The organism is Aminobacter niigataensis, assembly GCF_014200015.1.
GTDB lineage: Bacteria > Pseudomonadota > Alphaproteobacteria > Rhizobiales > Rhizobiaceae > Aminobacter > Aminobacter niigataensis.
Map to the genome: position 1 here is coordinate 392,256 of NZ_JACHOT010000004.1, position 52,952 is coordinate 445,207.

Annotated in this window: 47 protein-coding genes; 27 read left to right on the forward strand and 20 right to left on the reverse strand. The window is 65.1% G+C overall.

The genetic code is table 11. The features are described from left to right. Nucleotides 1-120 precede the first annotated feature (120 nt). Nucleotides 121-1,119, forward strand: coding sequence for a glycosyltransferase family 4 protein (locus tag GGQ99_RS17130; RefSeq protein ID WP_183263446.1), 999 nt, complete (start codon nt 121-123; stop codon nt 1,117-1,119). 45 nt (nt 1,120-1,164) lie between these two features. Continuing rightward, the gene (locus tag GGQ99_RS17135) at nt 1,165-1,803 is read left to right on the forward strand and encodes a YceH family protein (RefSeq protein WP_183263506.1); all 639 of its coding nucleotides are present in this window, start codon (nt 1,165-1,167) and stop codon (nt 1,801-1,803) included. A 117-nt stretch (nt 1,804-1,920) separates the two neighbouring features. On the opposite strand, the gene GGQ99_RS17140 is transcribed toward GGQ99_RS17135, so the two are convergent. After that, nucleotides 1,921-3,039, reverse strand: a complete 1,119-nt coding sequence (locus GGQ99_RS17140) for a Glu/Leu/Phe/Val family dehydrogenase (protein ID WP_183263447.1) — start codon at nt 3,037-3,039, stop codon at nt 1,921-1,923. A gap of 579 nt (nt 3,040-3,618) precedes the next feature. On the opposite strand from GGQ99_RS17140, the gene GGQ99_RS17145 reads away from it, so the two are divergent. Continuing rightward, the gene (locus GGQ99_RS17145) at nt 3,619-4,590 is read left to right on the forward strand and encodes an AraC family transcriptional regulator (protein WP_183263448.1); all 972 of its coding nucleotides are present in this window, start codon (nt 3,619-3,621) and stop codon (nt 4,588-4,590) included. Nucleotides 4,591-4,624: 34 nt separating this feature from the next. On the opposite strand, the gene GGQ99_RS17150 is transcribed toward GGQ99_RS17145, so the two are convergent. Continuing rightward, nucleotides 4,625-5,050 carry an OsmC family protein gene (locus GGQ99_RS17150; RefSeq protein WP_183263449.1) on the reverse strand — a complete coding sequence of 142 codons (426 nt, stop codon included), beginning with the start codon at nt 5,048-5,050 and terminating at the stop codon, nt 4,625-4,627. 693 nt (nt 5,051-5,743) lie between these two features. Further along, entirely contained in the window at nt 5,744-7,003 is a 1,260-nt protein-coding gene (locus tag GGQ99_RS17155) for a ubiquinone biosynthesis hydroxylase (RefSeq protein WP_183263450.1), read from the reverse strand. 92 nt (nt 7,004-7,095) lie between these two features. Between GGQ99_RS17155 and GGQ99_RS17160 the strand changes: the two genes are divergently transcribed. From GGQ99_RS17160 to GGQ99_RS17170, 3 genes are all read left to right on the forward strand, one after another. Continuing rightward, nucleotides 7,096-7,968 carry an acyl-CoA thioesterase gene (locus tag GGQ99_RS17160; RefSeq protein ID WP_183263451.1) on the forward strand — a complete coding sequence of 291 codons (873 nt, stop codon included), beginning with the start codon at nt 7,096-7,098 and terminating at the stop codon, nt 7,966-7,968. A 221-nt stretch (nt 7,969-8,189) separates the two neighbouring features. Next, nucleotides 8,190-8,528: a P-II family nitrogen regulator gene (locus GGQ99_RS17165; protein WP_055975214.1), complete on the forward strand. Its 339-nt coding sequence runs from the start codon at nt 8,190-8,192 to the stop codon at nt 8,526-8,528. A 30-nt stretch (nt 8,529-8,558) separates the two neighbouring features. Continuing rightward, a complete protein-coding gene (locus GGQ99_RS17170; protein WP_183263452.1) occupies nt 8,559-9,941 on the forward strand; it encodes an ammonium transporter in 1,383 nt (460 codons plus the stop codon). Nucleotides 9,942-10,069: 128 nt separating this feature from the next. Here the strand turns inward: GGQ99_RS17170 and GGQ99_RS17175 are convergent, their stop codons facing one another. Both GGQ99_RS17175 and GGQ99_RS17180 read right to left on the reverse strand, forming a co-directional pair. Beyond that, nucleotides 10,070-10,489 (reverse strand): hypothetical protein, encoded by a 420-nt coding sequence (locus GGQ99_RS17175; protein WP_108606314.1) that lies wholly within the window; start codon nt 10,487-10,489, stop codon nt 10,070-10,072. 144 nt (nt 10,490-10,633) lie between these two features. Further along, nucleotides 10,634-10,885 carry a DUF1344 domain-containing protein gene (locus tag GGQ99_RS17180; RefSeq protein ID WP_108606315.1) on the reverse strand — a complete coding sequence of 84 codons (252 nt, stop codon included), beginning with the start codon at nt 10,883-10,885 and terminating at the stop codon, nt 10,634-10,636. 654 nt (nt 10,886-11,539) lie between these two features. On the opposite strand from GGQ99_RS17180, the gene GGQ99_RS17185 reads away from it, so the two are divergent. From GGQ99_RS17185 to GGQ99_RS17200, 4 genes are all read left to right on the forward strand, one after another. Then, nucleotides 11,540-12,460 (forward strand): hypothetical protein, encoded by a 921-nt coding sequence (locus GGQ99_RS17185; RefSeq protein ID WP_183263453.1) that lies wholly within the window; start codon nt 11,540-11,542, stop codon nt 12,458-12,460. Nucleotides 12,461-12,585: 125 nt separating this feature from the next. Continuing rightward, complete coding sequence (locus GGQ99_RS17190; RefSeq protein WP_183263454.1) at nt 12,586-15,231, forward strand: DNA translocase FtsK; 2,646 nt, start codon at nt 12,586-12,588, stop codon at nt 15,229-15,231. A 119-nt stretch (nt 15,232-15,350) separates the two neighbouring features. After that, nucleotides 15,351-16,010, forward strand: a complete 660-nt coding sequence (locus GGQ99_RS17195) for an outer membrane lipoprotein carrier protein LolA (RefSeq protein ID WP_108606319.1) — start codon at nt 15,351-15,353, stop codon at nt 16,008-16,010. 265 nt (nt 16,011-16,275) lie between these two features. Beyond that, entirely contained in the window at nt 16,276-17,082 is an 807-nt protein-coding gene (locus GGQ99_RS17200) for an exodeoxyribonuclease III (RefSeq protein ID WP_183263455.1), read from the forward strand. A gap of 198 nt (nt 17,083-17,280) precedes the next feature. Here GGQ99_RS17200 and GGQ99_RS17205 read toward each other — a convergent pair whose 3' ends face one another. Then, nucleotides 17,281-17,736: a Crp/Fnr family transcriptional regulator gene (locus GGQ99_RS17205; protein ID WP_183263456.1), complete on the reverse strand. Its 456-nt coding sequence runs from the start codon at nt 17,734-17,736 to the stop codon at nt 17,281-17,283. A gap of 73 nt (nt 17,737-17,809) precedes the next feature. Continuing rightward, nucleotides 17,810-18,493, reverse strand: coding sequence for a response regulator transcription factor (locus GGQ99_RS17210; protein WP_108606322.1), 684 nt, complete (start codon nt 18,491-18,493; stop codon nt 17,810-17,812). 174 nt (nt 18,494-18,667) lie between these two features. On the opposite strand from GGQ99_RS17210, the gene GGQ99_RS17215 reads away from it, so the two are divergent. Beyond that, nucleotides 18,668-19,171 carry a L,D-transpeptidase family protein gene (locus tag GGQ99_RS17215; protein WP_183263507.1) on the forward strand — a complete coding sequence of 168 codons (504 nt, stop codon included), beginning with the start codon at nt 18,668-18,670 and terminating at the stop codon, nt 19,169-19,171. Nucleotides 19,172-19,274: 103 nt separating this feature from the next. Here the strand turns inward: GGQ99_RS17215 and GGQ99_RS17220 are convergent, their stop codons facing one another. After that, nucleotides 19,275-19,523, reverse strand: a complete 249-nt coding sequence (locus tag GGQ99_RS17220) for a hypothetical protein (protein WP_108606323.1) — start codon at nt 19,521-19,523, stop codon at nt 19,275-19,277. A 134-nt stretch (nt 19,524-19,657) separates the two neighbouring features. Here GGQ99_RS17220 and gcvA point away from each other — a divergent pair, with 134 nt between their 5' ends. After that, nucleotides 19,658-20,575, forward strand: a complete 918-nt coding sequence (gcvA, locus tag GGQ99_RS17225; RefSeq protein WP_108606324.1) for a transcriptional regulator GcvA — start codon at nt 19,658-19,660, stop codon at nt 20,573-20,575. A 6-nt stretch (nt 20,576-20,581) separates the two neighbouring features. Here gcvA and GGQ99_RS17230 read toward each other — a convergent pair whose 3' ends face one another. The 5 genes from GGQ99_RS17230 to tsaD are packed head-to-tail and all read right to left on the reverse strand — an operon-like array spanning nt 20,582 to nt 24,087. Further along, nucleotides 20,582-21,295 carry a class I SAM-dependent methyltransferase gene (locus GGQ99_RS17230; protein WP_183263457.1) on the reverse strand — a complete coding sequence of 238 codons (714 nt, stop codon included), beginning with the start codon at nt 21,293-21,295 and terminating at the stop codon, nt 20,582-20,584. Then, the gene (locus GGQ99_RS17235) at nt 21,250-21,684 is read right to left on the reverse strand and encodes an EVE domain-containing protein (protein WP_108606326.1); all 435 of its coding nucleotides are present in this window, start codon (nt 21,682-21,684) and stop codon (nt 21,250-21,252) included. The genes GGQ99_RS17230 and GGQ99_RS17235 overlap by 46 nt, the downstream gene beginning before the upstream one ends. 20 nt (nt 21,685-21,704) lie before the next feature. Continuing rightward, nucleotides 21,705-22,001 carry a YciI-like protein gene (locus tag GGQ99_RS17240; RefSeq protein WP_108606327.1) on the reverse strand — a complete coding sequence of 99 codons (297 nt, stop codon included), beginning with the start codon at nt 21,999-22,001 and terminating at the stop codon, nt 21,705-21,707. A 20-nt stretch (nt 22,002-22,021) separates the two neighbouring features. Beyond that, nucleotides 22,022-23,005 carry an NAD(P)H-dependent glycerol-3-phosphate dehydrogenase gene (locus GGQ99_RS17245; RefSeq protein ID WP_183263458.1) on the reverse strand — a complete coding sequence of 328 codons (984 nt, stop codon included), beginning with the start codon at nt 23,003-23,005 and terminating at the stop codon, nt 22,022-22,024. Further along, on the reverse strand, nt 23,002-24,087 hold the full coding sequence (gene tsaD / locus GGQ99_RS17250; RefSeq protein WP_183263508.1) for a tRNA (adenosine(37)-N6)-threonylcarbamoyltransferase complex transferase subunit TsaD: 1,086 nt from the start codon (nt 24,085-24,087) through the stop codon (nt 23,002-23,004). Before tsaD ends, GGQ99_RS17245 begins: the two co-directional genes overlap by 4 nt. Nucleotides 24,088-24,185: 98 nt before the next feature. Between tsaD and hemC the strand changes: the two genes are divergently transcribed. The 6 genes from hemC (at nt 24,186) to GGQ99_RS17280 (ending at nt 30,167) form a co-directional block, all read left to right on the forward strand. After that, the gene (gene hemC / locus GGQ99_RS17255) at nt 24,186-25,115 is read left to right on the forward strand and encodes a hydroxymethylbilane synthase (RefSeq protein WP_108606329.1); all 930 of its coding nucleotides are present in this window, start codon (nt 24,186-24,188) and stop codon (nt 25,113-25,115) included. Further along, the gene (locus GGQ99_RS17260; protein WP_183263459.1) at nt 25,116-25,832 is read left to right on the forward strand and encodes a uroporphyrinogen-III synthase; all 717 of its coding nucleotides are present in this window, start codon (nt 25,116-25,118) and stop codon (nt 25,830-25,832) included. A gap of 121 nt (nt 25,833-25,953) precedes the next feature. Then, nucleotides 25,954-27,324: a COG4223 family protein gene (locus tag GGQ99_RS17265; RefSeq protein ID WP_183263460.1), complete on the forward strand. Its 1,371-nt coding sequence runs from the start codon at nt 25,954-25,956 to the stop codon at nt 27,322-27,324. 10 nt (nt 27,325-27,334) lie between these two features. Beyond that, on the forward strand, nt 27,335-28,915 hold the full coding sequence (locus GGQ99_RS17270; protein ID WP_183263461.1) for a heme biosynthesis protein HemY: 1,581 nt from the start codon (nt 27,335-27,337) through the stop codon (nt 28,913-28,915). A gap of 48 nt (nt 28,916-28,963) precedes the next feature. Further along, the gene (locus GGQ99_RS17275; RefSeq protein ID WP_183263462.1) at nt 28,964-29,443 is read left to right on the forward strand and encodes a tellurite resistance TerB family protein; all 480 of its coding nucleotides are present in this window, start codon (nt 28,964-28,966) and stop codon (nt 29,441-29,443) included. A 7-nt stretch (nt 29,444-29,450) separates the two neighbouring features. Further along, entirely contained in the window at nt 29,451-30,167 is a 717-nt protein-coding gene (locus GGQ99_RS17280) for a glutamine amidotransferase (RefSeq protein ID WP_183263463.1), read from the forward strand. Between the two features lie 116 nt (nt 30,168-30,283). Here GGQ99_RS17280 and GGQ99_RS17285 read toward each other — a convergent pair whose 3' ends face one another. Together GGQ99_RS17285 and GGQ99_RS17290 are read right to left on the reverse strand one after the other, a co-directional pair. Beyond that, nucleotides 30,284-31,525 (reverse strand): MFS transporter, encoded by a 1,242-nt coding sequence (locus tag GGQ99_RS17285; RefSeq protein WP_183263464.1) that lies wholly within the window; start codon nt 31,523-31,525, stop codon nt 30,284-30,286. Nucleotides 31,526-31,694: 169 nt separating this feature from the next. Continuing rightward, a complete protein-coding gene (locus GGQ99_RS17290; protein WP_183263465.1) occupies nt 31,695-32,123 on the reverse strand; it encodes a hypothetical protein in 429 nt (142 codons plus the stop codon). A gap of 247 nt (nt 32,124-32,370) precedes the next feature. Between GGQ99_RS17290 and GGQ99_RS17295 the strand changes: the two genes are divergently transcribed. Continuing rightward, nucleotides 32,371-34,353, forward strand: coding sequence for an acyltransferase family protein (locus GGQ99_RS17295; RefSeq protein ID WP_183263466.1), 1,983 nt, complete (start codon nt 32,371-32,373; stop codon nt 34,351-34,353). 29 nt (nt 34,354-34,382) lie between these two features. Here GGQ99_RS17295 and GGQ99_RS17300 read toward each other — a convergent pair whose 3' ends face one another. Further along, on the reverse strand, nt 34,383-35,648 hold the full coding sequence (locus GGQ99_RS17300; RefSeq protein WP_183263467.1) for an AGE family epimerase/isomerase: 1,266 nt from the start codon (nt 35,646-35,648) through the stop codon (nt 34,383-34,385). 216 nt (nt 35,649-35,864) lie between these two features. On the opposite strand from GGQ99_RS17300, the gene GGQ99_RS17305 reads away from it, so the two are divergent. The 5 genes from GGQ99_RS17305 to GGQ99_RS17325 all read left to right on the forward strand — a co-directional run bounded on the left by GGQ99_RS17305 (nt 35,865) and on the right by GGQ99_RS17325 (nt 42,969). Further along, nucleotides 35,865-36,959 carry a fatty acid desaturase gene (locus GGQ99_RS17305; protein ID WP_183263468.1) on the forward strand — a complete coding sequence of 365 codons (1,095 nt, stop codon included), beginning with the start codon at nt 35,865-35,867 and terminating at the stop codon, nt 36,957-36,959. A gap of 514 nt (nt 36,960-37,473) precedes the next feature. Then, nucleotides 37,474-38,061, forward strand: coding sequence for a TetR/AcrR family transcriptional regulator (locus GGQ99_RS17310; RefSeq protein ID WP_108606340.1), 588 nt, complete (start codon nt 37,474-37,476; stop codon nt 38,059-38,061). 79 nt (nt 38,062-38,140) lie between these two features. Continuing rightward, complete coding sequence (locus GGQ99_RS17315; protein ID WP_183263469.1) at nt 38,141-39,358, forward strand: efflux RND transporter periplasmic adaptor subunit; 1,218 nt, start codon at nt 38,141-38,143, stop codon at nt 39,356-39,358. Nucleotides 39,359-39,370: 12 nt separating this feature from the next. Beyond that, entirely contained in the window at nt 39,371-42,514 is a 3,144-nt protein-coding gene (locus GGQ99_RS17320; RefSeq protein ID WP_183263470.1) for an efflux RND transporter permease subunit, read from the forward strand. Beyond that, entirely contained in the window at nt 42,511-42,969 is a 459-nt protein-coding gene (locus GGQ99_RS17325; RefSeq protein ID WP_183263471.1) for a TetR/AcrR family transcriptional regulator, read from the forward strand. The genes GGQ99_RS17320 and GGQ99_RS17325 overlap by 4 nt, the downstream gene beginning before the upstream one ends. A gap of 42 nt (nt 42,970-43,011) precedes the next feature. Here the strand turns inward: GGQ99_RS17325 and GGQ99_RS17330 are convergent, their stop codons facing one another. The 3 genes from GGQ99_RS17330 to GGQ99_RS17340 form a co-directional block, all read right to left on the reverse strand. Then, the gene (locus tag GGQ99_RS17330) at nt 43,012-45,000 is read right to left on the reverse strand and encodes an ABC transporter permease (RefSeq protein WP_210307919.1); all 1,989 of its coding nucleotides are present in this window, start codon (nt 44,998-45,000) and stop codon (nt 43,012-43,014) included. Continuing rightward, nucleotides 44,997-46,025, reverse strand: a complete 1,029-nt coding sequence (locus GGQ99_RS17335; protein WP_183263472.1) for a quaternary amine ABC transporter ATP-binding protein — start codon at nt 46,023-46,025, stop codon at nt 44,997-44,999. Before GGQ99_RS17335 ends, GGQ99_RS17330 begins: the two co-directional genes overlap by 4 nt. A gap of 104 nt (nt 46,026-46,129) precedes the next feature. Beyond that, a complete protein-coding gene (locus tag GGQ99_RS17340; protein ID WP_108606345.1) occupies nt 46,130-47,056 on the reverse strand; it encodes an ABC transporter substrate-binding protein in 927 nt (308 codons plus the stop codon). 212 nt (nt 47,057-47,268) lie between these two features. Here GGQ99_RS17340 and torR point away from each other — a divergent pair, with 212 nt between their 5' ends. Then, on the forward strand, nt 47,269-48,003 hold the full coding sequence (torR, locus tag GGQ99_RS17345) for a two-component system response regulator TorR (protein ID WP_183263473.1): 735 nt from the start codon (nt 47,269-47,271) through the stop codon (nt 48,001-48,003). 15 nt (nt 48,004-48,018) lie between these two features. Here the strand turns inward: torR and torS are convergent, their stop codons facing one another. Next, nucleotides 48,019-50,937 (reverse strand): TMAO reductase system sensor histidine kinase/response regulator TorS, encoded by a 2,919-nt coding sequence (torS, locus tag GGQ99_RS17350; RefSeq protein WP_183263474.1) that lies wholly within the window; start codon nt 50,935-50,937, stop codon nt 48,019-48,021. A 53-nt stretch (nt 50,938-50,990) separates the two neighbouring features. On the opposite strand from torS, the gene torT reads away from it, so the two are divergent. Together torT and GGQ99_RS17360 are read left to right on the forward strand one after the other, a co-directional pair. Further along, nucleotides 50,991-52,073 (forward strand): TMAO reductase system periplasmic protein TorT, encoded by a 1,083-nt coding sequence (gene torT / locus GGQ99_RS17355; protein WP_246389619.1) that lies wholly within the window; start codon nt 50,991-50,993, stop codon nt 52,071-52,073. Nucleotides 52,074-52,206: 133 nt separating this feature from the next. Continuing rightward, a partial coding sequence (locus GGQ99_RS17360) for a DUF1989 domain-containing protein (protein ID WP_246389620.1) occupies nt 52,207-52,952 on the forward strand: 746 nt, incomplete at its 3' end.

Below are 52,952 nucleotides of genomic sequence, written 5' to 3' on the forward strand. Positions count from 1 at the left end.
CTAACCGAGGGTACCTACCACCTAGACACGCCCATCGCGCCAACCCTGGAAGGAATGGGCGTGTCCATACGTGTCCTTCCGATCCAGGAATTGCGCGGGGCCGGCAGCCGGAATCGGACGATGAACAAGGTTCATCGCTATCTGCCGAGCGCCTCCATGGTTCGTTCCATCAAGCGGGCAATCGAAGACTTCTCGCCTGACATCATTCACATCGGGCAGGGGCGCACCGTGGCGCTTCCCGTCATGCTGGCACTGCGCGGTATGCCGGAAATGCCTGTGGTGTTCTCCCACGGTGCGATCGAAGGCCTCAACCTCCTCAGCCCGTTCGATTGGATGACCTATTTCAACCGGCGCATTACCCGCCTGCTGGTGCCGTCCAAGGCGCATGTCAACAACTGGATGGGCAGGCCTTTGCTTCGGCGGGCCATCGGGTCTGGGCGTTGCGATGTTCTTCCTCATGCAATTGCACCGTCCCCTGAATTGGGGGAAACCGAACGCGCTGTACTACGGGCCAGATACGGCTTCGCGGCGGATGAGATCGTCGTCGGCACGGTGTGCTGGATACGGCCCATCAAGAACCTTGCCTTCGTCGCCGATATTGTCCGACGCTTGGGGCCGCCATTTGTGTTTGCGGTGGTGGGAAGCGGAAGTGAAACGGAACTTGAGCGGATCAGGCAGGCTGGCGGTGACCGGCTGCGACTGCTTGGCAAAATACCTGGCGCCAGAGACATGATGGCTGCCTTCGACATCTTCGTCACCCCGTCCCGTCTGCCGGGCGAATCGTTCGGCTTGGCGCCGGCCGAGGCGATGGCCGCAGGTGTGCCGGTGCTGACGATGAACTTCGGTGGGACCGCCGAGATCATAGAGCAAGGTGTATCGGGGTTCGGGTTGCCTTACGATCCGGATGCCTGGAGCGGTGCGCTCAAGCTGCTTGCCGGCGATGTAGAGCGCCGGAAGGCCATGGGGCTGGCTGCGCGCGAGCGGATCGCGACCAGCTTTTCTCCGGAAGCGATAGGGCTCAACTGCTACCACCTCTACGCCAATCTGCTCAGGAGCGGCGCGCCCGGTTTCGTCGATCGGCTTTTGGTTGCGCCCGTGGCGGCGCGCCAGCCGAAATAGAGAAGATGATGGTCGAACTGCGGATATGAGGCGATAGTGGCTGACATGACGGACATGGATCTACCCCACCTCACCGCGGCCGAAGCACGCGTGCTCGGCTGCCTGATCGAGAAGAAGGAACTGACGCCTGACGTCTATCCGATGACGTCGAACGCGCTGGTTGCCGCGGCCAACCAGAAGACGTCGCGCGAGCCGGTCATGGCCCTGGAGATGGTCGACATCACCCGGGCGCTCGGCACGTTGCAGGCGAAGGGGCTGGCGGGCCGGCAATTCGCCTCGCGCGTCGAGCGCTACGAACATCAGATGGCGCAGAAATTCTCGCTGACGCGCAACCAGAGCGCGCTGATCGGCCTGCTTCTGCTGCGCGGACCGCAGACCGTCTACGAATTGCTCGCGCGCGCCGAGCGCATGGCGAACTTCGCCGATGCCGACGCCGTGCGCAGCGAACTCGACATGCTGATCGGCCGCAGGCCGGCGCTGGTCAAGGAGATCGGTCGCGCACCCGGCCAACGCGAGGATCGCTTCGCGCATCTGTTGTCCGGCGATGTCGACGCCGCAGTTGTCACGACAAGCCGGGCACCGAGCGCCGCCGCGCCCGTTGTTTCGGAGCTCGAGGAACGCGTCCGGCTTCTGGAAGAGGAAGTGGCCGCGCTCAAGGCACGGCTCGACGCTGTCGGCGGATAGGCGCGTTGCGGACAGATTGAAAACGGCCCGGTTGTGGAAGCAGCCGGGCCGTTTTTGTTTTTGGTACAGCGCGGCGCGCCTTTCCTTCTCCCACAAGGGGAGAAGGGAAGGCCGCGCCTACTTCCTTGCCGCTTCGACGATCTCGCGGGCCATGGCTTCAGCGACCGCATCGGTGGTGCGGCCTTCGCGGTCGGCGCGCTGGAAGATGGCGGTCAGCGTGTCGGCGATCTTTTCGACGCGCGGCGAAACTGCCTCGACGCTGTAGCCGCCCTCGGCCATTTCGGCGGCGACGTTGATGACGCCGCCGGCGTTGATGACGTAGTCGGGGGCATAGAGGATGCCGCGCTCGATCAGGCGCATGCCGTCTTCGGCCGTGGCAAGCTGGTTGTTGGCGGCACCGGCGACGATCTTTGCCTTGAGCCGCGGGATCGTCTCGGCGGACAGGATGCCGCCCAATGCGCAGGGCGCGAAGATGTCGACGTCGGCCGAGAGGATGGCATCGCCGGAAACGACGGTTGCGCCGAACTTTTCGGCGGCGCGGGCGGTGCGGGCCGCATCGAGGTCGGAGACGGTGAGCACCGCACCCTCGGCCTGGAGCTTTTCGCACAGCGACCAGCCGACCGAGCCGAGGCCCTGGACGGCGACGCGTATGCCCGCGAGGTTGTCGCTGCCGGTGCGGTGGCGGAGTGCGGCCTTGAGGCCGACAAAGGTACCCTGGGCGGTGAAGGGCGAGGGGTTGCCGCTGCCGCCCTTGGTGGTGCCGCTGACATTGGCCGCACGCTCGGCGAGGAAGTCGGCGTCGGCGAGCGTCATGCCGACATCCTCGGCGGTGATGTACTGGCCGGCGAGCGTGTTGAGCATCTCGGCATAGGCCTCGAGCATGGCCGGCGTCTTGTCCTTCTTCGCGTCGGCGATAATGACCGCCTTGCCGCCGCCGAGCGGCAGGCCGGCGATGGCCGACTTGAAGGTCATGCCGCGCGACAGCCGAAGCGCGTCGATGACGCCAGCCTCGAAGCTGATGTGCGGCCAGATGCGGGTGCCGCCGAGGGCGGGGCCGAGCACGGTGGTGTGGATCGAAACGATGGCGGTCAGTCCGCGCGCCGTGTCGCGGCCGAGCCAGACCTGCTCGTGATGGTCGAAGCCGTCGAGATGGGCGACGTCTGCGGTGATGTCGGTGATTTCGAGCGTGGTTGCGCCGGCAAGCTTCTGGTGGCGCGGTTCCAGGACATTCAGCATGAGGGTCCTCCCGGTAGGCTGATCCCTGGAGGGTAAACATTTCAGGCGATTTTTGGTTTCGAAGACGGGGCGCGCCGCGACCACGCATTGCGCTCGTCCGGTCTGCCGCGCAACAAACGAAAAAATGGCCGGACGCCGGGTCTGCCCACCCGACGCCCGGCCGCTGTGCTGCCGCAAGTGCTACTGCCCCCAGCTTGCTTGCGATGCAGCCAGACCTGTCATCCGAACGATCCCGGCCCTCAGCGCCTCCGTTCGTTTCGCTCCCTTGGCGGCTTCGGCTCGGCCGGCTTTGGCGGCTTGCTGCCCGATGCCATCGGCGCCAGAAACGCGCGCGGGTTGAACCCCGCCGCGGCCAGGGCCGCCAAGGTCTTCCAGAATTGAAGATGGTGCATGCCCGTTTCCCCGTGGCTGGACTGGACCAAATTCGATTTGCGAGCGGCAAACTAGAGACGCGCCACAGCATATTCTTGGACGGGACGGCACCTGCGACGGGTCTGGGCGGTCCTGGATTGACCTATCGCCTGACGCGAACTACAAAGCGCAGCTTCGCGTATGGGTTGTATCTAGTTGGGTGAGTCGATGGCCGCTGACGGACAGTTCACTTCATTTCGCATCGTGACGGAGGACCTGCCGGTAGAGGACAGGTTGCCCGTGCTGCGCGAGGTCTACGGCAAGACGATCCTCAAGGCCGATCTCGAACCCGTCGACGATAGTCCGGTCCAGATGGACATGCGGGTCAGGCTGCTGCCGGGGATAGGCATTGCTACCGGCACCGCCTCACCGATCAAGGTCGGCGTCAAATCCGAGATGATCGAGAATGACGACATCATTCTGCTGGCCGCTCTCGCCGGCGGCAGCCACATGCAGATCGGCAAGCAGGAAGAGAGCGTGTTGCCTGGCTGCGCAATGTTCGTGCCCGGCGGCCGGACCGGCGCCAATGTGACGCGGCCAGGCTTCACCTATGTCAATCTGCGCTTCGAGCGGAAGGCGCTGCAGCCGCTGGTTGGAGACGTATCCAAACTGATGATGCGGCCGATCGCCGTGGACCAAGGGCCTATGCACCTGCTGCTGAGCTATGCCACCGCCCTGCAGCGACTGGACGATGCCTTGCCCGGCGACATGGCGCGCAAGGTGGCGAGCCATCTGCTGGACCTGACGGCGCTGACGCTGGGGGCGACGCGCGAGGCGGAGCAGGTGGCGATGGGGCGCGGCCTGCGGGCTGCGCGTCTGGCGGCGATCAAGGCCGACATTTCGGCGCGCGCCGACCTGCGCGGGCTCTCGGCCGAGGCGGTCGCCGCCGAGCACAGGCTGTCGGCGCGCTATGTCAGGAAGCTGTTCGAAGGCGAGGGGCTGTCGTTCACCGCATTCGCGCTCGGGCAGAGGCTGATGCGGGCGCACCGGATGCTGGCCGATCCGATTTGGGCCGGGCACAGCATCATCGACATCGCCTATGAGGCCGGCTTCAACGACCTGTCCTATTTCAACAGGGCGTTCCGCAGGCGCTACGGCGCCACGCCGTCGGACATACGTGCGGGGGTGCTGGCGGCATAAGGGCGCCGAGCCGTCGCCCGGCGCCCCTTGCGGCTCAGGCGAGCCTGGCGTCGAGCGAGACCTTGATGGCGCCGAGCGCCTTGGAAACGGGGCAGCCTTCCTTTGCCTTGGCGGCGAGTTCCTGGAACTTGGCGTCGTCGATGCCGGGTACGCTGCCGACAAGCGTGAGCGCGCTTTCGGTGATGCCGGTGCCCGGAACGAGGGTCACGACCGCCTTGGCGTCGAGCTTGTCGGCGGGGGTGCCGTTTTCGGCAAGGAAGTGCGACAGCTGCATGGCAAAGCAGCCGGCGTGGGCAGCGGCGATCAGTTCTTCGGGATTGGTGCCGGACCTGCCGGTTTCATCCTCGAAGCGCGCCTTGAACGAATAGGGCTGGCCCCTGAGCGCGCCGCTCTGGGTGTCGAGTGTTCCCGAGCCTTCCTTCAGATTGCCTTTCCAGACGGCGTTGGCGCTGTGGTTCATGATGTTCTCCATGATTTCTGACGGGGCCGGGTTCGGCAGCCGGATGAGACTATAGCGCTGGCTGGCGCGCCTGCCAGCTTTCCGACGTCAGGAAAGCAACGTCGTGCGAAAAAACTGTCTTGCGAAAATGTCTGCTTGTTGTGCGCTCGTCCTTGGAGTTCGGCCCGGCAGGCTCACCCTTCGGCAGGGTCAGGGTGGGGGCAGTGGCGCTGATGCTGGCGTCCGCTCCGGGAGGCCGGTGTCCAGGCGAGGTTGCTTGGGAGTGCGTCCTTCGACAAGCTCAGGATGAGGACCCTAGGCGCTGCCGACGTTCGGTGCTGCCTGCGTTAGAATCGACAGATTTGACGAGAGAGATATAGCGTCAACGGTCCTCATCCTGAGCTTGTCGAAGGACGCACAACCGACCAACTGGACTTGCGGAGGTGGAGGAACGAGTTCTGGACCGGTTCTGGCTTTGCCGGCGTCACGGCATGGATCCCCGACACTCTCCGCTCGCTTCGCTCGCTCACGAGGTCGAGGATGACGGATGCGGGGGCGCCTCCGCCAATCTCAGGTGCTGCGATTGCCAGAGAGCTCCGTGCTGCGATTGGCAGAGACCTCTGGTGTTGCGAGTGACAGAGACCACCGGTGTTGCGAGTGGAAGAGGGCTCCACGATTGGCAGACCTTAGGGCAGAGGTGGAACAGACCCGTCCCTAGATCGCATCGCCCTTGAGCAGCCGCGGCGTTTCGCCCGTCAGGCCGGACGCCTGGCGGATGAAATACTCCTTCAGGCGCGGCACGCGGTCGACCAGCCCAAGGCCGATGTCGCGGAGGGCGCGGACCGGGGCGATGTCGTTGGAGAACAGCCGGTTGAGCACGTCGGTGGTGACGCCCATGCGCACGGTGTCGAAGCGGCGCCATTGCTCGTAACGTTCGAGCACGTCGAGCGCGCCGATGTCCTGGCCGAGCCTGTCGGCCTCGACGATGGTTTCGGCGAGGGCTGCCGCATCCTTGAAGCCGAGATTGAGACCCTGGCCGGCGATCGGGTGGATGCCATGGGCGGCGTCGCCGGCAAGGGCGAAGCGGGGTGCGACGAAGGCACGCGCCAGGGTCAGGCCGAGCGGCCAGGCGCGGGGCTTGTCCTCGACGCGGATCTCGCCGAGCTTCAGGCCGAAGCGCTGCTCAAGCTCGATCTCGAAGACGAACGGATCACCGTTGACCAGCTTCTCGGCATCCTCGGTGCGCTCGTTCCAGACAATGGAGGAGCGGTTGACGCCGTCCTTCGGCTTGAGCGGCAGCGTGGCGAAGGGGCCGGCGGGCAAGAAATGCTCTTCGGCACGGCCGCCATGCGGGCGTTCGTGCGCGACGGTGCAGACGATGCCGGACTGGCCGTATTCCCAGCGCACGGTCTTGATGCCGGCCATATCGCGCAGCCTGGATTTCACGCCGTCGGCGGCGACGAGAAGGCGCGTATCGATGCTGACGCCATCGGCGAGATGGACCTTGGCGCCTGCGATGCCCGCCTCGAAGGCCTCGACGGCAACGCCCTCGATGATGTCGATGCCGAGCTCAGTGGCGCGGCGGCGCAGCGCGCCGTTGAGCACCTTGTTCTCGATCATGTGGGCGAAAGGTTCGCCGGAGCCGACCTCGCCGTCGAAGGTGAGGAAAACCGGGCGGACAGGATCGGCGCTTTTCGAATCGGTGATGACCATGTCGGTGATGGCCTGCGCCTCTGGCGCGATCTCTTCCCAGCAGCCGAGCTGGTCGAGCATGCGGCAGGCGGCAGCGGCAATCGCCGAGGCACGGCCGTCCTTGCGCCAGACCTCGGCAGGTGCCGCGTCGACGATGGCGACGTGCAGATTGGGCCGGGCCTGCTTGATCGATACGGCGGTTGCCAGGCCGACATAGCCGGCACCTGCGACCAGCACGTCGAGCTGCGTCGATTTCTTGTCGTCAGTTTCGCGCGTGACCATGGCGGCGTCCTTTACGGCTAGGCTTCCCGCCTTGACTCGACGGGGGCTTCCTGATGGAAACCGGGGATACTTCGTCCCGAAAAGGGGAAAGCATGCCGGCCGGAATACAAGAGCTTCTGAGCATTCTCAATCTCGAGAAGCTGGAACACAACCTGTATCGTGGTCGCAGCCCGCAGGCGCACTGGCAAAGGGTGTTCGGCGGCCAGACCATCGCCCAGGCGCTGGTGGCGGCACAGCGCACGGTGACGGCCGACCGGCATGTGCATTCGCTGCACGGCTATTTCATGCGGCCGGGCGATATCAACGTGCCGATCGTCTACGAGGTCGACCGCATCCGCGACGGCGGCAGCTTCACCACCCGGCGGGTGCTGGCGATTCAGCACGGCCATGCGATCTTTTCGCTCGAGGCATCGTTCCAGGTCGAAGAGGAGGGGCTCGAATACCAGATGCCGATGCCGCTCGACGTGCCGCCGCCCGAGCAACTGAGGTCGCAGCGCGAGCTTCTGCAGGAAGCCAAGCATGTGCCCGAGCAGATCCGGCTGTTCTGGGCCAAGGAGCGGCCGCTGGAGCTCCGTCCGGTCTATGCCGAGCACTATTCGAGCCGAGACAAGCTGCCGCCGCTGCAGAAGGTATGGCTGCGCCTGACCGGGCCGGTGCCCAACGATCGGGCGTTGCGCGCGGCGGTGCTTGCCTATCTTTCCGACATGACGCTGCTCGATACGGCAACCTTTGCCCATGGCCGCGGCATCTTCGATCCCGACATCCAGGCGGCGAGCCTGGATCATGCCATGTGGTTCCACCGCGAACATGCGCTGGACGGCTGGCTTCTCTACACCCAGGACAGCCCTTCGACCTCGGGTTCGCGCGGTTTCACCCGCGGCGCGCTCTACGCCCAGGACGGCACGCTGATCGCATCGGTGGCGCAGGAAGGGCTGATCCGCCTGCGCAGCAAGCCTACAAACTAGGCATTTTAGAATTTATGCACATTGTGTGAGCAGGTGCATTGCTGCACCTGCGAAGGATGCTGCATGGCCATGTGGCATTTCACTTCAATCTCAATAGCTTAGCCTGTGCCAATGCAAACTGGCACGGAGCTTGAATGGCGTAGGTCACTCACCGGTGGCTTTCGGGTCCGCTGGCGACGTCTGCAACGCGGGGGACCCGCAACAGCAAGGGGTGAAACCTGATGAAAATCGTGATGGCCATCATCAAGCCGTTCAAGCTCGACGAGGTGCGCGAAGCGCTCACCAATGTCGGCATCCAAGGCCTGACCGTCACCGAAGTCAAAGGCTACGGGCGCCAGAAGGGGCACACCGAGATCTACCGCGGTGCCGAGTATGCCGTCAGCTTCCTGCCCAAGATCAAGATCGAAGTCGCCGTCAGCACCGACCTCGTCGACAAGGCGGTCGAGGCGATCACCGGGGCCGCCAAGACCGGCCAGATCGGCGACGGCAAGATCTTCGTCTTCGGCATCGACCAGGCCGTGCGCATCCGTACCGGCGAAACCGACACCGACGCGCTCTGAGCGGGCCAACCAATTCTCATGGAGACCTCAATGCAAATTCCAACCTCATTGAAGACGGCGGCGCGCTCGGCCTTGCTTGGCACGCTCGCGCTCGCCGCCCTGGGAACGGTCGCGGCCTTCGCCCAGGAAACCGCACCCGCGGCAGCCGATGCCGCTGCGGCGGCCCCAGCACCCGCTGATGTCATGGACAAGGGCGACGTCGCCTGGATGCTGACCTCGTCGCTGCTGGTGCTGTTCATGGCGCTGCCGGGCCTGGCGCTGTTCTACGGCGGCCTGGTGCGCGCCAAGAACATGCTGTCGGTGCTGATGCAGTGCACGATGATCGTGGCGCTGGTGATCGTGATCTGGACGTTCTGGGGCTACTCGATGGCCTTCGGCGACGCGCCGAGCCCCTACTGGGGCGGTCTCGGCAAGGCCTTCCTTGCCGGCGTGACGCCGGAAAGCATGGCCGCGACCTTCACCAAGGGCGTGGTCATTCCCGAATATGTGTTCATCGTCTTCCAGATGACCTTTGCCTGCATCACCCCGGCGCTGATCGTCGGCTCGTTCGCCGAGCGCATCAAGTTCCCGGCGGTGCTGCTGTTCGTGGCCCTGTGGGTGACCTTCGTCTACTTCCCGATCGCCCACATGGTGTGGGATTCGGACGGCCTGATCTATGGCTGGGGCGCGCTTGATTTTGCCGGCGGCACGGTCGTGCACATCAATGCCGGCATCGCCGCGCTGGTCGGCGCCCTGCTCGTCGGCAAGCGCACCGGCTACGGCAAGGACAACATGGCGCCGCACTCGATGACGCTGACCATGGTCGGCGCCTCGATCCTGTGGGTCGGCTGGTTCGGCTTCAATGCCGGCTCGAACCTCGAAGCCAATGGCGGCGCAGCACTCGCCATGATCAACACCTTCACCGCCACCGCCGGCGCGATCCTTGCCTGGGTGATCATCGAAGTGGTCGCACGCGGCAAGGCTTCGATGCTGGGCGCGGCCTCGGGCATGGTCGCGGGCCTCGTTGCAGTGACGCCGGCTGCCGGCTTCGTCGGTCCGGTCGGCGCCATCGTGCTCGGCGCCATCGCCTCGGCCATCTGCTACTTCTTCGTGGCGGTGGTGAAGATCAAGCTCGGCTATGACGACTCGCTCGACGTGTTCGGCATCCACGGCGTCGGCGGCATCGTCGGCGCGATCGGCACCGGCATCTTCAATGCCGAGTCGCTCGGTGGCATCGGTTATGGCGACATGTCGGTCGCCGGCCAGGTCTGGACGCAGTTCCTCGCCGTGTCGGTGACGGTGATCTGGTGCGGCGTCGGTTCGCTGGTGCTCTACAAGCTGGTCGATCTGCTGATCGGACTGCGCCCGACCGTCGAAGCCGAACGCCAAGGCCTCGACCTGACCTCGCATGGCGAAGTGGCCTACCACACGTAATTCCGGCCGGCGGCGGATCGAAAAACTTGCCGCCGCATCCTCCCTATCCCGTCGTGGCCGCCCGAAAAGCGCCCACGCCTTGGGGCCCGGAGCAATCCGGGCCCTCTTTTTATGCCGAGCGCATCAAATCAGGCAAAAAACGCCCGAATCCGTGGCCACAAACCGATCGCTGCGCGCACGCGGCGGGCGGCGTTGGCACCCCGCACCGCTTCGCCGAAATGGCAGTAGCAGACGATGTTGTGCAGTTGCCTGTCGGACAGGTCGAAGAAGCGCTTTGCCTCGCCATAGCTGTCGTCGGCAAGGCCGTCGGCCCGGAAACCCGCGTCCTCGAATGCCACGGTGATGGGCGAGCCCGCGACGCGCAGTGCCTGCCGTGCGGCGCGAGGCGTGTATTCCGTGCCTGAAAGCGTTCCAAGGCGCCGTTCCGGCTCGCGCTGCAGAAGTTCGGCCCAACGTTCGAGGCGCTGGGTTCGCGTCATCGGCAAGCGCGGAGTTGCGGGACGGACTTCAGCGAAGGCTTGCAATTGCTCGATGCTATGGTGCTTCATCGTTGCCTCCTTTTAGTTTTCGCTAATATACAAAGGTATGGCGATGCCGATGCCGCGGCAAGCCCGTATTGTCTCGCCGGAACGGAAAAACCCCGCTCGGAGGGGAGCGGGGTTTTTCCTGCCAATAGGTCCACAGGAGGTGGTCTACATGGCGGACATCGTCACCGCGCTTACCTTGGTGGCATCGTCGTCGGCCACTGTGACCGTGACCTTCATGCCGGCGGCCAGATCGGCCGGCAGTGCGACGTCAGCGGGCACGGTGTAGCTCTTGCCATCTTCCATCGTGATGACGCGGGTGTCCTTGTTGAACTCCTTGACGACGCCGTCGGCCGAGGCCGCCCATGCTGCGCCTGCCATGAGTGCCGCGGCTCCAAGAGCCAAAATCAGCTTTCTCATTCTGCTTCTCCTTGGTTGTTCCCTCGCCCTACCAACGACCCAAGTCCGCCATGGTTGCATCAAATCGAGTGGTCGACGGGATAACACCGCCCTTGGCCGGCGGACGCCGGGCGGCGAGGAAGGCAACGCTTGCCAGAGATGGCTAGCGCTTCCGACGCCGCGCGTCGGAGCCTTGCCAGCCGCCTAGCATGTCTAAAGCATCGAGTCCGTCAGCTTGTTCGCCGGGATACGTGCGCGACCTCACCGACGAAAAGAGCGCAATCGCGCCAAGGAGGACATTGGCTAGAAAGGAACGCTGCCGGACAGCAGGCTCCTTGGCGCAGCCTTCGACGGCCTGCTGCAACTGGATCGCGTCACCTTGCATGAGTTTGCGCCCTTCCGGTGCTGAAATCGGGGACTTCTGCAAAGGGCGCCGGCCCAAGCCGGGAAAGCCGGCCTGGGCCTATGGCCCGCTCCATCGGGCATTCTGACGCCCCCCGGCGACAATGCCCGATCGTGCGAGCGGACGATCTCGCGACTTGGCCGCAGTGTAAATGCAATGGGAGCGGAACGTCCGGAACACTACGGAATTTCCCGGAAGTTCCTGAGGTGGCTTGCTTTCGGTGGCAAAGAAGAAAATATGTCGAACTGGAGCGCTGGGGGAGAATTAGTGGAATGAATATTGACCGAAAGCTGCGCCTGACTGCGGCTTTTGTTGGCGCAGCGACGCGGAAGGATTTGGCGGCGGCCTTCAGGCGGGTGAATCCGGCGACCGCATTCGATGTCGATCGGGCCGACAAATGGCTCCAGGGCCGGTCAACGCCGCGACAGTTCAGCGTCTACGAAGACTGGATCAAGATGCTCGAACTTCCCAAGCAGGCCGACTGGATCGTTGACTGCGACCTGGACAGCTTCGTCGGCCAGATATGCGAACACCATGGCAGGGATCGCCAGCAACTCGAGCGGAGAGCGATGGCTTTCGGCAAGCCCCAGCAGCCGGGGCAGGACGACAGGGGGGCCACGATCGTCGGCCGCTATGCCTGCTATTCGCACAGCTGGTCGCCATATTTTCGCGGCCAGTTCATCCGTGGGACGCTGGTGATCGAACAGGAGCACGGGCCGCAGCGGCTGACCGCGACCTATATAGAACATCTGCCGACGATGCGGCTGCAGCTCAAGGGTCATGTGACCGTCACGCGGCGCAGCGTCTACATCCATGTCGGCGGACCAGGCGACGATACCCATTTCTTCTTCGCGCTGTTTCCGTTCTCGCCGCCGGGAAGCGTGCTTGGCGGATACCTTGCCGGCACGACCGTGCTCGGGCCGGAGTCCCAGCCCTCGGCCACGCGTGTCGTCCTGGTGCGGCTGAAGCAGGCGGATATGCAGTCGAATGCGGGCGACGGCTATCTCGATCCGGCCCTGACGATCCCGCAGGATCTGGCGAGGTTCGACATCGATCTCGCCCAGCCCGACGTCGCCGACCTGCAGCTGCGCAGGTTTCTGACGCGTGCCAGCGATGCTGGCGCCGACCAGATCGCCACCGATGATTTCCAGCCCCTCGTCGAGATGTTCGACCGTGAATGGCTCGGCCGCTGAGGCCGGCAGGTGAACCATGGCTTAACCTTAATGCGGCCTTAACCTTCGCCCCGATAGTCTGACAGCCGAATCTGCCCGAGACGCGTCCGCGCCCGGGCCAAAGCATTATTGGACGGGGACGAGGCATGCGTTCTGGGGTTTCCTCACCGCTCGCGCTGACTGAAACGGGGCACGGCATCCAGGCATTCGCGCGACGGCAGGCAGGCCGCGCGGCGGGCTTGGGCCTGTTTGCCTTCGTCGCCTTTGGACTGGCGGCGCTCGGCACCTGGAACGTCGCCGATCCGAGCTTCAGCCATGCCACCGACAATCCGGTGACCAACGCCATGGGTTATCCCGGCGCGGTGTTTGCCGACCTCGCCATGCAGTTCTTCGGCCTGGCCTCGGTCGCAGCCCTGATGCCGGCGGTGATCTGGGGCGTGCTGTTTGCCACCGCACGCGGCGTCGACCGCATGCCCAAGCGCGGCGTTGCCTGGTTTGGCTCTGCCCTGCTGGCGGCGGCAATCACAGGCTGCGTCGGTGCCCCGCCGACCTGGCCGCTGCCGACCGGCCTCGGCGGCGTGTTCGGCGACATGGTGCTCAAGGTGCCGGGGCTGTTCATCGGCGGCTATCCGACCGGTCTGATCGCCACAGTCATCGGCGTGCTGCTGATCGCGCCGGCGATCTGGCTGTTTGCCTTCGGGGCCGGCTTGCTCAACCGCGAGAACGGCTTTGCCGTCGTCAACCCGAAGCCCAAGCCCGACATGCGCGAGCAGGATTTCGCCAGCTTCGACGACGAGGACGAAGACGACAACGAGGGTGTGCTGGCGCTTGGCGCGATCACCCACTGGTGGCTGTCGGCCAAGGCCTATATGCGCCGCCGCGCCGCCAAGCGCCGCGAGCAGGAAGGCTACGACATGCCGCCGGTGAAGCGCGAGAGCGCCTGGCGGCAGGCGGCCGAGCGCGTCGAATCGGCCGAACGTGCCGAAGCCCGCGTTACCGCAGGTGGCCGCGCGCGCGTCGAGCCGGAGTTCTTTGCCCAGATGGTGTCGCAGGACCGCCAGGTCTCGGTCGCCCCGGACGACCAGGACGTGTTCGGCGACGACGACGATTTCGACATGCCCTCGTTCGACGGTCGCGCGCAGGTACAGAATTTCCGCTCGCCCGCCTCGGCAGGTCCCGCCTCGGCACGTGTCGCGGCGCCCGCACCGCGGCCTGCTCCCGGCGCTCGCGTGCAGCGCGAAGCGCAAACGACGCTGATCGGTGCCGACACTTTCGAGATGCCGTCGCTACATTTCCTGTCGGAGCCCAAGAATGTGGCGCGCGACGCCAGCCTGTCCAAGGACGCGCTGGAACAGAATGCGCGCCTGCTCGAAGGCGTGCTCGAGGACTTCGGCGTCAAGGGCGAGATCATCCATGTCCGCCCGGGTCCAGTCGTCACGCTCTACGAGCTTGAGCCGGCGCCGGGCATCAAGTCGTCCCGCGTCATCGGCCTTGCCGACGACATCGCGCGCTCGATGAGCGCCATCGCCGCCCGTGTCGCGGTGGTGCCGGGGCGCAACGCCATCGGCATCGAACTGCCCAATGCCAAGCGCGAGACGGTCTATCTCAGGGAGATCATGGCGAGCCGCGACTTCGAGACGACCAAGGCGAAGCTTGCGCTGGCGCTCGGCAAGTCGATCAATGGCGAGGCGGTCATCGTCGACATCGCCAAGATGCCGCACGTGCTCGTTGCCGGCACCACCGGCTCGGGCAAGTCGGTGGCGATCAACACCATGATCCTGTCCTTGCTCTACCGCATGACGCCGCAGGAATGCCGGCTGATCATGATCGATCCGAAGATGCTCGAACTGTCGGTCTATGACGGCATTCCGCACCTTCTGACGCCAGTCGTCACCGACCCGAAGAAGGCTGTGGTGGCGCTGAAATGGACGGTGCGGGAGATGGAGGACCGCTACCGCAAGATGTCCAAGGTCGGCGTGCGCAACATCGATGGTTTCAACGCCCGCGTCAGTCAGGCCGAGAAGAAGGGCGAGAAGATCTCGCGCACCGTGCAGACCGGCTTCGACCGCCAGACCGGCGAGGCGATCTACGAGACCGAGGACCTCAACCTGGAGCCGATGCCCTACATCGTCGTGATCATCGACGAAATGGCCGACCTGATGATGGTCGCCGGCAAGGACATCGAAGGTGCCGTTCAGCGCCTGGCGCAGATGGCGCGCGCGGCCGGCATCCACGTCATCATGGCGACGCAGCGTCCTTCGGTCGACGTCATCACCGGCACAATCAAGGCCAACTTCCCGACCCGGATCTCGTTCCAGGTGACGTCCAAGATCGACAGCCGCACGATCCTGGGCGAACAGGGCGCCGAGCAGCTGCTGGGCATGGGCGACATGCTCTACATGGCCGGCGGCGGCCGCATCCAGCGCGTCCATGGCCCGTTCGTTGCCGACGACGAGGTCGAGAAGGTAGTCGCCCACCTCAAGCTGCAGGGCGTGCCGGAGTATCTCGACGCGATCACCGAGGACGATGGCGAGGACGACGACGATGCGCCCAAAGGCGGCGGCGGTGGCGGCGGCAATTTCGAGGATTCGGACGACCCGTACGACCAGGCTGTCGCGTTGGTGCTGCGCGACGGCAAGGCCTCGACGAGCTACATCCAGCGCCGTCTCGGCATCGGCTACAACCGTGCTGCCTCGATCATCGAGAAGATGGAACAGGAGGGTATCGTCGGGCCTGCCAATCATGCCGGCAAGCGCGAGATTCTGGTGCCGACCGAAGACGACAAGATGTAGGATCAGGGGAACCTGCGATCACGTTTTCGCGTTCTTGGGCGCATGGCGTGAACCATGTCAAACTTCAGCCCTACTAAGTGCCGATAGAACCGTCGAACTGGATTGAGAGAGTAACCGGCATGAACGACGACATCCGCACCCCGACCCGCCGACGCCTGCTCGGCTTCGCGGCGGCCATCGCGCTGACCGCGACGCCGCTGATCGCATGGCAGAACCCGGCCCAGGCCCAGGCCTCCGAGGCGGCGCAACGTATCGCCGACCATTTCTCCAGCGTGCGCTCGATGTCGGGCGAGTTCGTGCAATTCGGTCCGCGCGGCGAGCAGACAGGCGGCAAGTTCTTCCTGCAGCGCCCGGGCAAGATCCGCTTCAACTATGAGGCGCCGTCCAATTTCAAGGTCATCTCCGACGGCAAGTCGGTGGTCATCCTGAACTCCAAGATGCGGACCTCCGATCTTTATCCGCTGTCGAAGACGCCGCTGAAGCTGCTGCTCGACGAGCGCATCGATCTCACCGGCAACAAGGTCAAGAGCGTCACCGAAGAGGACGACCTGACCACCATCAAGCTTTCCGACAAGCAGGTGTTCGGCAATTCGACCATCACCATGATGTTCGACCCCAAGACCTATGAGCTTAGGCAGTGGACGATCACCGATGCGCAGGGCAAGGACACCACCGTGATGGTGTTCAACGTCAAGCAGGGCGGCTCCTTCGCCGCCGACACGTTCAAGATCGACTACAAGCTCAACCGCGAGCTCAACACGCAAAAAAAGAGCGACTGAGAGGCTGCTTGCAAACTCTACCCTGCCGGTCATCTGACGCGGCTTTCTGCGCTTCCGGTGCTCACGTACTTTAGTACGCTCCGCTCAGGTTCTCGAAACCCCCGCCATATGTCTCGGCAGGGCGAGTTATCAATCAGCTTCTTGGGGTAAGTCTGCCCGCCTTAGCTGTGGACAGCGCTGCTGCCGGCGCTGCATCCGTCTTCGCGCCTTGTCATCGCTGGCCTGTACTGGCAGGTTCCGCCGCAAATTCTTGCCGGAACCAGCCATGCCCTTTTCCCTTGCTACCTGGAACATCAACTCCGTGCGCCTGCGCATGCCGCTGGTCGAGCGGCTGCTGAACGAATACGCGCCAGACGTGCTGTGCCTGCAGGAGACCAAGTGCCCGGACGACCAGTTTCCTTCGGCGGCGTTCCGCAAGCTCGGCTACGAGCACATCGCGATCCACGGCCAGAAGGGCTATCACGGCGTGGCGACCGTGGCGCGGCGGCCGCTGGAGATCGTCGAGAAGCGCCGCTTCTGCGAGATCGACGACAGCCGGCACCTGTCGGTGCGGTTCGATGCCGGTGGCAAGAAGGTGACGCTGCATAACTTCTACGTTCCCGCCGGCGGCGACGAACCCGATCCCGAGATCAACCCGAAGTTCCGACACAAGCTTGGCTTCGTTGCCGAGATGAATGCCATCCGGGCGGCTCACGACGAGACGTCGGCCTCGGTGCTCGTCGGCGACCTCAACATTGCGCCGCTGGAGCACGATGTCTGGTCGCACAAGCAGTTGCTCAACGTGGTCAGCCACACGCCGGTCGAGACCGAGAATTTCGAGGCGATGCGCAAGGCTGGCGGCTGGGTCGACCTGATGCGGCTCAACGTGCCGGACGAGCAGAAGATCTACACATGGTGGAGCTACCGGGCGAAGGACTGGGAGATCTCCAACCGCGGCCGCCGGCTCGACCATGTCTGGTCGTCGGCCAATCTGGCGCCGCAGCTGACCGGCATCGAGATCCTGAGCGCTGCGCGCGGCTGGGACCGACCGTCGGACCATGTGCCGGTGATCGCGCGGTTTGACCTGGACTGAGATTCGGTGAAACCGCGTGCGGTTGCGGGCAGGCCAGCTTCGTCGGTTTACCCCCGAGCGAGTGAAACGAGCGGAGAGTGTCGGGTATCCATGCCGCAATGCTGACAAGTCAGGGGCGGGAGGAGGCCGGCGGGGCCGGACGAGGTCGAAACCGGCGCACAAGCTGTTCCTTGATCCAGAAGTGCAACCGACGGCAGCCTACTTGCCGAAGCGGGGCGCCATGTCCTCGATCCGCGCGAGCATGTCCTGGAGGTCCTCGAGGATGTGCTGGTGCAGGTCGGCGGCGGCCTCGGGGTATTCCTCGAGAATGCGGTGGAACATTTTCCGGTTGAGCCGGATGATTTCCGAATCGGTCGCAGCAGCAGCACTTGTCAGCCGTCTGGTGTCGGCGATGAGGGCCAGTTCGCCGAGCATCGAACCCGGACCCGCGGTGCCGAGTTCGAGGCGAACGCCATCTACATCGCGATAGAGCGCGATGCGGCCCGAGATGACGACATAGGCCGAATCAGCCTCGTCGTCCTCGCGATAGAGCTTGCGATCGGCCGGGAGATGCACATTCTCCGCGCCGAAGGCCAGCAAACGCAGCTGTTCTTGGGTGAAGCCCTCAAACAGCCTCACGCCGGACAGGATGCGGATGTCGTCATCCAGCGCCATTATGTCCCCGACTTCTCAGACCGGCTCCTTCTCCCTGTCGTTGACTGGCGGCCCCACACCGCCGAAAAACCGGTCAGGGAACCAGCTTGTATCCGCCGCTTTCTGTCACAAGAATTTCCGCATTGGAAGGATCGCGCTCGATCTTCTGCCGCAGCCGGTAGACATGTGTTTCCAGCGTATGTGTCGTCACACCCGAATTATAGCCCCAAACCTCTTCGAGAAGCACGTCGCGGGTAACGACCTTCTGGTCTGCGCGGTAGAGATACTTGATGATCGAGGCCTCTTTTTCGGTGAGCCTGACCTTGCCGCCGCGTGCATCGAGGAGCAGCTTCTGGCTCGGCTTGAAGGTGTAGGGGCCGACGGAGAAGGTAGCATCCTCGCTCTGCTCGTGCTGGCGCAACTGGGCGCGGATGCGGGCGAGCAGGACGGCGAAGCGGAACGGTTTGGTGACATAGTCGTTGGCGCCGGCCTCGAGGCCGAGAATGGTGTCCGAATCAGTGTCGTGGCCGGTCAGCATGATGATGGGCGCCTTGTAGCCGCCCTTGCGCAATATCTTCACCGCCTCGCGGCCATCCATGTCGGGCAGGCCGACGTCCATGATGAGCAGGTCGATGAGGCCGGCGCGGGCGACATTGACGCCCTTGGCAGCCGTCGCTTCCTCAAGGACTTCGAACTCCTCATAAAGCGCGAGTTGCTCGACCAGCGTGCTGCGCAGATCGTCGTCATCGTCGACGATCAGGATGGTACGTGAGGTCATGAATCAATCCGTTGTTTTAAAATCAAAATTCTGTTGACCGCGGCAATTGGATGAAGAAGCTGAACGGCACAACTGTCAACGCGGTGATTTGGTTCCGCGTGCGATCATACAAGAAAAATCAAAGGCGTAATTGGGGCGGGCGGGTTTTTGCGAAAATGCATTTCCACCATCGTCGTGCGGGCCAAGCCCGGCGACCGGACCAAGGGGCTTCTGCAGGTTGGCGCGACCGTGTTTCCCTGCGCGCTGGGGCGTGGCGGGATCACCGTGAACAAACGCGAGGGCGATGGCGGCACGCCGCTCGGGCCGATGCGGCTATTGTCGGGCTATTTCAGGCGTGATCATTTCGCAGCCGGGCAGACAGGGCTGGCGATGAGCGCGATCGCGCCTGACCTCGGCTGGTGCGAAGTGCCCGACGACCGCAACTACAACAGGCCGGTGAAGATTCCCTACGGCGCCAGCCATGAGCGGATGAAGCGCGACGACCGGCTCTATGACGCCTGCATCGTGCTCGACTGGAACATCAGGCCGCGCCGGCGCGGCCGCGGCAGCGCCATATTCTTCCATCTGGCGCGGCCGGGTTTCACCCCGACGCAAGGCTGCGTGGCGGTGACGGCACAGGTGATGGCGCGGCTGTTACCGCACCTGTCGAGCCGTACGATCATGAAAGTGGTGCGCTAGCGCCGCCAAGTGGACGCGCAGCGCTGTAAAAGAAAGCGGCCCGAAGATCGGGAGACATGATCTTCGGGCCGAGTGTGCTCCCAGAGTGAGTGGGAGAAAGGTTTCAACGATGGGGCTGGCGGCGGGGCTGCTGCCAACCGATGTCGAGCAGGCCGAGGCGGCCAAGATCGGCGTCGACAGCCTTGGCGATGTCCTTGCTGGCAATGCCGGTGTCGCGGCGATAATGCTCGGTCAGGCAGCCGAAATCCTCGGCAGGCAGGTTGAGGGCTGCCTTCATCTGGCGAAACCAATCGAAAACCGGCTGCAGCCGTGCCGGCTGGACAAAGGTGGCTTTCAGGACATCGGTAGACATGGTCGGTTCCGTTTCGTCCGGACATCAAATCCGGTTTGACATTGATTGAACTGAGCTCATGATGCTGCTTTGAAAGACAAAAGAGAAACGAGTAGTTCTTTCTCAATCATCAAACCGAATTTGAAGATCTGGCGATGCGCTTCGTACCCGGGACACGTGCTTTGCGGACGCTGGAGGCTGCCGGCCGGCACCTGAATTTCACCCGTGCGGCCGACGAGCTCGGCCTGACGCCGGCCGCCGTCAGCCACCAGATCAAGGAAATCGAGGATCAGCTCGGCGTGGTGCTGTTCACGCGTACCAGCCGCAGCATCCGGCTGACCGAGGCGGGAGCAGCACTTTGCGACGCCTCAGCCGATGCGCTCGACACGCTCAACCGCGCCGTTTCCAGGGCGCGCAAGCTGACGCGCGGGACGGCGCTGCTGAAGGTGACGCTCGACGCGCAGTTCGCCTCGAAATGGCTGATGCGGCGCGTCGACGGCTTCCGCAAGCTGCACCCCGACATCGAGCTGCGCTTCGACATCAGCTACGACGTGCGCGACTTCGACCTTGACGACGTCGATGTCGGCATTCGTTTCGGCACGGGCAAATATCCGGGGCTTGTCGCCGACCGGTTGTTCGACAACATGATCATTCCGGTGTGCAGCCCGGCACTGCTGGCGTCCGGCCCGCCGCTGCGCGTGCCACGCGACCTGTTCAACCACACGCTCGTGCATATCGAATGGTCGCAGCAGGGCGTGACCTGGCCGAACTGGCGGATGTGGATGGCGGCGGCCGGCGTCGACGATTTTGACGACAGCCGCTCGATCGTGTTCACCACCTCATCCGACGCCGTGCAGGCGGCGATCGACGGCAGCGTGGTGGCGCTGGCCGATTTCGCCATGGTCGCCAACGATCTGTCCGAGGGGCGGCTTGTCCGGCCGTTCGACCTCGGCATCCGGGTGTCGCGCGAGTTCGCCTATTTCCTGGTCTATCCCAAGGGGGTTGCCGACGATCCGCGTATCGCGGCGTTCCGGCAATGGATTCTGGATGAGGCGGAGAAGACGCAGACCTGACGGGCGTCAGGCAAAGCGCCAGACGGTGGTACGCTTGACCTCGGCGTCTTCGAGCGCGCGGGTAACGGGCACCTCGTAGGAAGCCAGTTTTTCGAGGCGCTCCCTGGGCAGGTAGGAGCGGCCGGGATCGCCGACGAGAATCTCCGCACCGCGTGCCCTGAGCGCTTCGAACCACGGCACCAGCCGGTCGGCGAAGGGCTTTTCGTAGAAGACATCGCCTGCGAGTACGACATCCCAGCCGTCATCGCTGCCGACGACGTCCGAGCCGGCAAAGCCAACGGTCACATCGTTGACTGCAGCATTGAGCCGGATGGCCGCTTCGCAGAACGGATCGATGTCGGCGCCGACGACGGCTACCGCGCCCGCCTGCATGGCGGCGATGGCGACGAGGCCGGAGCCGGAAGCGAAGTCCAGGACGCGCTTGCCGCGCACGGTCTCCGGGTGATCAAGCACATAACGCGCCAGACCCTGGCCGCCGGCCCAGGCAAAGGCCCAGAAAGGTGGCGGCAGGCCGATCTCGGCCAGTTGCTCCTCGGTGCGGTGCCAGAGATCATGCGCCTCGTCGGCAAGGTAAAGCGCGATCTCGGGCACATGCGGCGGCCGCATCAGTGCCGTGTTGGCACGGATGAAGTTTTCCGCGCTTTCGGGCGTGAGCCGTGTGACGGAACCTGTCGTCACGGCGCCTTGTCGAGCCCGGCCATGCGGCACACTTCCTGCCATTCGTCCGGAGTGACGGGCTGGACCGAAAGGCGCATCGAGGTGACCAGCGCCATCTTTTCGAGCGCCGGATTGGCCTTCACGTCCGCCAGGGTGACAGGCTTCGGGATTTCGCTGTGGTAGCGGATGTCGACGCATTCCCAGCGCGGGTCGTCGGTGGTGGTGTCGTGATGCGCCAGCGCGCAGACCTCGGCGATGCCGACAACCTCGAGGCCTTCATTGGAATGGTAGAAGAAGCCGAGGTCGCCGATCTGCATGGCGCGCATGTTGTTGCGGGCGAGATAGTTGCGCACGCCGTCCCACTGCGTGCCCTTCTTGCCGGCCGCCTTCAGCATCTCAAAGGAGAATTTGAACGGCTCGGATTTGAACAGCCAGTATTTCTTGTCGCTCATGTCGTCCCCTCGATATCCGATCAGGCGCTCGCCGGGTTGTTGAAGACCCAGTTCCAAGGGCGGACCTGGACGCTTTCGAACAGGCCGGCTTTGGCATAGGGGTCGGCTGCGGCAATTGCCTGGGCAGCGGCGTTGTCAGCCGCTTCGATGACCACAAGGCTGCCGTCGGGCTTGCCTTCGCCGTCGAGGAACGGGCCGGCGAACTTCAGCGCACCCTTGGCGTTAAGGTCGTTGAGGAAGGCGACGTGTTCGGGGCGGGTGTCGAGGCGGACCTGAAGATGGCCCGGCTTGTCCTTGCAGATCAGTGCGAAAAGCATGTTGTCCCTCTCGATGGAAATCAGTCGGCTTCGGCGCGCAGCGGCCGCGTCATCAGGCCGGCAACCGCCTCGTTGATGGTGATGGCCTTGTCGAGCAAGGCGGCAACCGCCTCGACGATCGGCGCTTCGATGCCGCGCTCGCGGGTCAGCCGTGCGGCGATGTAGGCGGTTGCGACGCCCTCGGCCAGTGGCCGGCCGGAGAGTTCCTCGCCTTTGCCGAGCGCCACGCCATAGGCGAAGTTGCGCGACTGCGCGGAAGAACAGGTCAGCATCAGGTCGCCGAGACCGGACAGGCCCATCAGCGTTTCGGGTCGGGCGCCGAAGGCAGCACCGATGCGGCGCAGCTCGACGAAGCCGCGGGTGACCAACGCAGCCTGCGCCGAGGCGCCGAGGCCGGCACCGGTGACGGCGCCGGCGGCGATGGCAAAGATATTCTTGAGCGCGCCGCCGAGCTCGACGCCGATCAGGTCGTCGGTCGAATAGCAGCGCAGATTGGCAGCGGAAAAACGCAAAGCGAGGGCTGCGGCGCGCTCGTCGTCTTCGGCGGCAACAACAACGGCGGTCGGCAGGCCACGCGCCACATCGGTGGCGAAGCTTGGGCCGGAAAGGGCGGCCACCGGATTTTCGGGCAGGAGTTCGCTGGCGATGGCAGACAGGAGCGTGCCGGTGTCGCGCTCGATGCCCTTGGCGCAGAGCACCAGCGGGACATGGGAGGCGACATGCGGCTTGACCTCGCCAAGTACGCTGCGCAGCGCCTGGGCCGGGGTGACGACCAGCACGCAGTCGGCGCCGGTCAGCGCTTTCGCGAGGTCGGTTGTCGCGGCGATGCCGGTCTCGAAGGTGATGCCGGGGAGGTAGCGCGGGTTCTGGCCATTGGCGACGGCCTCGACGCTGTCGGCGTTGCGGGCCCAGAGCGTGACGACATGGCCGGCGCGCAGCATGGCCAGTGCCAGCGCGGTGCCCCAGGCGCCGCCGCCCAGAACCGTGACCTTGTATGCACTCATGCCTTGGCTCCCCGCCTGCCGGAGCCGACGACCGGTGCTGAGACGCTGTCCAGCGGCCAGCGCGAGCGCGGCACGAAATCGAATGCATCAGGCTCGGCCAGCCCGGCGCGCAGCCGCTCGATGCCGGCCCAGGCGATCATCGCGGCATTGTCTGTGCAAAGCCACATGGGCGGTGCGATGAAGCTGAAGCCATTCTCGGCGCACAGCGCTTCCAGGCATGCACGGATCTGCTTGTTGGCGGCGACACCGCCAGCGACGACCAGCGCCGGCGTGGCGACATGCGAGTACTCGGCGCGGAAGCGGGCCAGCGCGCGCTTGACGCGGTCGCCGAGGGTGTCGGTGACGGCGGTCTGGAAGGAGGCGCAGATGTCGGCGACATCCTGGTCGCTCAACGGTGCCACTGAAGTTGCTGCCTGGCGCACCGAGGTCTTGAGGCCGGAGAAGGAGAAATCGGGCTGGGCCGAACCCTTCATCGGACGCGGGAAGACGAAGCGGGTGGCGTCGCCAGACTGCGCCGCCTTCTCGACATTGGGGCCGCCGGGATAGGGCAGGGCCAGCATCTTGGCGGTCTTGTCGAAGGCTTCGCCAAGCGCGTCGTCGATCGTGGTGGCCCAGCGCTGGTAGTCGCCGACGCCGCGCACCAGAACGATCTGGGTGTGGCCGCCGGAGACGAGGAGCAGAAGGTATGGGAATTCGAGCCCGTCGGTCAGCCGCGCGGTGAGCGCGTGGCCTTCGAGATGGTTGATGGCGATCAGCGGCTTGCCAGACGAAGCGGCAATTGCCTTGGCCGTCATCAGCCCGACGATCAGTCCACCGACAAGGCCGGGGCCGGCGGTGGCGGCGACTGCGTCGATGTCAGCGAGCGACAGGCCGGAATCCTCAAGTGCGGCCTCGACAATGCCGTCGAGCGCCTCGACATGGGCGCGTGCGGCGATCTCAGGCACGACGCCGCCGAAGGCTGCGTGTTCCTCGATCTGGCTGAACACCGTGCTCGACAGGATCACCGGCTTCTTGCCTGCCTCGAGCGCAACGACGCTGGCTGCGGTTTCGTCGCAACTGGTCTCGATGCCGAGAACACGGATCAATTGGTCGCTACCCTGCATGATTGCCCGGTGGTAATTTCCTAGATAGGAGGTACGGGACCGCCCCGCCAGCGCGGGGTTATCACGGACCAAGCGCTATGCAAACTAGAGCCTTGAGAATCGGAACCCGCGGCAGCCTGCTAGCGCTTGCGCAAGCGCATGAGACGCGCGCGCGTCTGATGGCGGCGCATGGCCTGCCGGAAGAGGCGTTCGAGATCGTGGTGATCGCCACCAGCGGCGACCGCATCCAGGACCGGCCGTTGGCGCTGGCCGGCGGCAAGGGCCTGTTCACCAAGGAACTCGAAGAGGCGATGTACGCCGACGAGATCGATTTCGCCGTGCATTCGTCCAAGGACATGCCGACGCAACTGCCCGACGGGCTGGAACTTTCGGCGTTCCTGCCGCGCGAGGACCCGCGCGACGCCTTCATCGGACGGGCGGCGCCCAGCATCGCGGAGTTGCCGGAGGGTGCAGTCGTGGGCTCTTCGTCGCTGAGGCGGCAGGCGCTGATCCGGCGCATGCGCCCTGACCTCGACGTGGTGATGTTCCGCGGCAATGTGCAGACTCGCCTGCGAAAGCTCGACGAGGGCGTGGCCCAGGGCACCATCCTCGCCAATGCCGGCCTGCGCCGGCTCGGCCTTGCGGACATCATCACCGACCTGATGCCGCTGGACGTGTTTCCGCCGGCGCCGGGGCAAGGTGCTATCTGCATCGAAAGCCGCATCGGCGACAGTCGCGTGCGCAACATGCTTGCGGCGATCGACCACAAGCCGACCGGACAAGCGCTGGCCTGCGAACGGGCGTTTCTTGCGGCGCTCGACGGTTCGTGCCGGACGCCGATTGCCGGATACGCTATGATCGACGGTGACAGGCTGTCCTTTGAAGGTTTGATCCTGACACCGGACGGTACCTTGTCGCACGAAGCCAAGGCCGAGGGCCGGGCGGCAGACGCTGCTGAAATCGGCCGCAAGGCCGGCGAAGACGTCAGGGCACGCGCCGGCGAAAAGTTCTTCGAGGGATGGAGCTAGATGGCACGCCGTGTGCTGGTGACGAGGCCGGATCCCGGCGCCACCCGCACCGCGCGGCGCCTTGAAGCGCTCGGCTTCGAACCAGTCCTGCTGCCGCTTTCCGAAACCCAGCCGCTGCCGGTGACGCGCGAAAGCGTGCCGACCAACGCCACTGCTGTTGCTGTGACCAGCGCCAATGCGCTCCGCCATGCGCCGAGCGGGCTGGTCGAGCGGCTCAGCCACCTGCCTTGCCACGCGGTGGGCGCACGGACCGCGGAGGGCGCGCGCAAGGCGGGTTTTTCCTCCGTCAACGAAGGGCCGGGCGATGCGGCAGGCCTCGCCGACATGATCGCCATCGAGCTGGGCAAGGCAACGCTGGCCTATCTCTGCGGACGCGTGCGAATGCCGGATTTCGAACGGCGTCTCGGCGCAAACGGCATCAAGGTCGTGCCGATCGAAACCTACGACACGATAGCCCTTTCACCGCCGCCTTCGTTCGTGCGCCAGCAACTCGGCGGCCAGCCGGTCGACGCGGTACTGATCTATTCGGCCCGGGCGGCAGCCGCATTCGGTACGCTGATGGAAATGCAGGCCGAGGCGGATTTCCTGATACGGGGTGCGACGTGTTTCTGCCTGTCGGGGCGTATTGCGTCGGCGCTGGGCGACGGCTTCAACGTCGAGGTCGCGCCCGATCCCAACGAGGATGCGTTGCTCGATCTTCTTGGCTTGCCGGACTGACGTTGCGTTGACCGTGCCATCACGCGGCCTTTTTTCGCTGGACGGTGGGTGTTACTGATTTTGATCTTCGACCCCGCAACCGCCGCGGGACATGTGCCAACGAAATCTCGGAGCCCCAAGCATGGTCAAGACGCCGAAGACGCGCCACTCGAAGACGCATCGCGAGCCGGTCACGATCGAGCTGGAGCCAGGCGCGGTGTCGCGCGTCGAGGACGTCGCCAAGGCCGAGGCCGTGGCGGAGGCCGAAAGCGTTTCGGCGACGATGGGTGACGAGGCGGTGGCAGAGCCCGCTGCCAGCGAGCCGAAAGCGCCGGCCGATACCGATTATGCCTCCTACAGCTACGATTTCGACAATGGGCAGCAGGCGCAGCAGCCGAAAGCCGAGGCACCGGCACGTGCCGCAGCATCGAATGCCGGCAGTTCATACGCCTCGAGTTCGGCTGCTTCCACGTCAACTCCGGTGCGGCAGTCGACGTCCGGTATCCTGCCGGGTCTCGCCGGTGGCCTGATCGCGCTTCTGGTGGCCGGCGGGCTGCAATATGCAGGCGTGCTGGACAGACCAGGCAGCGCGGGCGGCAGCGGCGACGAGCAGTTGCAGGCCGAGATCGCTTCTCTGAAGTCGCAGGTCGCCGATATCGGCGCTTCGAGCGGGGGCGGCGAGCTCAAGGGGCAGGTCGACGGCATTTCCGCAGCGGTCCAGGAAGTGAAATCCGAGATCGAGGCGCTGAAGACGGCGGCCGGCCAGGCCGGATCGGGCGAGGCGCTTGCAGGGCTCGACGGCCGCATCAAGCAGATCGAGGCGACCGTTGCCACGCTCGGCCAGAACGGGGCGGCGTCGACCGAGTTCGCGGCGCTGAACGAACGCCTTGCCGGGCTCGACGCGGCAGTGAAGTCGGCAGGTGAGGCAGCGACTGCCGACGACGGCAAGATCGCGACGCTGGAGCAGTCGGTTTCCGCGCTCGCCTCCAAGGTCGAGGCGCAGGCGTCCCAGCCCAAGATCGCGCTGGCGATCGCCGCATCGGCGCTCAAGGCAGCCGTCGACCGGGGTGGCGCCTTCGGCGCCGAACTCGAAACCTTCGCCGCCATTTCGCCCGACGCGCCAGAGTTGGCCACGCTCAGGGCGCATGCCGAAAAGGGCGTGGCGACACGGGCCGACATCGTCGCCGAGACCGACGCCGCCGCCAACGCGATGATCGCGGCGGCGAAGCCGGTCAATCCCGACGCCGGCGTGTTCGAGCGCCTGGTTTCGAGCGCCGAACAATTGGTCAAGGTGCGGCCGATCGGCGCCGTCGAAGGCGCTGGCGCGCCAGAAACGGTGGCGCGCATGGAACTGGCGGTCAGCCAGGGCGACTTCGCCAAGGCAATTGCCGAATACGAGACGCTGCCGGATACGGCCAAGGCGGCGGGTGCCGACTTTGCCGCCAAGCTCAAGGCGCGGCTGGAGGTCGAGACGCTGGTAGACCAGCTCGTCGCCAATGCGATGAAGGCGTGAGGAACATCAGATGATACGCATCCTGTTCTTCCTCGCCGTCGTCTTTGGGCTCGGGCTCGGTTTTGCCTGGCTGGCGGATCGCCCGGGCGACATGGTGGTGACCTTCGGCGGCTACCAGTACCAGGTCAGCCTGATGGTGGCTGCGGTGGCCGTGACGGCCATCGTGGTTGCGGTGATGTTGTCGTGGTGGCTGACCAAGTCGCTGTGGAACAGCCCCTATGCCATCGCCCGGCATTTCCGCGCCCGCCGCCGCGACCGTGGCTACCAGGCCCTGTCGACCGGCATGATCGCAGCCGGTGCCGGCGATGCGGCGCTCGCGCGCAAGAAGAACAAGGAAGCGGCAAAGCTGATCCGCTCCGACCAGGAGCCGCTGATCCAGCTGCTCGATGCCCAGGCGGCACTGCTCGAAGGCGACCATGACGGCGCGCGGCAGAAATTCGAGGCCATGCTTGACGATCCCGAGATGCGGCTGCTCGGCCTGCGCGGGCTCTATCTCGAGGCCGAAAGGCTTGGCGATCGCTCGGCCGCCCGCCACTATGCCGGGCGCGCCGCAGGCCTTGCGCCACAGCTCGCCTGGGCGGCGGATTCGACACTGGAGGAAAAGGCCGAGCGCGGCGACTGGGATGGCGCCCTGGCGCTGGTCGATGCCCAGAAATCGACACGGCAGATCGAGCGCGACGTCGCCAACAACCGCCGCTCGGTGCTGCTGACGGCCAAGGCGATGTCGCTGTTCGAGAGCGACTTCAATACGGCGCGGACCGCGGCACTGGAAGCCAACCGGCTGCGGCCGGAGTTCGGCCCGGCGGCCATCATCGCTGCCAAGGCGCTGTTCCGCCAGAACGACGTGCGCAAGGGCTCGAAAGCGCTGGAAGGCGCGTGGAAGGCCGAACCGCTGCCAGATATCGCCGAGCTCTATGTCCATGGCCGACCCGGCGATGCGGTGCTCGACCGGCTGGCACGGGCCAAGAAGCTGCAATCGCTGAAGCAGAACCACCCTGAATCCTCGCTTGCCGTGGCGCGGGCGGCGCTGGAGGCACAGGATTATGCGCTGGCACGCGCCGAGGCCGAGGCGGCGGCCCGGATGCAGCCGCGCGAGGGCGCCTATCTGCTGCTCGCCGACATCGAGGAAGCCGAGACCGGCAACCAAGGCAAGGTGCGCCAGTGGCTTGCCAAGGCGGTGCGGGCGCCGCGCGACCCGGCATGGGTCGCCGACGGCGTCGTTTCCGAGCGCTGGGCGCCGTTCTCGCCGGTGACCGGCAGACTTGACGCCTTCGAATGGAAGGCGCCTGAGGAGCGTCTCGGCCATCTCATCGAACAGCAAGACGAGGAGCCGGAAGCACGCGTGGCGATCCCGGCGATCCGGGCCGCACAGCCCGCCGGCGATGACATCGTCGAGGTGGAAAGCGACGTCGAGGTGATGCCGGAAAAGACGACTGAGACAGCCACGGCAAAAGTCGTTCCGCCGACGCCGGATGGTGTCGCCGGGGTGGTGGACGAGGACGAGGCAGAGCCGATCCGGCTTCCCGACGACCCGGGTGTCGACCCCGAGGTGGAACGGGAAAACGCCCAGCGGCGTTTCCGTTTGTTTTGATTATCGGCCAACCCTAAATCTAGGCTTGGCCCCAAACAGGATTCGCCAATGTTCGAGCGCATGATTTCGTTTCTGAAGGATCTGCCGTCGGCGGGCACGAGGCAATCGAGCGAGGACGACCCGCGCGTCGCCGCAGCGGCGCTGATGTATCACGTCATGGACGCCGACGGCGACCGGCAGGACGTCGAATGGGAGCGCGTCAAGCAGCTGCTGGCCAAGAGTTACGGCATTTCGGGTGGCGAACTCGACCGGCTGGCGAAGGCCGGCGAGCAGGCGGACAACGAGGCGATCGATCTCTACGCCTTCACCAGCGTGCTCAAGCGCAGCCTCGACGACGAGGCGCGCAAGGACTTCATCGGCATGATGTGGGAGATCGTTTATGCCGATGGCGAGCTGCACGAGATGGAGGACAACACCATCTGGCGCATCGCCGAATTGATCGGCGTCGAAAGCCGCGATCGCATCGAGGCCAAGCGCACGGCGGCGCAGAAGGCGCGGCGTTCCGTCGGACCCGAAGCGGACGAGTAGGCGCTCGATGCCGGGCAAGGCGAGAGCGAAGATCCTGGTTGTCCTGCATCAGGAGCATTCCAGCGCCGGCCGTGTCGGCCATGTGCTGATCGAGAACGGTTTCGACCTCGATATCCGCCGGCCGCCGCTCGGCGACAACCTGCCCGAGACCCTTGTCGGACACGCCGGTGCTGTGGTGTTCGGCGGGCCGATGAGCGCCAACGATCACGACGAATTCGTGCGCCGCGAGACCGACTGGCTGACCGTGCCGCTCAAGGAGAACCGGCCGTTCCTCGGCATCTGCCTTGGCGCGCAGATGCTGGTCAACCATCTCGGCGGCAAGGTCGAGGGCCATGGCGACGGGCTGGTGGAGATCGGTTGGTATCCGATCAAGGCGACCGAGGAGGGCCGCAAGCTGATGCACTGGCCCGAAATGGTCTACCAGTTCCATCGCGAGGGCTTTTCTCTACCGAAAGACGCCGTTCTGCTGGCTTCTTCGGACACGTATCCCAACCAGGCTTTCCGTTATGGCGACAATGCCTGGGGCATCCAGTTCCACGCCGAGCTGACGCGCGTGATGATGCAGCGCTGGGTGGTGCGTGGGGCCGAACGCTTCGTCCTGCCCGGCGCACAGCCCGGACGCGACCATCTCGGTGGCCGGCTGATCTGGGACATGCACCTCAAGCGCTGGCTCGACGAGTTTCTGGTTGAGATATTTGGCCGGGGGATGGGAGTAAGGGAGTAAGGGAGTAAGGGAGTAAGGGAGTAAGGGAGTAAGGGAGTAAGGGAGTAAGGGAGTAAGGGAGTAAGGGAGTAGGGGCTCCTCGGATAGATACTGCCCTATTCCCCTACCGCGTCCCGTCACACCCTTCCATCGAGGCGCCTGACCTTGCGCAGCTGCGGGAAGGTCCACGCCCAGATGCCGGCGACGGCTACGGCGCCGATGCCGCCGAAAACGACGGCAGGCACGGTTCCGATCAGGGCGGCCATGGTGCCGGCGCGGAATTCGCCGAGTTCGTTCGACGCGCCGACGAAGACGCCGTTGACGGCGTTGACGCGGCCGCGGACACGATCCGGCGTCCACAGCTGGATCAGCGTCTCGCGGATGTAGACGCTGACCATGTCTGTCGCCCCGATCAGGGCAAGGGCGGTGATCGACAGCCAGGGAATGGTCGAGACGCCGAATATTGCCGTGACCACGCCGAACAAGGCGACGAAAACGAACATCACGAGGCCGGCATGGTCGCGGATCGGATGGCCGGCAAGCCAGACGGCAACGACGATGGCGCCGACGCCGGGAGCGGCGCGCAGCATGCCAAGGCCCCATGGCCCGAGTTCGAGGATGTCGCGCGCATAGACCGGCAGGAGCGCGACGGCGCCCGACAGAAGCACGGCGAACAGGTCGAGCGAGATGGCGCCGAGCACGATCTTTTCACCCCAGATGTAGCGGAAGCCGGCGAATAGCGTTTCGGCGGTCGACGCGTCCGTTTCGCTGCGCTGGGCCGGCTTCGGGATCGAAAAGATCAGCACCGCCGAGGCGAGCATGATCGCGGTGGCCGCGCCATAGGCCGCTTCGGGCGAGACGCCATAGAGCAGGCCGCCCGCGACCGGCCCGACAATGGTGGCGGTCTGCCAGGCGGACGAGTTCCAGGCGACCGCGTTGGCGAAATCCTCAGCCGGAACCAGGTTGGCGACCAGCGAGGCCGACGCAGGGCCGAAAAAGGCGCGGGCAATGCCGAAGACGGCGAGCACGGTGAAGATCGGCAGCGGACCGGCGAGGCCGTGGAAGGTGAGGATCAGGAGGGCTGCTGCGCACGCGGTCTCGACGAGCGCCGCCAGCGCCATGATGAGCCGGCGGCCGAAGCGGTCGGCGACGACGCCAGTGACAAGCACCAGCAGCAAGGCCGGCGCGAACTGGATGACGCCAACGAGGCCGAGGTCGAAGGGATTTCGCGTCAGGTCATAGATCTGCCAGCCGACGCCGACGGAGACGATCTGGGTGGAGAAGGTGGCGAGGAAACGCGCGATCCAGAAACGCGAGAACGCGCTATGGCGAAATGCGGCGAAGCGTTGTTCTGGCGCGGTTGCGGGATGGGCTGTCATGTGGTCCGGCGGGTTTCGACGCCGGGTCAGATCGCCCCGGCGGAGGTGCCATAGCGCAGATCGGCGCCGGGCGGGCGATATTGTGCCGCTGGATCAAGCTTTTCGGCAAGGGTGCCAGCGTGGTCCGGCGCTTCAAGCCGCCGGACCACGCTGCGCGGCCGATGTGAGGCTATCTCACAAAGACCGTGACCGATCCGTCGGCCTCGATGCTGGCTGCGACGATGGCCGAGGTGTCAACCGTTTCGGCGTCGAGCTTCGTCTTCAGCGCTTTGTTGGCCATGATCGCAGCCTGCACGCCGGTGATGTCGGCCTGATTGTCGCCGACGGCCTTGTCCAGCGCCTGCTTGTCGTCGCCGGTGGGCGACAGCTTGACGATGTTGACCGCGCCGACCGTGGTCATGGCCTGGATGGCGGTCGCGGTGTTCCTGCTGGCCTGGATGGCCGACAGGACTGTGCCGAGATCAGCCTTGGCGCCGGTGCTGGCCGTGGTGGAGGTGTCCACGGAGCGGGCTTCCGTGCTGGCCGCGCCACCGGCAAAGGCGGGCGTTGCGAGAGCGGTGGACGCAAGCAGGACCGCGATGGCGAGTGAATGTCTCATCTTCTACCTCTTCGAATTTCACCCCTTCGCGCCGGGTTAACCGGCCGGAGCGGCATCGGTTCCGTCCGAAAAGGCCCCGGCAAGCTCGATGTTATGAGCGGCAGGCGCCGCAGCGCGTTCGTTTCCATGGCGTTGCGGCAGATCGTGCCGAAGCGATCATATTGCATTGCAACATAGTTTGAGTTGTCCTGCCGGACTGCGTCGCCGATCCTGCCCGCATGTCCAGCAGCCTCATCCCCGCCAACTCATGAGCGCAGCCGCGTCGACGTTCCGGCCCGACATCGAGGGCCTGCGCGCCATCGCCGTGGGCGGCGTGGTTGCGTTCCATTTCGGCATGTCGAACCTGCCCGGTGGCTTCATCGGCGTCGACATCTTCTTCGTCATCTCGGGTTTCCTGATCACAAGGCATCTGATGCAGGAGATCGGGCGCAGCGGCACGGTCGACCTCTGGCGCTTCTACGGACGCCGCGCGCGCCGGCTGCTGCCGGCATCGCTGCTGGTGATCGTGGCCACGCTCATCGCCGGCTACTTCATCCTGGCCCCACCCGAACAGCAGCTCTACGCCAAGGGCGCTTTGTTCGCCTCGAGCTACGTCATCAATCTCTGGCTGCTCAGGTGGTCGTTCGACTATTTCGCGGCCGACACGGCGAACAACCCGTTCCTGCATTTCTGGTCGTTGTCGGTCGAGGAACAATTCTACCTGCTGTGGCCGGCGTTCCTGCTGCTGGTGGCGCGGTTCCGGCCGGGCGAAAGGGGCGTGGCCGTTCTCCTCGGCGTCGCGGCAGTGGCGTCGTTTGCTGCCTGCGCCTGGATGACCACGGTGTCGCAACCCTGGGCCTTCTATTTCTCGCCGTTGCGGGCCTGGGAATTCGCCGTCGGCGGGCTGGTCTCGCTGACGGTCGCCGATCGCTGGGCGTCGGGCTTCCGCTTCGCGCCTGTCATGGGCTGGGCCGGCCTCGCGCTGATCGGCGCAACCTATCTGATTGTCTCGGAAGCCGATCCATTCCCGGGCTTCCTTGCACTACTGCCGGTGATCGGCACGGCCATGCTGCTGCTTTCGGGCGCGCGCCAAAGCGCCGTCGGGCCGGCGGCGCTGCTGTCGCTTGCGCCTTTCCAATGGACGGGCAAGCTCTCCTATTCGCTCTACCTTTGGCACTGGCCGGTGATCGTCTATGCGACAATCCTGTGGCCCGACCTTACGCTCGGCGGCCGGCTGGCGTGCCTGCTGGTGACGGTTGGCTTGTCCGTTCTCAGCTATCGTTTCGTCGAGAATCCGGTGCGGCTGAGCGGCTGGCTTTCGGCCGGTTCGGCGCGCTCGCTGGGGCTTGCGGCCCTGCTGACGTCGCTTGGCGTAACGTTGTCCTATGGCGCTGCCCAATTGGCGGCTCGAAGCGTCGATCCAGACCAGAGGCTCATCGCGGAAAGTGCCGCGCGCTCGTCGTCGGCGCGCCAGATCGACACCGCTTGCGTCGCCAGCCTGGAGCAGACCGAGCCGCGCAGCTGCAGCCTTGGGGCATTGCAGCCGCGAAAGACGATCGTGCTTTTCGGCGATTCACACGCCGACCACTGGTCGACGCCTCTGGCGAAGATCGCCGAGGCGAACAACTGGCGCGTGGTGACCTATCTGAAATCCTCCTGCTCGGTCGCCGCGGTGCCGACATGGAACGTGCGCTTGATGCGGGCCTATGAGGAATGCGACGCGTGGCGGAAATCGGCGATGAAGGAAATCGCCGATCTGAAACCCGACGCCGTGATCGTTGCGCAGTTTTCGTACAGCTATGTCGAGAACGACGTGAATGGCGACCTGGATCACCTGGTCACGCGCGACGTCTGGGCCAATGGCCTGAGGACCTCACTGGCAGCGCTGAGCGAGACAGGTGCCGAGGTCGTGCTGCTCAGGGACGTTCCGGTGCACAAGTCGTATCTTGATCGCTGCGTCGCCCGTTCATTGTGGCAGGGCCGGAGTGCCGCGGTGTGCGATACGCCGCGAAACCAGGCGATCGACGAGCGGGTGTCGGAGACCGAACAGGCCGCGACGTCAAGACTGCCTGGTGTGAGATATGTCGACCTCACCGAACTGTTCTGCAACGAGACGACATGCCCGGCGATGATCGGCGGCAAGCTGACGTTCCGCGACCGGCACCACATCGCCACACCCTACGCGGCGACGCTGGCAGGCTCCATGCAGCGCGCGATCTTCGGCAACCAGGTTGCGGCGCGTTGGCCGTGAGCGTCGCCGTCAACCGCGCGTCCGAATTGCTAGAGCTGGATGCTGACCGTGCTGAGGCCGCGGGTGATGCTGCCGGTGGTCGGCAATAGCGGGATCAGGCAGGCCTGGAGCGCGTGGTAGATATCGGGCTTGCCATAGAAGGGGCCGGCATTGGGCTTGAGCTCGTCGTCGAGCTGGGCGTGCCAGCCGCCGTTGCGGCGGTCGATGAAGCGGGTGGCGCAGAAGCTCCAGATGCGGCGATACCAGTCCTCGTAGGCCTGATTGCCATCGATGGCGTTGAGCATGGAGGCCGCACCGATGGCCTCGCAGCATGGCCACCAATAGCGATCCTTGATCCGAGCCGAGCCGTCCCATTCGAGCGTGTAGTAGAAGCCGCCCCTGGCTGTGTCCCAGCCATCCGCCGTTGCCTGGCCGAACAGGTTCCTGGCCGCATCCGGCAACCAGTCGAGCTTGCGGCCGCCGAGTTCCCAGAGCTGCAGCAAAAGCCGTGCCCACTCCAGCGAATGGCCAGGCGTGGTGCCGTAGGGGCGGAACATCGGGTCGCCGGAATAGTCGCGGTCGAGCTTCCAGTCGGACGTGAAGTGCTCGGGCAGGCGCCAGCCTGCGGCGGCCGAATGGCGGCGGATGATCAGATCGGCGATGCGCTCGGCCATGGTGAGGTAAGTACTGTCGCCGGTCGCCTCGAAGGCGGCCATCAGCGCCTCGGTCAGGTGCATGTTGGAGTTCTGGCCGCGATAGCTGTCGAAAGGTTTCCAGTCGCGGGTGAATTCTTCGGCCACGGCACCGTGGCTGTCTTCCCAGAATTTTTCCGACAGGACGGTCGAGACGTCGGTCAGCAGGCGGTCGGCATCGGGGTGGCCGGCGACCTTGGCGCTCGCGGCGGCAAGCAGCACGAAGGCGTGGCCATAGGCCTGCTTGGTGTCGTTGGTCGGGCCGTCATAGCCGACACCCCAGAAATAGCCGCCATTGGTGGCATCGCGATGGCCGTTCCAGAGGAACGCCATGCCGTGGTCGACAAGTGTGTCGGCGCCCGGCCGGCCGAGCAAATGGGCGATCGAAAAGCAATGCACCATGCGCGTGGTGACATGGATCTGGCGGCCAGCGAAGTTGCCCGGCACGGCGCCTGGCGCCAGCGGGCGGCCCTGGTCGTCCAGGTCGTGGAAACCGCCGAGCGGATTGAGGCTTTCGCGCTCGAAGAAGGAGAACAGCGCGTCGGCCTGTTGCAGGAGCCACAGGCGGTGGCTGGCGAGCGTGGTCCAACTGGCCGAGCTGGTGGAAATTTCCAAAGAAGTCATGGATAGCGTTCCCCTGCAGCCGATGGCGTGATTTCCGCGACCTAAGACGTAATGGCTGCCGCACTCAACAGGAAAACGCCATGATTTACGTGCAGCGGTGCAACAGCACTGTATTTAGCCAATATGCCACGGTGGACCCACTAGTCACGGCGCTTGCCGCGCATTATGGACAAATGGCGCGCTTGACCGAGTTGGCAGCGAGATTTCGGGGACTAAATGACGAAATTGATGTCGTCCAAGGCGGACGGCCAGCCCACCGGGGCTGTGGCTGCAAGTGAACACGCGGCCGAAAAGGCCCTTGTTCGCCGGCTTGCATCGCATTGCAATCGCTTCCGCGATCCCGACGACCGCCGCGCGGCTTTCGAACTGGCGGTGACGCTGGTGCCGTTCCTGGCGATGGGCGCTGTGCTGGTCTGGCTCGCCGCCTATGCCGAGCCGCTGCTCGGCGCCTGGCGCTGGCTGCTGCTGGCGCTGCTGGCGCCGGTATGCGCTGCCTTCCTGGTCCGGCTGTTTGCGATCCAGCACGATTGCGGTCACGGCTCCTTCACCAGCTCGCGCGAGGCAAACCGCATCATCGGGCGGGTGCTGAGCGTCTTCACCTTCACGCCCTACACGCTGTGGCAGAAGGCACATGCCGTGCACCACGGCGGGTCGGGCAATCTCGACAAGCGCGGCATCGGCGATATCGATACGCGCACGGTTGCCGAATATGAGGCGATGACCAGCGGCCAGCGGCTGATGTACCGCATCTATCGCAATCCGATCATCCTGATCGTCATCGGCGTGCCGATCTATTTCCTGATCATGCACCGGCTGCCCTACAACGATGCCATTCCGCGCGTCGAGGCATGGCGTAGCGCCGGCGGCCTCAATGTGGCGCTGGTGCTTGTCTATGGCGGGCTCGTTCTCCTGGCCGGCTGGGCGGTGATGCTGGCGGTCCTGCCTGTCGTGGTGATGGGTGCCTGGGCCGGCGGCTGGCTGTTCTACGTCCAGCATCAGTTCGAAGAGACGCGCTGGGATGCCGGCGAGGCCTGGGACCTGCATGTCGCTGCCTTCGGCGGCAGCTCTTGGTATGCCTTGCCCGCTGTGGCCCAGTGGGTCACCGGCTCGATCGGCCTGCACCACATCCACCATTTGTGCAGCCGCGTGCCGTTTTATCGCCTGCAGGCCTGCTTCGATAGCAACGCGGAACTGCGCGACGCCAGCCAGAGCGTCAAGCTGACCTTCTGGAAGAGCGTCGCCTGCATCAACCTCGCGCTCTGGTGCGAAGACCGCCGCCGGCTGGTGACGTTCGCCGACGCGCGGGCGTAGCCAAGCAATAGCTTCCATCTCTGCGACAACCGACTGCGCCGGAGCGCGGCGGTCTCGGCGAAGGTCGCCTCGGATCGAGCGCCAGCTAGTCTGCTGGACGGTCGAGACGGCGGAACACAATGCCGTGATGGAAGGCCGCCGGCCCTGGGTCAGTCTGCCTCGCATTTCCAGGGGCAAACAAGGCTGCGGCCAGCGGCTGCGAGACGGCCCTTTCCCGCGCCTTCTTCGACTATCGATGCTGAGCCGGCGCATACCGAAAGAGGTGTGTAATGCCCGCTTCGGGGCTTCCTGTTGCAGGAAAGCTTCATCGCAGACGGACGCGGCATCGGGGCTCCGCCGAGGCTGAGCCTGCCGGCAAATCGATGCCACACGAGTATCTGCGAACACGGCAGGGTAAGGGGCGTGACCGCTCCGGTACACGTATTGGTGAATTGAAGTTATCGCTGCACCGCACATATTATCCATTACCGACCAACCGTTCGGTAATTGTTGCAAGCAGTGCAGGCGTGAACATATGGCCCGTCCCAGGGTAATCGAGCAGAGCGACATTCTGGATGCGGCGGAACTCGTGGTCGTGCGCGATGGCGCTGCACACCTGACGCTGGACGCTGTCGCGACCGAGGCCGGGATCAGCAAGGCCAGCGTCGTCTACGACTATAAATCCAAGCAGCAGCTCATCAATGCCGTCATACGGCGGCGCGTCGAGAACGAGGAACAGCGGGTCCAGGCGGCGACGGTCGAACTTGGACCGGTTCCGAGCCCGGCGATCAACGGCCTCGTCGCGGCGGCGGCCGAGCGACCGCGCGACCATGCCCGCGCCGTGGCGGTAAATCTGGTTTCCGCTCTCGCCCAGGACGCCGAATCGCGCGGCATCATCGAAGCGGTCTATGCACGGATGATCGCCTCGGTCACGGAAACCGCGGACAACCCGCGCGGCGCCATTCTTGCGCTTCTGGCACTCGAAGGCCTCAAGCGCCTCGAAATGCATAATCTGCATCCCTGGTCGGATGCCGAACGCGCGGACATCCTGCGCGACATAGGCTGGCTGATCGACGCCGAGCATCTGAGATCCAAAGGCCCCAGAGCTCCATCAGGCGATTGATCGCCCGCCGCCAAGCCACCCCATTATCGAAGCCCTCGCTCGCCGTTCCGGCAATCGTCAACCTTTTCTGGATTTTCCCATGCGTATACCCGCTTTGCCGCTCAAACTTGCCGCGGCCGTCGGCCTGCTCGCACTCGTCTCCGGATGCAGTGATGCCAACGGTTCAGCCGAGGCAAAACCGTCGGCACCCCCGCCATCGCCGGTGAGCGTGATCGAGGTGGTGCCCGAAGCGCTGCCCATCCTGAACGAGTTGCCCGGGCGCATTGCCCCGACCCGCATCGCCGAGGTGCGGCCGCGCGTCTCGGGCATCGTGCTGGAACGCGTCTTCGAACAGGGCAGCCTGGTGAAGGAGGGCGACGTGCTCTACCGCATCGACCCGGCGCTGTTCCAGGCGCAGGTGGCGAGCGCCGAAGCGACACTGCAGCGTGCGCAGGCGGTCCAGCTGCAGGCACGCCAGCAGTCCCAGCGCCAGAGCGAACTGCGCGAGCGTAACGTCTCCAGCGGCCAGCAGCTCGACAACGCCGTTGCCGCCCTTGCGCAGGCCGATGCCGACGTGGCGATCGCCACCGCCGGGCTTGCGACGGCGCAGCTCAATCTCGACTATGCCGAAATCACGGCGCCGATCTCCGGGCGCATCGGTCGCGCCATGGTCACCGAGGGTGCGCTGGTCAGCGCCAATGGCCCCGAAAGCCTGGCGACAATCCAGCAGATCGACCCTGTCTATGCCGACTTCACCCAGTCGGCGAACGAGCTTCTCCGGCTGCGGCGCGCGCTTGAAAATGGCGCGCTGACGAATGCCGAGGAAGGCGCGGCACGCGTCATGCTTAGGCTCGACGACGGCAGTGAATATGCGCACCCGGGCAAGCTCCTGTTCCTGGAAGCCGCGGTCGACGCCACGACCGGGCAGGTGACGCTTCGCGGTGAGTTCCCCAACCCCGAGGGCGACCTGCTGCCGGGCATGTATGTGCGCGTGCTGATCGAGCAGGGCATCCAGCAGAACGCCGTCGCAGTCCCGCAGCAGGCGATCCAGCGCGATTCGGGGGGCGGCTCGCAGGTCTATGTGGTCAACGACAAGAACGTGGCCGAGCTTCGCCCGGTCCGGGTCGGACGCGTGGTCGGCGACCGCTGGGTCGTCGAAGAAGGCCTCAAGGCGGGCGACAAGGTCGTCGTCGAAGGGTTCCAGAAGGTCAGGCCCGGCGCTGCGGTCGCCGCCCAGGCTTGGAAGCCCAGGGACAAGACGTCAGCAACCGGCAGCAGCGGCGCGGCTACGCCCGCCAGCGAGCCCAAGGCCGGCTAAGGAACATCAGAGATGCCCCAGTTTTTCATCGATCGACCCATCTTCGCATGGGTCGTGGCGATCTTCATCATGCTCGCCGGCGCCATCGCCATCCCGTTCCTGCCGGTCGCGCAATATCCGAACGTGGCGCCGCCACAGGTCTCGATCAGCGCCACCTATGCCGGTGCCGCGCCCGAAGACATCTACCAGAGCGTCACCCGGCCTATCGAGGAAGAACTGAACGGCGTCCCCGGCCTGCTCTATTTCGAATCGACGTCTGATTCCTCCGGCATGGTCACCATCACCGCGACCTTTGCACCGGGCACCGACAGCGGCCAGGCCTCGATCGACATCCAGAACGCGGTTCGCCGCGTAGAGCCGCGGCTGCCGCAGGTGGTCAAGCAGGTCGGTATCCGCATCGAGGAGGCCGGAAGCGGCTTCCTGATGATGGTGGCGCTGACTTCGACGGACGGCTCGCTCGACGTCGTCGGCCTCGGCGACTATCTGAGCCGCAACGTGCTCAGCGAAATCCGCCGCATCGACGGCGTCGGCCGGGCGCAGCTGTTTGCGACTCAGCGCGCCATGCGCATCTGGATCGATCCCGACAAGATGGTCGGCCTGAACCTGACGTCGGACGACATCACCAACGCGATCCGTTCCCAGAACGCGCAGGTTGCCGCGGGCCGCATCGGCGCCGACCCGAACCCGATCACGCAGCAGATCTCGGCCACCGTGCTGGTGAAGGGCCAGCTCACCTCCGCCGAAGAGTTCGGCTCGATCGTGCTGCGCGCAAATCCCGACGGTTCGTCGGTGCGGCTGTCCGACGTGGCGCGCATCGAGGTCGGCGCGGAAAACTATAACTTCTCGACCAGATTGAACGGCAATCCGAGCGCGGCGATCGCCGTGCAGCTGTCGCCCACGGGCAATGCACTGGCGACGTCGGAAGCGGTCCGGGCGCAGATGGAGGAGCTCTCGCGTTATTTCCCGGAGGGCCTGGAATACGCGATCCCTTACGACACCTCGCCGTTCGTGAAGGTTTCGATCGAGAAGGTGATCACGACCCTCGTCGAAGCGATCCTGCTCGTCTTCGCGGTGATGTTCCTGTTCCTGCAGAATTTCCGCTACACGGTCATCCCGACCCTAGTGGTGCCGGTGGCGCTTCTCGGCACCTGTGCGGTGATGCTGGCTACGGGCTTCTCGATCAACGTGCTGACGATGTTTGCGATGGTGCTGGCGATCGGCATCCTGGTCGACGATGCCATCGTCGTGGTCGAGAATGTCGAGCGCATCATGGCCGAAGAGGGGCTGTCGCCACGGGAGGCGACACGCAAGGCGATGAAGCAGATCTCCGGCGCGATCATCGGCATCACGCTGGTGCTTACGGCGGTGTTCGTGCCGATGGCGTTCTTCCCGGGGGCCGTCGGCGTCATCTACCGGCAGTTCAGCCTGACGATGGTGGTGTCGATCCTGTTCTCGGGTTTCCTGGCGCTGTCGCTCACGCCGGCGCTCTGCGCCAGCTTCCTGAAGCCGGTCGCCAAGGGCCATCACGAGAAGAAGGGCTTCTTCGGCTGGTTCAACCGCGGCTTCGATCGGACGACGCGCAGCTACACCTCCAGCGTCGGATGGATCGTCAAGCGCACGGGCCGCTTCATGGTCATCTACCTAGCGCTGCTGGTGGGCCTCGGCTGGTCGTTCATCCAGCTGCCGACGTCATTCCTGCCCAACGAAGACCAGGGCTTCCTGATCGTCGACATCCAGGGCCCGCCGGAATCGAGCAGCAACCGCACCCGGGCGATCGCCGAGAATGTCGAGTCGATCTTCATGGGCGAGGAGGCGGTTGACCGCATGGTGGTGGTCAACGGCTTCAGCTTCTCGGGTGCCGGCCAGAACGCCGGCCTGGCCTTCGTGACACTGGACGACTGGAGCGAGCGTGACGACGACAACTCGGCCGCCGCCATTGCCGGCCGCGCGAACCGGGCGCTGTTCCAGATGAAGGACGCCGTGTCGTTCGCGCTGTCGCCGCCGCCGATCCAGGGCCTCGGCACCTCCAACGGCTTCACGTTCCGCCTGCAGGACCGGTCGGGCCGCGGACAGGTGGCGCTGGCCGCCGCGCGCGATCAGTTGATGGCGGCTGCGGCGAAGAGCGAGGTCATCACCGGCCTGCGCATCGAAGGCATGCCCGATGCCGCCCAGGCCAACCTGTTGATCGACCGCGAGAAGGCGAACACGTTCGGCGTCACCTTCGCCGACATCAATTCGACGATCTCGGCCAACCTGGGCTCGGCCTATGTCAACGACTTCCCGAATGCCGGCAGGATGCAGCGCGTGACGGTGCAGTCGGATGCCGGGCGGCGGATGCAGACCGAGGACCTGCTGAACCTCAACGTGCGCAACGCCCATGGCGGTATGGTGCCGCTGTCTTCCTTCGCCGCCGTCGAATGGCAGAAGGGTGCGGCACAGGTCGTCGGCTACAACGGCTATCCGGCGGTGCGCATCAGCGGCCAGGCGGCACCGGGACATTCCTCGGGTGCGGCGATCACCGAGATGGAGCGCCTGGCGGACCAGCTGCCGGCCGGCTTCGGTTATGAATGGACCGGGCAGTCACTGCAGGAAATCCAGTCCGGCTCGCAGGCGCCCGCCCTGATCGTGCTCAGCATCCTGTTCGTGTTCCTGCTCCTGGCGGCACTCTATGAGAGCTGGACGATCCCGGTGTCGGTGATCCTCGTCGTGCCGCTGGGCGTGCTGGGCTCGGTGTTGGCGGTGATGGTCATGGGCATGCCGAACGACGTCTACTTCAAGGTCGGCCTTATCGCCATCATCGGGCTGTCGGCCAAGAATGCGATCCTGATCATCGAGTTCGCCAAGGACCTGCGCAAGGAAGGGATGTCGCTCCTTGACGCCACGGTGGAGGCGGCCAAGCTGCGCTTCCGGCCGATCATCATGACGTCGTTGGCCTTCAGCCTGGGCGTCGTGCCGATGGCCATCGCCACCGGCGCCAGTGCCGCCAGCCAGAATGCCATCGGCACGGGCGTGCTGGGCGGCATGATCTCGGCGACCGTGCTTGCCGTGTTCTTCGTGCCGGTCTTCTTCGTCGCCGTCATGAAGCTGACGCGGCGTGGGAAGGCTGAAACGCGGGAAGGCGCGGATGCGTCCGAGGCTCAGGTTCCGGCGGAATGAACGGTTCCGCAAGCCAGCCGGCGAACAACCGGACAGCGCTTGAGCGCCGCCTCGAACAGAAGGAGCGCCTGTTTCATGCGGCCGTTTGCGTCGCGCTGGAAAACGGCTTCGGCAAGGTCACCCTGGATGCCGTTGCCCGACAGGCCGGCATCAGCAAGGGCGGGCTGCTCCATCACTTCTCGACCAAGGGCGACCTGATCCGGGCGATGCTGAAGCATTATGCCGATGCAGCCGGTGACGGGAGCCTGAGGGAACGAGGCGGCGACGGGCTCACTGACGTCGACCCCCTGGCTGTCGCGGCATTGGTCGCGGCGGCCGAAGACACGGCGCTGCTCGAGACGATCAACTCGAGGTTCGACATCCGGTGCAAGGGGCCTGCGGGCAGCGGGCAGCGGACAACGCAGCTGGCATTGACGTGCGGCTTTGCCAACCGGCTTGTGCTGCGCGAGCGTTGAGGCGATGCCCGGCGGAGGCGCAAACGCCCGCCGGGCACGTTTCTAGGCCAGGCCGAGCCGCTGCTTCCGCCGTGTCGCCCAGGCGGTGATCAGCTGATCGGCGGTGAGGCCCATGAAGGCGACGCAGAGACCGAGCACCAGACCCTTGCCGGCATCGTTGAAGGTCAGCGCCTTGAAGATCTCCTGGCCGATGTCCTTGGTGCCGATGAATGCGGCGATGATGACCATGAACAGCGCGAACATGATCGTCTGGTTGATGCCGAGCATGATCTCGGGGAAGGCGAGCGGCATGCGGATGTTCCACAGCAGCTGACGCCTGGTGCAACCCGAGGTGATGCCGGCCTCGACGATTTCGGACGGCACGTTGCGTAGCCCGAAGATGGTGTAACGGACGATCGGGATCATGGCGTAGATGATGATCGCCGAAATCGCCGCGACGTCGCCGACCTTGAACAGCATGATGACGGGGATCAGGTAGATGAAGGACGGGAAGGTCTGGAAGGTGTCGCACAGCAGTTTGACGATGCTGGTGCGGCGCTCGCTGCGCGATGCCCAGATGCCGATCGGCAGGCCGACCAGGATGCAGATCAGCACGGCGACCGTCACCATGTAGGCGGTGATCAGCGACCGCTCCCAGTAGCCGGCGAAGGCGATGAACAGCACGAAGCCGGAAACGGTGAGTGCGAGCCGCAGGCCGCCGAGCGACCAGCCTGCAGCTGCGACGAGCGCGACCATCGCTGTCCAGGGAATGCTCTGGAACAGGTCTCGCACGGGGATCAGCACATAGAGCAGCATGGCGTTGCGGACATATTGCAGCGGCTCGTAGAAGGTGACGGTGACCCAGTCGACCAGCGCGTCCCAGAAGGGTGCGGTGCTGAGTGCGAGATCCGCAGGCCAGGCTTGGGCATAAGGCGTGATGGAAGCCAGCAGGAGCGAAACGACGACGACCAGCGCCGATGCGCCGAGGAACGGGTAACGCTGCAGGAAGGTGGCGTCGTCCTCTCTGCGGGACGGCTCCTTGTAGGCGGCGGCCCGGCTCAGCTGGTCGAGCGTGATCGCCATCAAAACGATGGCCACGCCGCTTTCCAGCGCCTGGCCGATCTTCAGCGCCTGGAGCCGGAACAGGAGGTCGTGTCCGAGGCCGCGGGCGCCGACGAAGGAGGCGATGACCACCATCGCCAGGCACTGCATGATGACCTGGTTGACGCCGACCAGCAGCGGCTGGCGGGCAGAGGGGATCTCGACCATCCACAGTGTCTGGAAACGCGTGCAGCCGGCCATCTTGCCGGCCTCGCGAACCTCTTCGGCGACACCTTTGAGGCCAAGGATGGTGAGCCGCGCCATGGGCGGAATGGCGAAGATGACTGTGGCGATCGTGCCGGCCTTGTGGCCGACGCCGATGAACACAGCGATCGGGATCAGGTAGGAAAAATGCGGCAGCGACTGCAGGACGTTGAGCAGCGGCACGATGAGCGCTTCGAACCACTGTTTCTTCACTGCGAGAATGCCGATGCCGAAACCGATGAGACCGGCGATGGGGGCCGCGACAAGCACCACCGAAAGGGTGATCATCGACAGCTCCCACTTGCCGAAGATCGCCATATAGGCGACGCATCCGGCGGAGAGCAGGCCGAGGCGCCAGTCTTTGAGATAACAGCCGAGCACTCCCGACAGCCCCGCGGTCATGACCCATGGCATCGCCGCCAGGCCGATCTTCGGAAAGCCCGAAACCAGCAAGCCTTCGACGAAGGCCAGCGGCCAGGTGATGAGTTCGGCGATTGCGCGCGTCAGGTCTCGGAACGAAAACAGCCCGAAGATGGCGTCGTCGCGCATGTGTCCGATCAGCGTGTTCGCCCAGTCGACGAAGGGGATCGTCCAACCCTTGGGCACCTGCACGGCCCAGGCCGGGAGAAGCGAGGCCGCGAGCAGCAGGATGAGGAAGGGCAGCACGACGAGCAGCGGCTTCGCCAGAGATGCCAGGGGTTTTTGCGGCTCCATCTCGGTGGCGCGGGTCAGGGTCGCGGCATTCATGCGCACTGTTCCTTGCCGTAGAGCGCATCGATCAGGCTGTCGCGGCTGAGCGTGCCGACGAGTGCGCCGCCGTCGTCGACGACGTCGACCGGGCGTTCCGACGAGAGCACCTGGCGGGCGACGCTTGCCAGAAGCGCCTCGACCTGCACCGCTGCCGCATCAGGCGCGCGGGCGGATGCCGGCGCCATGATCGATCGCACTGAGAGCAGGCGGTCGTGGGAGACGTTGCGGGTGAATTCGGCGACGTAGGGCGTGGCCGGGCAGGTCACCAGCTCTTCCGCCGTGCCGAGCTGCTCGACGACGCCATCCTTCATGATGGCGATGCGGTCGGCGACGCGGATCGCCTCGTCGAAATCGTGGGTGATGAAGACGATCGTCTTGTTGAGCATCTTCTGCAGGCGCAGGAACTCGTCCTGCATCTCGCGGCGAATGAGCGGGTCGAGCGCCGAGAAGGGCTCGTCGAGGAACCAGACGTCGGGGCCGACGGCGAGCGAGCGGGCGATGCCGACACGCTGCTGCTGGCCGCCTGAGAGTTCGCGCGGATAATAGGCCTCGCGGCCCTTAAGCCCGACGAGTTCGATCACTTCGCGGGCCCTGGCCTCGCGCTTCTGGCGATCGGTGCCGCGGACCTGGAGCGGGAAGGCGACGTTGTCGAGCACGGTGCGGTGGGGCAGCAGGGCGAAGTGCTGGAAGACCATGCCCATCTTGTGGCGCCTAAGCTCGATCAGCTCGCGCTCGGAAGCGGCGAGGATGTCGCGGCCTTCGAACATGACCTCGCCAGAGGTCGGCTCGATCAGGCGGGCGAGGCAGCGCAGCAGGGTCGACTTGCCCGAGCCCGACAGGCCCATGACGACAAGGATTTCGCCGGGCATGACCTCAAAGGAAACGTCGCGGACGGCGGGGACGTAACCTTCGGCCCTGATGGTTTCGATCGAGGGGTTGCCGCCGTGGCGGCGCAGGAAGCCGGCGGGGTCGGCGCCGTAGAGCTTCCAGAGATTGCGGCATGCGATTTTTGCTTCGGTCATGTCGAGTTTGCCTCTCGCCAAGGTGGCCGATGGATGTGCAGGAGCGAGGTGGCGCCTGCTTGTGCAGGCGCCACTTTCACCGCGCGATGTCGTTTAGTGCAGGGTTAGCTGGCGGAACCCAGCCAGGCCTTCCAGCGAGCCTCGTTGTCGGCCAGCCATTTGTCGGCGGCCTGCTCGGGCTCCATGTTGTCGATGTCGGCAAGCTTCGCCTGCACCGCGATATCCATGTTGGAGAAGTTGATCTTCTGCAAGATAGCGTAGGCCTTGGGCCACTTGGTCGGGAATTCCTTCCAGGCGGCGATCTTGAGGTAGCCGTCCTTCGGGTTGCCGCAGTCGTAGCTCAGGTCCTTGTTGCTGCCCCAGGCCGGATCGTCCTTGCACTTGGGGTCGAAGGCCGGAAACTCGACGAACTTGCCGTCATAAAGCGCTTCGACGAAGTTCGGCGTCCAGTTGAACAGGACGATCGGCTCCTTGCGCTTGACGGCGGAGTCGAGCTCGGCCCAAAGCGCTGCGGCCGAACCGGCGTTGACGACCTCGAAATTCATGGCAAGGGCTTCGACGCGCTCGGAGTCATGCTTGAGCCAGTCGACCGGACCGCCGAGGAAGCGGCCTTTCGGCGAGGTCTCGGCGGTGGCGAACTTGTCGGCGCAAGCGTTCAGCGCTTCCCATGCGGGCAGGCCGGGACAGACTTCCTCGACATAGGTGGGATACCACCATTCCTCGCGCGTCTTGGCGTCGTGGGTGGCGGCATCGACGACGCAGCCTTCCTTGACCACCTTCTGGAAAGCGACGCCGAAGGCGCCTTCCCAGACTTCATGCACGAGGCTGACGTCGCCCTCGCAAAGCGCGGTGTAGACGACCTGGCTGTCGGCGGAAACGTACTCGACCTTGGCGCCGCCCTTTTCGAGCAGCTTGCCGACGATGTGGGCGCCAACGATCTGGCTCGACCAGTTGTGCGTCGGGATCTTGATGGCGTCGGTGGAATCCTCGGCAAATGCCGTGCCCGTAGCGAAAGCCAAAATCGTGGCCATACTTGCGGACTTCGTGAAATTCCTCATTGAACCTCCCTTTCCTTTGTGTTGCGATCGTTCCCACGGGATGCGGAGGTCGGTCTCTATGGACCTGTTTCCACTCCAGCCCAGCAAACATAGCGGTGAGAAGTGAACCGGTGTCGGGCGGGGTGTAAAAGTCGTGGTCTGACTTGTGAAAAGATGTTAATCGAGGCTTGGGAGGATAAGATGGCATGCGGGTTCAGCACCACATCGTGATCGTTGAGGACGACCCGGTCACCCGGGCGAAGCTCGCCGGCTATTTCCTGGCCGAGGGCTACAAGGTCAGCGAGGCCGGCGACGGCGAGCAGATGCGCGCCATCATGGGCAGGCATCCGGCGGACCTGCTGATGATCGACATCAACCTGCCCGGCGAGGACGGCCTCAAGCTGACCCGCGAGCAGCGCGAACGGTCTGACGTCGGAATCATCCTGGTCACCGGCCGGACCGACACGGTCGACCGCATCGTCGGTCTCGAGATCGGTGCCGACGACTATGTCACCAAGCCGGTGGAACATCGCGAACTGCTGGCCCGGGTCAAGGGCCTGCTGCGCCGCGTCGGCAAGGGGCGGCTGCCGCCCGCTGCCTCGGGCACGCGCCATTTCTACGGCTGGACGCTGGAAGTGGCGCGACGCACGCTGCAGGCGGCCGACGGCACCTTCGTCGAGCTGACCGGCGCCGAGTTCAAGCTGCTGTCGGTGCTGACCGCCAACCCCGGGCAGGTGCTGTCGCGCGAGCGCCTGCTGCACGAGATTTCACGGCGCGAATGGGACGCCAGCGATCGCACCGTCGACGTGCTGGTGCGAAGGTTGCGGCAGAAGCTGAACGACAATCCGCGCACGCCGCGCATCATCGTCACCGCCCATGGCGAAGGTTATTTCTTCGCGCCCGACGTGAACCAGGCGGTGCGCGGCTCGGCCAGTTTCTGAGGGCCGGGTCGGCCCTCAGGCCGAATGCGCCGGGTCGGCCTCCAGCATCTTTTGCCATTGCCGTGTGCCTTCGGCAAAGGCTGCCTCGCAATCCTTGACCATGCGCCTCAGCCCGGCGACGGGCTCATCGGCCGCAGCCGCTTCGAGCGCTTCGGCAGCCTGCAGCAGGCGCGGAAATCCGAGCGAACCGGCCGAGCTTCGCGTCGCGTGGGCGAGATCGCCGAGGGTCTTGCGATCGCCGGTTTCCAGGGCATCGTGCATGGACCTAAAACGTCCGGGCAGGCTGTCGTGGGCGATGCGATGCAGCCGCTGCACCGTCTCGGCGCCGAGCGCGTCGAGATCGGCCTGGCAGGCCGCAACGTCGAGCGCGACGATGGGCTGACGGGTTGCGGCCGGGCGCTTGGCCAGTGCTGCCACCGCATCGAGCAGATGCTCGTGGACGATGGGTTTTGCCACGAAGGCATCGACGCCTGAATCGAGGTAGCGGTCGATATCGGACTTGAACACATGCGCCGACATCGCAATGACGGGCAGGTCGGGCGCCGACAGCGCGGTGCGCAGCCGTTTCATCGTCTCGATGCCGTCTATGCCGGGCAGGCTGACGTCCATCACCACGATCTCGGGCTTGAAGTCGGCAATGGCTTCCAGGGCAAGGTAGCCCGAACTCACCGCCTTCACATGGTGGCCGGCCTGGGACAGCAGCGTGGTCGAGACTAGCCTGGTGGCGTCGTCGTCCTCGACGAGCAGTATGTGCCGCGGCGAGGCCGCGGCCTTGCGCGTACGGCGGCTCCTGACGGCGGGAAGGCCGGCTTCGAGCGCGGCCTTCTGTAACGGCATCTCGAGCGTGAAGATGCTGCCTGCGCCCTGGCGCGAACTGACCGAGAGATCGGCACCCATGAGCCGGGCGTATTCGCGGCTGATCGCCAGGCCCAGTCCGGTGCCGCCGAAACGGCGAGTGATGGAGGCGTCCATCTGGGTGAAGGCCTGGAAGATGTCATCCTGCCGTTCCGGCGAAATACCGATGCCGGAGTCCGAAACGGCGAGCCGCACGGTCTGCGCCTGCCTGGCGCTGGCGGCGAGCGTCACCTTGACCCGGACATGGCCGTGCTCGGTGAACTTGATCGCGTTGCTGACCAGGTTGAACAGGACCTGGCGGATCTTGCCGGCGTCGGCGGTAAAGGCAGGGGCCAGCTTCGGGTCGATTTCGAGCCAAAGGTCGAGGCCCTTTTCCGTCGCCATCGGGCGCATGAAGGCGACGACGCCGGTAACCAGCTTCGACAGGTCGAAGTCGACCTTCTCGACGGCGACATTGCCCGACTCGACCTTGGAGTAGTCGAGGATGGCGTTGAGGATGCCGAGCAGCGCCTCGCCGGAATTCGCCGCGACCGACAGGTGCTCGCGTTGCCTCGGGCCGAGCCTGGTGTCGGCGAGCAGGCGCATCATGCCGAGCATTCCCGTCATCGGCGTCCGGATCTCGTGGCTCATGGTGGCGAGGAACGCGGACTTGGCGCTGCTTGCCTGCTCGGCCCGCGCCCGCGCTTGGTCGTGGTCGATCGCCTCCTGGCGCAGGCGGGTGTTGACCTGCCTGATCTGCTCGGTTTGCTCCTCGACGAGTTGCTGGAGTTCTTCGCGGTGGCGCCTGAGCTCGTCGGTGATGCGTTCGCGGTCCTGCTCCAGTTCGAGGCGCCGGCGCGACTCGTCGCGGAACTGGTTGACGGCGACGGCCATGGTGCGCAGTTCGTCGTCGCCGGTGTCGGTCACGGTGACATCGAGGTCGCCTGCCGTCAGCCGCTGCATGGCGCGCGACAGGCTGCTCAAACGGCGGACAAGGTTGCGCTCGACATAGAGCCAGACGATCGCGCCCGAAGCCAGGATGGCGCCGAGCAGGGTCACGACGAGCACGATGACGCCGATGCGGACGGCGTCGTCGGCGCGGTCGGCCGTCGTCCTGGCGAACTCGTCGGAGCGGTCGAGAATGTCCCGGGCGACCTGGTTCTGGGTCACGGCAAGATCGCGATTTGCCTGGGCCATGGCGTCGAGCCTGCCGGCCAGGTCGATGACCTGCTGGCGGCGGCCGAAGATCGAGCCCGACACCGGCACCTCGCCGGCGGCGGCCTCGATGGCGCCGAAGAAGGCGACGCCCTGCTTGCGCCGCACCGGATCGTCGATGCTCAGGATCCGGCGCCGGATGACTTTCATGTGGTCCTGGAAGATGCCGCTGATCTCGCTGATCTCGGAGCGCGACTCTGCCCGGCCAAGCCGGTTGATCAAAAGGCTTACCTGGGCGCTGCGGTGGCGCAGCTCATACATGCGCTCCATCAGGTAGATGTCGTGCTCGATCAACCGGTCGACGGCGGTGTAGGCGTCTTCGCGGCGCGCGGGATCGCCGATCAGTCCGTACAGATTGGCCGTCACAGCCGAGGCACCGGCGGACGCGTTGGAAATCAGCGTCTCGGAAAGCAGCAGGATCGACTGGGCAGCTGTTGCCGCAGCCTCGGCGCCTTCGCGATAGGCCTTGTCCTCGTCCAACCGCTGGCGCACCAGTTCGTTGTTCTCCTTGAGGTTGGCGAGCATCTTTTCGACCGAGCCGGCAAACTCCTCGACGAGCTTGGGATCGATCGATAGCCGCCTAACTTCGGTCAGCGACTTGACGAGTTGCTGCGACAGCTCAGAGAGCTTGCCTTGCTCGGCCAGCAATTCGTCGGGCGAACGCACGGCCGCAAGGGCCGGGGCGGTGGCAATCAGCTTGGCGCTCAGTTCGGCGGTGTGCTGGGTTGCCGCCACCGCGGGAAGCGCCTGTGCGTTAACCACGGCTTGGGCGTCGGCGATGTTGCGCAGGATCAGCCAGCTGGCGATGCCCGACGACAACGACAATCCCGTGATGCACAGGAAGGCGAGGAACAGCCTTCCGCCGATACCGAAACGATGAAGCATGGTCCATATAACCATGGTTTGCGCTGCCGACGTAAGCTGTCTAGCTTGCGCCGATGAAATTGCCGGCACGTCTTGATCGCTCGAGCTTCCTTGTTGCCGCCTTGCTGGCGCTCGTTGGCGGTCATCCAGCCACGGCCGAGGATGCTGCGGGCACATGGAAGCTCAATGCGTGGGAGGAGCCGTTCGGTTATTCCCGGCCGGCGACGGCGATCGACTACCAGCCGGTGGCGAAGGCCGCGAAAGCCTGGCGCATCTGCGCCTCCTATCCGCATCTCAAGGATTCCTACTGGGTCAGCGTCAACTACGGCATGGTCGAGCAGGCGCGCTCGGCCGGCGTGAAACTGACCGTCGTCGAAGCTGGCGGGTATCCCAATCTCGACCGCCAGATCGAACAGATCAGGACCTGCAGCGCCACCGCCGACGCCTTGATCGTCGGGACCGTGTCCTATGAAGGGCTGACGCCGACGATCAAGGAGATCGCCCGTCGCATCCCGGTCATCGCCTCGGTCAATGACATCGACGGCGCCGGCATCACGGCCAAGTCGGGCGTTTCGTGGGAGGAGATGGGGCGGTCGATCGGCGCCTATCTCGCCCGCCTTCATCCCGCCGGCACCATGCCTGTCAGGGTGGCGTGGTTTCCCGGGCCCAAGGGGGCCGGCTGGGTCAAGTTCGTCGAGGCCGGTTTCCGCGGCGCGCTGAAGCAGAGTTCGGCCGAAATCGCCGCCGTCAAATGGGGCGACACCGGCGTGGAGATCCAGCTGCTTTTGATCGAGGAACTGCTCGAGACGCAGCCCAATATCGACTACATCGTCGGCAGCGCGCCGACGGCGGACGCCGCAGTCAGCATCCTCAGGGCCCAGGGGCGGGCAAACCAGGTGAGGATCCTGGCAGACTATTTCACCCATGGCACCTTCCGGGAAATCAACCGGGGCAAGGTCGTGGCCGCGCCGACCGACTCGCCGCCGCTGCAGGGCCGCATCGCCATTGACCAGGCCATCCGGGCGATCGAAGGCACGCTGCGTTATCGCCATGTCGGGCCGCCGGTCGAGATTGTCGACCGGACCAACGTGCAGTCGCTCGATCTCGAGCGAAGCCTGGCGCCGGCCTGGTTCAAGCCGACCTTCCAGGTCCAGTGAGGCGGCGTGACCGCTGTCCGGTTACAATTTTTCACATAAGCGCCGCCGATTTTCACGTATCTCGGCGGACTGGTTCACAGCCTGCAGGTAGCCTGACGTTCAGGATCTCACGATTGCTGCGAGGAGAGCGGTGATGGCTACGACAGGTAAAAACTACCCCGCCGTGACCTCCGGCCCGCCGCGGCCGAGTCTCATCCTGCAGCCCGGGCTGCTGTTGCCGGGCATGGAGCGTTACCATGTGCCGGGCTTGGGTGCGGCGCTGATCGAGATCGAGGCCGGCGACCGCGTGACGGTGCGCAACCTCGAGGGCGGCCAGCCTTGCGAGCTGGTGGCTTTCGATGCCGCCGGCAAGGCCGATCCGGGCATCCTGGGCACACGCTCGAACAGCGATGCTGCCGGGCTTAAGGCGCTTCTGGTCGACGGCGACGGCAGCCTGCAGGCGTTCCGCGCCGGGCTGGCGCGGCGCAAGCTCGAACTCGGCCGTGTCGAGGCCGTGCGCTTCTTCGATGGTGCGACCGCTGCAGGCACCGAAGAGAGCTTCACCGTCACCCGTCCGGGCACGCTGGTGGTCGCAGCCCCCGGTGCGGCGATGGCGATCGACAGCCATGACACCTCGACGCCGCTTGCGGTGATGATCAAGCGCGCGACGATCAGGCCCGCCGGCAAGTCCGACCTGCCCGATCCGCTCGCCGATCCGCTGCTCGACCTCAGGGTCAAGTCGAAGACGGCCGAGTCCTTCTTCGTCAAGGCCGGCGACTACATCCAGATCATCGACGTCGACGGCCGCCAGTGCACCGACTTCCAGTGCTTTTCGGCGCGCAAGCTCGACAAGGGCCGCGACCTTGCCCTCGACGTCACCGCCACCCGCTCGCTGATGGG

Coding starts and splice junctions, on each gene's coding strand:
- GGQ99_RS17130 (WP_183263446.1), top strand. CDS start 121: ATGAACAAGGTTCATCGCTATCTGCCGAGCGCCTCCATGGTTCGTTCC.
- GGQ99_RS17135 (WP_183263506.1), top strand. CDS start 1,165: ATGACGGACATGGATCTACCCCACCTCACCGCGGCCGAAGCACGCGTG.
- GGQ99_RS17140 (WP_183263447.1), bottom strand. CDS start 3,039: ATGCTGAATGTCCTGGAACCGCGCCACCAGAAGCTTGCCGGCGCAACC.
- GGQ99_RS17145 (WP_183263448.1), top strand. CDS start 3,619: ATGGCCGCTGACGGACAGTTCACTTCATTTCGCATCGTGACGGAGGAC.
- GGQ99_RS17150 (WP_183263449.1), bottom strand. CDS start 5,050: ATGAACCACAGCGCCAACGCCGTCTGGAAAGGCAATCTGAAGGAAGGC.
- GGQ99_RS17155 (WP_183263450.1), bottom strand. CDS start 7,003: ATGGTCACGCGCGAAACTGACGACAAGAAATCGACGCAGCTCGACGTG.
- GGQ99_RS17160 (WP_183263451.1), top strand. CDS start 7,096: ATGCCGGCCGGAATACAAGAGCTTCTGAGCATTCTCAATCTCGAGAAG.
- GGQ99_RS17165 (WP_055975214.1), top strand. CDS start 8,190: ATGAAAATCGTGATGGCCATCATCAAGCCGTTCAAGCTCGACGAGGTG.
- GGQ99_RS17170 (WP_183263452.1), top strand. CDS start 8,559: ATGCAAATTCCAACCTCATTGAAGACGGCGGCGCGCTCGGCCTTGCTT.
- GGQ99_RS17175 (WP_108606314.1), bottom strand. CDS start 10,489: ATGAAGCACCATAGCATCGAGCAATTGCAAGCCTTCGCTGAAGTCCGT.
- GGQ99_RS17180 (WP_108606315.1), bottom strand. CDS start 10,885: ATGAGAAAGCTGATTTTGGCTCTTGGAGCCGCGGCACTCATGGCAGGC.
- GGQ99_RS17185 (WP_183263453.1), top strand. CDS start 11,540: ATGAATATTGACCGAAAGCTGCGCCTGACTGCGGCTTTTGTTGGCGCA.
- GGQ99_RS17190 (WP_183263454.1), top strand. CDS start 12,586: ATGCGTTCTGGGGTTTCCTCACCGCTCGCGCTGACTGAAACGGGGCAC.
- GGQ99_RS17195 (WP_108606319.1), top strand. CDS start 15,351: ATGAACGACGACATCCGCACCCCGACCCGCCGACGCCTGCTCGGCTTC.
- GGQ99_RS17200 (WP_183263455.1), top strand. CDS start 16,276: ATGCCCTTTTCCCTTGCTACCTGGAACATCAACTCCGTGCGCCTGCGC.
- GGQ99_RS17205 (WP_183263456.1), bottom strand. CDS start 17,736: ATGGCGCTGGATGACGACATCCGCATCCTGTCCGGCGTGAGGCTGTTT.
- GGQ99_RS17210 (WP_108606322.1), bottom strand. CDS start 18,493: ATGACCTCACGTACCATCCTGATCGTCGACGATGACGACGATCTGCGC.
- GGQ99_RS17220 (WP_108606323.1), bottom strand. CDS start 19,523: ATGTCTACCGATGTCCTGAAAGCCACCTTTGTCCAGCCGGCACGGCTG.
- gcvA (WP_108606324.1), top strand. CDS start 19,658: ATGCGCTTCGTACCCGGGACACGTGCTTTGCGGACGCTGGAGGCTGCC.
- GGQ99_RS17230 (WP_183263457.1), bottom strand. CDS start 21,295: ATGGCAGGAAGTGTGCCGCATGGCCGGGCTCGACAAGGCGCCGTGACG.
- GGQ99_RS17235 (WP_108606326.1), bottom strand. CDS start 21,684: ATGAGCGACAAGAAATACTGGCTGTTCAAATCCGAGCCGTTCAAATTC.
- GGQ99_RS17240 (WP_108606327.1), bottom strand. CDS start 22,001: ATGCTTTTCGCACTGATCTGCAAGGACAAGCCGGGCCATCTTCAGGTC.
- GGQ99_RS17245 (WP_183263458.1), bottom strand. CDS start 23,005: ATGAGTGCATACAAGGTCACGGTTCTGGGCGGCGGCGCCTGGGGCACC.
- hemC (WP_108606329.1), top strand. CDS start 24,186: ATGCAAACTAGAGCCTTGAGAATCGGAACCCGCGGCAGCCTGCTAGCG.
- GGQ99_RS17260 (WP_183263459.1), top strand. CDS start 25,116: ATGGCACGCCGTGTGCTGGTGACGAGGCCGGATCCCGGCGCCACCCGC.
- GGQ99_RS17265 (WP_183263460.1), top strand. CDS start 25,954: ATGGTCAAGACGCCGAAGACGCGCCACTCGAAGACGCATCGCGAGCCG.
- GGQ99_RS17270 (WP_183263461.1), top strand. CDS start 27,335: ATGATACGCATCCTGTTCTTCCTCGCCGTCGTCTTTGGGCTCGGGCTC.
- GGQ99_RS17275 (WP_183263462.1), top strand. CDS start 28,964: ATGTTCGAGCGCATGATTTCGTTTCTGAAGGATCTGCCGTCGGCGGGC.
- GGQ99_RS17280 (WP_183263463.1), top strand. CDS start 29,451: ATGCCGGGCAAGGCGAGAGCGAAGATCCTGGTTGTCCTGCATCAGGAG.
- GGQ99_RS17285 (WP_183263464.1), bottom strand. CDS start 31,525: ATGACAGCCCATCCCGCAACCGCGCCAGAACAACGCTTCGCCGCATTT.
- GGQ99_RS17290 (WP_183263465.1), bottom strand. CDS start 32,123: ATGAGACATTCACTCGCCATCGCGGTCCTGCTTGCGTCCACCGCTCTC.
- GGQ99_RS17295 (WP_183263466.1), top strand. CDS start 32,371: ATGAGCGCAGCCGCGTCGACGTTCCGGCCCGACATCGAGGGCCTGCGC.
- GGQ99_RS17300 (WP_183263467.1), bottom strand. CDS start 35,648: ATGACTTCTTTGGAAATTTCCACCAGCTCGGCCAGTTGGACCACGCTC.
- GGQ99_RS17305 (WP_183263468.1), top strand. CDS start 35,865: ATGACGAAATTGATGTCGTCCAAGGCGGACGGCCAGCCCACCGGGGCT.
- GGQ99_RS17310 (WP_108606340.1), top strand. CDS start 37,474: ATGGCCCGTCCCAGGGTAATCGAGCAGAGCGACATTCTGGATGCGGCG.
- GGQ99_RS17315 (WP_183263469.1), top strand. CDS start 38,141: ATGCGTATACCCGCTTTGCCGCTCAAACTTGCCGCGGCCGTCGGCCTG.
- GGQ99_RS17320 (WP_183263470.1), top strand. CDS start 39,371: ATGCCCCAGTTTTTCATCGATCGACCCATCTTCGCATGGGTCGTGGCG.
- GGQ99_RS17325 (WP_183263471.1), top strand. CDS start 42,511: ATGAACGGTTCCGCAAGCCAGCCGGCGAACAACCGGACAGCGCTTGAG.
- GGQ99_RS17330 (WP_210307919.1), bottom strand. CDS start 45,000: ATGAATGCCGCGACCCTGACCCGCGCCACCGAGATGGAGCCGCAAAAA.
- GGQ99_RS17335 (WP_183263472.1), bottom strand. CDS start 46,025: ATGACCGAAGCAAAAATCGCATGCCGCAATCTCTGGAAGCTCTACGGC.
- GGQ99_RS17340 (WP_108606345.1), bottom strand. CDS start 47,056: ATGGCCACGATTTTGGCTTTCGCTACGGGCACGGCATTTGCCGAGGAT.
- torR (WP_183263473.1), top strand. CDS start 47,269: ATGCGGGTTCAGCACCACATCGTGATCGTTGAGGACGACCCGGTCACC.
- torS (WP_183263474.1), bottom strand. CDS start 50,937: ATGCTTCATCGTTTCGGTATCGGCGGAAGGCTGTTCCTCGCCTTCCTG.
- torT (WP_246389619.1), top strand. CDS start 50,991: ATGAAATTGCCGGCACGTCTTGATCGCTCGAGCTTCCTTGTTGCCGCC.